The 57,671-nt window shown below is 38.5% G+C and carries 47 protein-coding genes and 1 pseudogene (2 of these 48 running past the window's edge); 24 read left to right on the forward strand and 24 right to left on the reverse strand.

Annotated features, from left to right (window positions below):
* From HW279_RS09540 to ettA, 3 genes are all read right to left on the reverse strand, one after another.
* Positions 1-1,505, reverse strand: partial view of a M13 family metallopeptidase gene (locus tag HW279_RS09540; protein ID WP_178958799.1) — the 5' portion only. The gene continues 559 nt to the left of window position 1, outside the view; the window shows 1,505 of its 2,064 coding nt (coding positions 1-1,505); it begins with the start codon at positions 1,503-1,505; its stop codon lies beyond the left edge, outside the window.
* Between the two features lie 136 nt (positions 1,506-1,641).
* Positions 1,642-2,220: a flavin reductase family protein gene (locus HW279_RS09545; RefSeq protein WP_009412825.1), complete on the reverse strand. Its 579-nt coding sequence runs from the start codon at positions 2,218-2,220 to the stop codon at positions 1,642-1,644.
* A gap of 87 nt (positions 2,221-2,307) precedes the next feature.
* Positions 2,308-3,999 (reverse strand): energy-dependent translational throttle protein EttA, encoded by a 1,692-nt coding sequence (ettA, locus tag HW279_RS09550; protein WP_178958800.1) that lies wholly within the window; start codon positions 3,997-3,999, stop codon positions 2,308-2,310.
* A gap of 272 nt (positions 4,000-4,271) precedes the next feature.
* Here ettA and HW279_RS09555 point away from each other — a divergent pair, with 272 nt between their 5' ends.
* The gene (locus HW279_RS09555; RefSeq protein ID WP_009751456.1) at positions 4,272-4,871 is read left to right on the forward strand and encodes a hypothetical protein; all 600 of its coding nucleotides are present in this window, start codon (positions 4,272-4,274) and stop codon (positions 4,869-4,871) included.
* Positions 4,861-5,145, forward strand: coding sequence for a winged helix-turn-helix domain-containing protein (locus HW279_RS09560; RefSeq protein ID WP_009751459.1), 285 nt, complete (start codon positions 4,861-4,863; stop codon positions 5,143-5,145). The genes HW279_RS09555 and HW279_RS09560 overlap by 11 nt, the downstream gene beginning before the upstream one ends.
* A 44-nt stretch (positions 5,146-5,189) precedes the next feature.
* On the opposite strand, the gene HW279_RS09565 is transcribed toward HW279_RS09560, so the two are convergent.
* Genes HW279_RS09565 through udk form a run of 5 tightly spaced genes read right to left on the reverse strand, consistent with a single transcriptional unit; the run spans position 5,190 to position 7,565 of the window.
* Positions 5,190-5,810: an L-threonylcarbamoyladenylate synthase gene (locus HW279_RS09565; protein ID WP_178958801.1), complete on the reverse strand. Its 621-nt coding sequence runs from the start codon at positions 5,808-5,810 to the stop codon at positions 5,190-5,192.
* A 17-nt stretch (positions 5,811-5,827) separates the two neighbouring features.
* A complete protein-coding gene (locus HW279_RS09570) occupies positions 5,828-6,244 on the reverse strand; it encodes a PaaI family thioesterase (RefSeq protein WP_009750555.1) in 417 nt (138 codons plus the stop codon).
* 50 nt (positions 6,245-6,294) lie between these two features.
* On the reverse strand, positions 6,295-6,612 hold the full coding sequence (locus HW279_RS09575) for a DUF4298 domain-containing protein (RefSeq protein ID WP_002672205.1): 318 nt from the start codon (positions 6,610-6,612) through the stop codon (positions 6,295-6,297).
* Between the two features lie 30 nt (positions 6,613-6,642).
* Positions 6,643-6,951, reverse strand: coding sequence for a septum formation initiator family protein (locus tag HW279_RS09580; protein WP_178958802.1), 309 nt, complete (start codon positions 6,949-6,951; stop codon positions 6,643-6,645).
* A complete protein-coding gene (gene udk / locus HW279_RS09585; protein ID WP_178958803.1) occupies positions 6,951-7,565 on the reverse strand; it encodes a uridine kinase in 615 nt (204 codons plus the stop codon). Before udk ends, HW279_RS09580 begins: the two co-directional genes overlap by 1 nt.
* A gap of 370 nt (positions 7,566-7,935) precedes the next feature.
* Between udk and HW279_RS10875 the strand changes: the two genes are divergently transcribed.
* The 8 genes from HW279_RS10875 (at position 7,936) to HW279_RS09620 (ending at position 15,506) form a co-directional block, all read left to right on the forward strand.
* Positions 7,936-8,091 (forward strand): hypothetical protein, encoded by a 156-nt coding sequence (locus HW279_RS10875; RefSeq protein ID WP_218975867.1) that lies wholly within the window; start codon positions 7,936-7,938, stop codon positions 8,089-8,091.
* 304 nt (positions 8,092-8,395) lie between these two features.
* Positions 8,396-9,724, forward strand: a complete 1,329-nt coding sequence (gene tig, locus HW279_RS09590; RefSeq protein WP_178958804.1) for a trigger factor — start codon at positions 8,396-8,398, stop codon at positions 9,722-9,724.
* 232 nt (positions 9,725-9,956) lie between these two features.
* Positions 9,957-10,616 carry an ATP-dependent Clp endopeptidase proteolytic subunit ClpP gene (clpP, locus tag HW279_RS09595; protein ID WP_016479514.1) on the forward strand — a complete coding sequence of 220 codons (660 nt, stop codon included), beginning with the start codon at positions 9,957-9,959 and terminating at the stop codon, positions 10,614-10,616.
* The gene (gene clpX, locus HW279_RS09600) at positions 10,616-11,848 is read left to right on the forward strand and encodes an ATP-dependent Clp protease ATP-binding subunit ClpX (RefSeq protein ID WP_178958805.1); all 1,233 of its coding nucleotides are present in this window, start codon (positions 10,616-10,618) and stop codon (positions 11,846-11,848) included. The genes clpP and clpX overlap by 1 nt, the downstream gene beginning before the upstream one ends.
* Positions 11,849-11,911: 63 nt before the next feature.
* Positions 11,912-12,514, forward strand: coding sequence for a thioredoxin family protein (locus HW279_RS09605; protein ID WP_178958806.1), 603 nt, complete (start codon positions 11,912-11,914; stop codon positions 12,512-12,514).
* A 30-nt stretch (positions 12,515-12,544) separates the two neighbouring features.
* The gene (locus HW279_RS09610) at positions 12,545-13,183 is read left to right on the forward strand and encodes a hypothetical protein (protein WP_178958807.1); all 639 of its coding nucleotides are present in this window, start codon (positions 12,545-12,547) and stop codon (positions 13,181-13,183) included.
* Positions 13,184-13,187: 4 nt separating this feature from the next.
* The gene (gene trmD, locus HW279_RS09615) at positions 13,188-13,862 is read left to right on the forward strand and encodes a tRNA (guanosine(37)-N1)-methyltransferase TrmD (protein WP_178958808.1); all 675 of its coding nucleotides are present in this window, start codon (positions 13,188-13,190) and stop codon (positions 13,860-13,862) included.
* A gap of 15 nt (positions 13,863-13,877) precedes the next feature.
* Positions 13,878-15,506 carry an AMP-binding protein gene (locus tag HW279_RS09620; RefSeq protein WP_178958809.1) on the forward strand — a complete coding sequence of 543 codons (1,629 nt, stop codon included), beginning with the start codon at positions 13,878-13,880 and terminating at the stop codon, positions 15,504-15,506.
* Here the strand turns inward: HW279_RS09620 and HW279_RS09625 are convergent.
* From HW279_RS09625 to HW279_RS09650, 6 genes are all read right to left on the reverse strand, one after another.
* Positions 15,503-16,996 (reverse strand): sulfatase, encoded by a 1,494-nt coding sequence (locus tag HW279_RS09625; RefSeq protein ID WP_178958810.1) that lies wholly within the window; start codon positions 16,994-16,996, stop codon positions 15,503-15,505. The two genes, HW279_RS09620 and HW279_RS09625, sit on opposite strands and share 4 nt — an antisense overlap.
* A gap of 319 nt (positions 16,997-17,315) precedes the next feature.
* Positions 17,316-17,555 carry a hypothetical protein gene (locus tag HW279_RS09630; RefSeq protein WP_178958811.1) on the reverse strand — a complete coding sequence of 80 codons (240 nt, stop codon included), beginning with the start codon at positions 17,553-17,555 and terminating at the stop codon, positions 17,316-17,318.
* 142 nt (positions 17,556-17,697) lie between these two features.
* Entirely contained in the window at positions 17,698-19,524 is a 1,827-nt protein-coding gene (locus HW279_RS09635; protein ID WP_178958812.1) for a HEAT repeat domain-containing protein, read from the reverse strand.
* Positions 19,525-19,534: 10 nt separating this feature from the next.
* Positions 19,535-20,980 carry an SWIM zinc finger family protein gene (locus HW279_RS09640; RefSeq protein WP_178958813.1) on the reverse strand — a complete coding sequence of 482 codons (1,446 nt, stop codon included), beginning with the start codon at positions 20,978-20,980 and terminating at the stop codon, positions 19,535-19,537.
* Between the two features lie 330 nt (positions 20,981-21,310).
* Positions 21,311-22,165 carry a hypothetical protein gene (locus HW279_RS09645; protein ID WP_178958814.1) on the reverse strand — a complete coding sequence of 285 codons (855 nt, stop codon included), beginning with the start codon at positions 22,163-22,165 and terminating at the stop codon, positions 21,311-21,313.
* 55 nt (positions 22,166-22,220) lie between these two features.
* Positions 22,221-23,183 (reverse strand): transketolase family protein, encoded by a 963-nt coding sequence (locus tag HW279_RS09650; RefSeq protein ID WP_178958815.1) that lies wholly within the window; start codon positions 23,181-23,183, stop codon positions 22,221-22,223.
* A gap of 281 nt (positions 23,184-23,464) precedes the next feature.
* Here HW279_RS09650 and gltS point away from each other — a divergent pair, with 281 nt between their 5' ends.
* Positions 23,465-24,703: a sodium/glutamate symporter gene (gene gltS, locus HW279_RS09655; protein ID WP_048747426.1), complete on the forward strand. Its 1,239-nt coding sequence runs from the start codon at positions 23,465-23,467 to the stop codon at positions 24,701-24,703.
* Between the two features lie 262 nt (positions 24,704-24,965).
* On the opposite strand, the gene nagB is transcribed toward gltS, so the two are convergent.
* The 4 genes from nagB to HW279_RS09675 form a co-directional block, all read right to left on the reverse strand.
* Positions 24,966-26,909, reverse strand: coding sequence for a glucosamine-6-phosphate deaminase (gene nagB / locus HW279_RS09660; RefSeq protein WP_178958816.1), 1,944 nt, complete (start codon positions 26,907-26,909; stop codon positions 24,966-24,968).
* A 167-nt stretch (positions 26,910-27,076) separates the two neighbouring features.
* Positions 27,077-27,610, reverse strand: a complete 534-nt coding sequence (locus HW279_RS09665) for a TIR domain-containing protein (RefSeq protein ID WP_178958817.1) — start codon at positions 27,608-27,610, stop codon at positions 27,077-27,079.
* Positions 27,611-27,700: 90 nt separating this feature from the next.
* On the reverse strand, positions 27,701-29,179 hold the full coding sequence (gene cysS / locus HW279_RS09670) for a cysteine--tRNA ligase (protein WP_178958818.1): 1,479 nt from the start codon (positions 29,177-29,179) through the stop codon (positions 27,701-27,703).
* A 33-nt stretch (positions 29,180-29,212) separates the two neighbouring features.
* Entirely contained in the window at positions 29,213-30,157 is a 945-nt protein-coding gene (locus HW279_RS09675; protein WP_178958819.1) for a glycosyltransferase family 2 protein, read from the reverse strand.
* Between the two features lie 355 nt (positions 30,158-30,512).
* On the opposite strand from HW279_RS09675, the gene gyrA reads away from it, so the two are divergent.
* From gyrA to gltX, 4 genes are all read left to right on the forward strand, one after another.
* A complete protein-coding gene (gyrA, locus tag HW279_RS09680) occupies positions 30,513-33,038 on the forward strand; it encodes a DNA gyrase subunit A (RefSeq protein WP_178958820.1) in 2,526 nt (841 codons plus the stop codon).
* Between the two features lie 723 nt (positions 33,039-33,761).
* Positions 33,762-34,121, forward strand: a complete 360-nt coding sequence (locus HW279_RS09685) for a YraN family protein (protein WP_002672262.1) — start codon at positions 33,762-33,764, stop codon at positions 34,119-34,121.
* Between the two features lie 50 nt (positions 34,122-34,171).
* Positions 34,172-34,834, forward strand: coding sequence for a hypothetical protein (locus HW279_RS09690; protein WP_009419941.1), 663 nt, complete (start codon positions 34,172-34,174; stop codon positions 34,832-34,834).
* A 6-nt stretch (positions 34,835-34,840) separates the two neighbouring features.
* Positions 34,841-36,343, forward strand: coding sequence for a glutamate--tRNA ligase (gene gltX, locus HW279_RS09695; protein ID WP_178958821.1), 1,503 nt, complete (start codon positions 34,841-34,843; stop codon positions 36,341-36,343).
* 152 nt (positions 36,344-36,495) lie between these two features.
* On the opposite strand, the gene HW279_RS09700 is transcribed toward gltX, so the two are convergent.
* Positions 36,496-38,619, reverse strand: coding sequence for a Tex family protein (locus HW279_RS09700; RefSeq protein ID WP_178958822.1), 2,124 nt, complete (start codon positions 38,617-38,619; stop codon positions 36,496-36,498).
* A 121-nt stretch (positions 38,620-38,740) separates the two neighbouring features.
* On the opposite strand from HW279_RS09700, the gene HW279_RS09705 reads away from it, so the two are divergent.
* The 8 genes and pseudogenes from HW279_RS09705 to priA all read left to right on the forward strand — a co-directional run bounded on the left by HW279_RS09705 (position 38,741) and on the right by priA (position 49,973).
* Positions 38,741-38,923 carry a hypothetical protein gene (locus HW279_RS09705; protein ID WP_178958823.1) on the forward strand — a complete coding sequence of 61 codons (183 nt, stop codon included), beginning with the start codon at positions 38,741-38,743 and terminating at the stop codon, positions 38,921-38,923.
* A gap of 148 nt (positions 38,924-39,071) precedes the next feature.
* Positions 39,072-41,582 (forward strand): tetratricopeptide repeat protein, encoded by a 2,511-nt coding sequence (locus HW279_RS09710; RefSeq protein WP_178958824.1) that lies wholly within the window; start codon positions 39,072-39,074, stop codon positions 41,580-41,582.
* Between the two features lie 85 nt (positions 41,583-41,667).
* Positions 41,668-42,264 carry a lipoprotein signal peptidase gene (locus tag HW279_RS09715; protein ID WP_009413660.1) on the forward strand — a complete coding sequence of 199 codons (597 nt, stop codon included), beginning with the start codon at positions 41,668-41,670 and terminating at the stop codon, positions 42,262-42,264.
* A pseudogene (locus tag HW279_RS09720) lies at positions 42,265-44,435 on the forward strand (endonuclease MutS2).
* 524 nt (positions 44,436-44,959) lie between these two features.
* A complete protein-coding gene (locus HW279_RS09725) occupies positions 44,960-45,721 on the forward strand; it encodes a DUF6261 family protein (RefSeq protein WP_178958825.1) in 762 nt (253 codons plus the stop codon).
* A gap of 3 nt (positions 45,722-45,724) precedes the next feature.
* Positions 45,725-46,390 carry a uracil-DNA glycosylase gene (ung, locus tag HW279_RS09730; protein ID WP_178958826.1) on the forward strand — a complete coding sequence of 222 codons (666 nt, stop codon included), beginning with the start codon at positions 45,725-45,727 and terminating at the stop codon, positions 46,388-46,390.
* Positions 46,391-46,608: 218 nt separating this feature from the next.
* Entirely contained in the window at positions 46,609-47,520 is a 912-nt protein-coding gene (locus HW279_RS09735) for a YihY/virulence factor BrkB family protein (RefSeq protein ID WP_178958827.1), read from the forward strand.
* Positions 47,520-49,973: a primosomal protein N' gene (gene priA, locus HW279_RS09740; RefSeq protein ID WP_178958828.1), complete on the forward strand. Its 2,454-nt coding sequence runs from the start codon at positions 47,520-47,522 to the stop codon at positions 49,971-49,973. The genes HW279_RS09735 and priA overlap by 1 nt, the downstream gene beginning before the upstream one ends.
* A 102-nt stretch (positions 49,974-50,075) precedes the next feature.
* On the opposite strand, the gene HW279_RS09745 is transcribed toward priA, so the two are convergent.
* From HW279_RS09745 to HW279_RS09765, 5 genes are all read right to left on the reverse strand, one after another.
* Positions 50,076-50,423: a DUF2853 family protein gene (locus HW279_RS09745; RefSeq protein WP_009419954.1), complete on the reverse strand. Its 348-nt coding sequence runs from the start codon at positions 50,421-50,423 to the stop codon at positions 50,076-50,078.
* A 39-nt stretch (positions 50,424-50,462) separates the two neighbouring features.
* Positions 50,463-52,136, reverse strand: coding sequence for a 2-succinyl-5-enolpyruvyl-6-hydroxy-3-cyclohexene-1-carboxylic-acid synthase (menD, locus tag HW279_RS09750; RefSeq protein WP_178958829.1), 1,674 nt, complete (start codon positions 52,134-52,136; stop codon positions 50,463-50,465).
* Complete coding sequence (ppk1, locus tag HW279_RS09755) at positions 52,137-54,239, reverse strand: polyphosphate kinase 1 (protein ID WP_178958830.1); 2,103 nt, start codon at positions 54,237-54,239, stop codon at positions 52,137-52,139.
* Position 54,240: 1 nt separating this feature from the next.
* Positions 54,241-55,515 carry an ABC transporter permease gene (locus HW279_RS09760; RefSeq protein WP_178958831.1) on the reverse strand — a complete coding sequence of 425 codons (1,275 nt, stop codon included), beginning with the start codon at positions 55,513-55,515 and terminating at the stop codon, positions 54,241-54,243.
* A gap of 150 nt (positions 55,516-55,665) precedes the next feature.
* Entirely contained in the window at positions 55,666-56,595 is a 930-nt protein-coding gene (locus HW279_RS09765) for an ABC transporter ATP-binding protein (RefSeq protein ID WP_002672307.1), read from the reverse strand.
* 627 nt (positions 56,596-57,222) lie between these two features.
* On the opposite strand from HW279_RS09765, the gene lgt reads away from it, so the two are divergent.
* Positions 57,223-57,671 carry the 5' end (the start) of a prolipoprotein diacylglyceryl transferase gene (lgt, locus tag HW279_RS09770; protein ID WP_009411110.1) on the forward strand. Its footprint extends 511 nt past the window's final position, so 449 of the gene's 960 nt are visible here — the first part of the coding sequence; the start codon lies at positions 57,223-57,225; its stop codon lies beyond the right edge, outside the window.

Here is a 57,671-nt window from a genome sequence, read left to right on the forward strand (position 1 = left end):
GGAGGTTGTAAGATAGCCGCAGGGAAAACGATTTCATTATACAACGGATTGTAATACGCATTCACTGTTTGAGGCGACATACCCCATTTAGTTTTATCTACAGGCTTGCCTACTTTTTCCAAACTCTTTTGGTAAGCCCATTCACTCACGCGTTGCAAGTTAGCAAAATACACCGTTTTAGCAGCCGGTTCAATGGTTAGTTTAGAGTAGTCTTCCCATTTATCAGGGTAACCTACTTTCACTGTAAATTTATTCAGTTTAGCCAAAGCCTTTTCCTTAGTAGCATCTGACATCCAAGTTACATCTTTGATATGTTGTGCAAAGCTCTTTTTGAGATAATCTACCAAAGTAACCATTTCTTCTTTAGCTTTAGGTGGAAAATACTTTTCTACATACAATTTACCAAAGGCTTCACCCAAAATACCATTAATCACACTTAGAGCGCGTTTGTTCATCGGACGTTGTTCTTGTTGTCCTTGTAACTCTTTGCTATAGAAGTTAAAAGAAAGCTCATCGAGTTCTTTGGTAAGGTTGCTCGCGTTATCGGCTACTAATTGATATTTGAGGTAATCTTTGATAAGAGGCAAGTTCTTTTCGTTGATAAACTTATCGTATTGTTTGTACAAACGAATTTCAGAAACAACTACTTTATCAGTGTTCACCCCTACGTTTTTAAGAAACTGAGGTAGATTGAGGTTCTTCACTAATTTGCTGAGCTCGGCCATTGTTTGAGGGTTATAGCTAAGGTTAGGATTGCGGTCTTCCTCATTGGTGAGCATCAATTTAGCTACCGAGCGTTCAAAATCTACCATTTGTTTAGCTTTCTCAGCGGCTTTGTCGTCTTTAAGCACTTTAAAGATAGCCTTTACATAATCTTGATACTTTTGTAAAGCCTCAGTATTCTCCTTGTTGTCTTTTTGATAGTAATCGCGCCCCATACCGATGCTAAAGTTGCCGAGATACACAGTATTCATATTAGAATCCTTCATATCGGCATATACCCCCCAAGCACAGATAGGGTTTTCGCCCTCGCGAGTTACCTCTTCCAAATACTTTTGAAGGTCTGTGAGGTTTTTAATAGCCTCAATCTTATTCAAATAACCTTCAATAGGTTTGAGTCCTTCGGCATCGCGCTTTTTCCAATCGATAAACGATTCGTAGAGGTCTTTTATTTTCTGACCTTCAGTACCTTGAGCAAAGTTTTCTTTGAGAAGGTTATCCAAGATAAGCAAGCAATTCTCATCTGTTTTCTCGCGGAGGATATGAAAAGAACCCCACGTAGGTTTATCGGCTGGTATTTTGGCAGTTTTAGCCCAAGTGCCGTTCACATAATTGTAGAAATCATCTTGCGGACGCACCGTAGTGTCCATTTCGGCAAGGGAAAGCCCCTTGTCAGCATTTTTGTCTGTCATTGCATTTTCTGATTTTTTGTTATTCCCGCCACAGGCAACCATTAGCCCTACCGACGAAAACAACAGTGCGGTTTTTACTGTTTTTCTCATCATCTTGTATAATGTTTTTGTTTAATGAAGCAAAGGTAAAAAATAATTAGCAATTAACAATAAAGAATATAAAAAAAGCTTTGCTAAACCTTGTAAGAGTTTTAGCAAAGCTTTCTTTTTTCTTATCTTAGATAAGCCATTACTTAATACTGAAATTCAAACCTTTGTGTTCTCCCAATCCGTAATAATGTTTAAAATTATAGATAAGTGGTTCCCACTCTAATGGATTGATTTTATTACCTTCCATTACCAAATGGTCTTCAGCGTGTACTTGCACAAATTCCAATTCTACAAGTACATAAGCATCGCGATCATTCACGTTTTTCACTTTAGCTTCTGCCTGAATAGGGCATTCGGCAATACGCGGAGGGCGTACTTTTTCTGAAGGTAATTGAGTAAATCCTCCAATACTAAACTTGTCGTCAGTATAAGTGTATTTACCCATTTTTTGAGGAGGCACAGGGTTTTGAGCGGTATAAGGGGCAATTGCCTCTACTTTTTCCCACATAGCTGCAGTAGGGAGGTTAAAAACTACCTCGGGCACTTCCATCACATTATGATAAGCCTTGTTTAGTTTTACAAGCGCTATCACAGCATTCGCACCTAAAGTAAAGGTGCTTGAAATAGGCGTTACATCGGCGTTTCCATCTTTATCGGTAGTAGTAAGAAGTACTACAGGAAACCCGTAATAAAACATAGTTGGTAAAAAAGACTTCATACTATTTTTTTTATTTTGGTACAAAAGTACAAAATCTAATTGGAAAAACAACAAATATTTATCAAAAAGTTTTCATATTTATTATTCTTACCGTACTAACTTCTTATATTTAATACGAGTAGGTGTTACTTCTCTGCCAAGTCGTTTTTTCTTATTCTCTTCATACTCTGAAAAGCTACCTTCAAAGAAATACACTTGTGAGTCACCTTCAAAAGCTAAGATATGAGTACAAATACGGTCTAAAAACCAACGGTCGTGTGAAATTACTACTGCACAACCTGCAAAGTTCTCTAAACCTTCTTCTAAGGCGCGAAGAGTATTTACGTCTAAATCGTTGGTAGGCTCGTCTAACAGTAATACGTTACCCTCTTCTTTAAGAGTCATTGCCAAGTGTAAACGGTTGCGTTCTCCTCCTGAAAGAGTGGCTACTTTTTTATTTTGTTCACTACCACCAAAGTTAAATCTACTGAGATAAGCACGAGAGTTCACTTGTCTACCTCCCATCATAATGAGGTCTTGCCCACCAGAGAAGTTCTCCCATATAGACTTCTCGGGGTCTATCTGTTTGTGAGTTTGATCTACATAAGCTATCTTCACCGTGTCACCTACCAAAAACTCACCGCTATCGGGCTGTTCTTCACCCATTATCATACGGAAGATCGTAGATTTACCTGCTCCATTAGGTCCTATCACTCCTACTATTCCTGCTTGAGGAAGCACAAAGTTTAAATCATCATAGAGTAGCTTATCACCAAAGGCTTTGGCTACGTGACGTGCTTCTATTACATTAGTTCCTAAACGAGGTCCGTTGGGGATATATATTTCCAACTTTTCTTCTAATTGTTTTTGGTCTTCATTGAGCAGACGGTCATAGTTCTGCAAACGTGCTTTTTGTTTAGCTTGACGTCCTTTAGCACCTTGACGTACCCATTCGAGCTCACGCTCCAATACTTTCTGACGTTTGTTTTCAGTTTTCTGTTCTTGAGCCAAACGTTTAGCTTTTTGGTCGAGCCAAGAAGAGTAATTGCCTTTCCAAGGAATACCTTCTCCACGATCGAGCTCTAATATCCACCCCGCTACATTGTCTAAAAAATAACGGTCGTGGGTAACGGCTATGACTGTACCTGCATACTGTTGCAAATGCTGTTCTAACCACAATACCGATTCTGCATCGAGGTGGTTAGTTGGCTCGTCGAGTAACAAAACATCGGGTTGTTGCAAGAGCAGACGGCAGAGTGCTACCCTACGGCGTTCTCCTCCCGAAAGCACTTTGATAGGCGTATCGGGTTCAGGGGTACGGAGGGCTTCCATCGCTACTTCTAACTGATTGTCGAGTTCCCAAGCATTCAAGGCATCTATCTTGTCTTGTAACTCGGCTTGCTTATCCATCAGCTTTTGCATCTTATCGGGGTCAGAATAGTTTTCCTCGAGCCCAAAAAGATCGTTGATATGATTGAATTCCTCTAAGAGTTTTACTGTTTCGGCTACTCCTTCGCGTACTACTTCAATAACAGTTTTATCATCATCAAGATGAGGTTCTTGTTCGAGATAGCCTATGGTATAATTAGGAGCAAATACTACTTCTCCTTGATAGTTTTTATCTATTCCTGCAATAATTTTTAGCAGAGAGGATTTACCAGAGCCATTAAGCCCTAAAATACCGATTTTAGCTCCATAGAAGAAACTTAGGTAAATATCTTTGAGTACCTGTTTATTAGTAGATGAATAGGTTTTGCTTACCTTATTCATTGAGAAAATGATTTTCTTATCGTCTGCCATAGTTTAGTGAAAAATAAAAAATGAATAGTAAATGAAATCATTAAAGATTCTCATTATTACAAGTGCAAAAATATAAAAACAATACCAAGTAAACAAATTTTGGCTCGCACGCACTTGTAAACTGTAAAATTAAACTCCTATAATTAATTGAATTACAAGTTTATAATAAAAAAATATACCTTATGCTATAAAAATAATTGCTAAAAATTTGGTTTATATTATAAACTAACTTATATTTGCAGCGAATTTATAACATTAAACATTTTAACATTATGGACTTACAAGTATCCGACAGCTTGAAAATCATTCAGTCTGTCATCAATCAACGAAAACAAAAGTACGAAGAGAACGGGTTCTTTCTTATCTTTTGGAGTGTGCTTATTATGCTTGCAGGCGTACTGCAGTTTGCGATGCTTATCACCAACTATTATCCCAAACAATCAGGATTTGTATGGTTGATATTAATGCCTCTTGGCTTTGTGGTGAACTTCATTATCAAATACAAAGAAAAGAAAGTTGCTACACAAAAAAACTACGTCGATTGGTTAGATTGGATATGGGCAGTTGCAGGTATTAATGCAATTTTTGCTTTTTTAGTACCTCTGAGCCCTTTTGGAAAATTTCAAATAGCTATTTTGGTCATTTATCTGCCTTTTGCTTTTGTAGCTTTAGCAATGGCATTACAAATGAAAATGAAACTCTGGATAGCAACATCGTTAGTAGCTTTGTTGTTAATTTATGCAGGTATATTTGTGCCTTTTAGTTATGAAATCTATTTGCCTTTACTATGCGTAGTATTAGCAGCCTTATTGTTCTTAGTGCCTGGTATTCAATTTCATAACAAATATAAAAAGAGAAGTAATGTTCGCTGATTTAGATCCTATTTTGCACTCACAGCTTCGTTTGGCTATCGTCTCACTATTGGTTTCAGAAGAAAAGGCTGATTTTGCCCGTATCAAGGAGGTTACTAAGGCTACCTCTGGTAATATTTCTGTGCAAATCCAGAAGTTAGAGACTGCTGGTTATATCACTGTCAAAAAATCTTTTAAAGACAACTACCCCAATACCGAAGTTCAGCTCACCAAAGAAGGTCTTTTAGCTTTTGAGCGATATGTAGAGGCACTAAAAAGCTATATTAGCCGTTAGCCGTTAGCCGTTAGTCGTTAGTTTCTAACCACTAACGGCTAATATCAAATAATTGATATATCTCCTTTGCCTTCACGCAATACTTTAGGAGCATCTCCTGAAAGGTCTATAACTGTGGAAGCTACATTATCGCCATAACCGCCGTCAATCACCAAATCTACTTTGTTTTGCCATTTCTCGAAAATAAGTTCTGGATCGGTGGTATATTCTATCACATCATCTTCATCATAAATAGAGGTAGATACAATAGGGTTCCCTAATTTCTCTACAATTGTACGAGCTATTAAATTATCGGGAACACGAATACCTACTGTTTTTTTCTTCTTAAAATCTTTAGGCAAATTATTATTACCTTGCATAATGAAAGTATAAGGACCAGGTAACGTACGTTTCAACAACTTAAAAGTACTTGTATCTATTTGTTTTACGTAATCTGATAGGTTCTTTAAATCAGAACACACAAAAGAGAAGTTTGCTTTTTCGAGCTTTACCCCTTTGATACGTGCAATCTTTTCAAGAGCTTTAGTGTTAGTAATATCACAGCCTAATCCGTAAACTGTGTCGGTAGGATAAATAATCAATCCTCCACGGTGAAGGACTTCTACTACCCTACTTATATCTTTTTCATTGGGATTTTCATTATATAGTTTTATAAACTCAGCCATTTTTCAATGATTAACAGTTAGTAATTAATTCGTATAGTGGTAAATTTGCAGTAAGAGATAAGCTTTTCGTCTTGATTTGTTACTTTTATTTCCCATAACTGGAGCGTTCTACCTGCATTCACACATATTGCCTTAGCATAGAGTGTATCCCCTACCCTACCTGCTCGCACGTGATTAGCACTTAGTTCTATACCTCGTATCTGCTCTCCTTCTTCTCGATAAAGCAAATAAGCTCCTAAACTCCCTGCCGTTTCTGCCAGCGCAAGTGTAGCCCCTCCGTGAAGAACCCCGTCTATCTGAGTAACGCGTTCGGTAACTGGCATACTAAGAGTAATAGTACTTTCAGTAATTTCAGCAATTTCCATTTGCCAATCACGCATTAAATTATTAGGAGGTAGTGTTTCCCACAGTTGTCGCAAGGTTTCTTTATTCATATGATTTGGTAAAAACTTTAAGAGTTTACAAAAGTATAAGCGGTGATTTCCTAAGGATTCATTTCTTTTGCTTTAATTTTATCCAATAAAGTGCGATATTCATCAGCTAAATAAAACTGAGTGCCAATAGCATCAAAAATAGCATCTTGTGTGAGTACCCATTGCGGTACTTCGTCAGGTATTTTACCATCGTTACTATCAAAATAGTCTTGGCGCCACTGTTTACTGTCGTAATAAGCTACCAACTGGTCATACTCAGGTTGGATCGCTTTCCATTCTTCCAATACTTCTTGAGCTTTGGTAAGAGTATTTTCTAATTTAGCAAGAATATCGTTCATCTTGCTAATATTCTCATATCGTTTGTTCATAGCTAATTCAAAAAAAGTTAGTTTATTGTTTTAATTAATGCTATCGTATTCGATGATAAACACTTCTTCGTCGTCGTGTTTGAGATAGTATATTTCACGTCCCAGCTTCTCTTTACCTTCTTCGGTGTAAAGAGATTGAAGTTCTTTTTTATCTTTTTCAATCTCCTTTTTAAGGAACTGTTTTTGCTTATTGAGTTTTTCTCTTTCTTTATTGAGCTCGTGGTGAGTTAATATAGAATTAGCATCAAAGAAAGTCATCCATATTATAAAAAAGAATAATATAGCGAGATATAGTTTATAGCCCTTCAATAAAGATAGATATTCAAGTAACTTTTTCATTATTTTTGAAATATACGGTTATGCACTATTGTTTTAATGATATCAATAGCTACTTTATTGCGCTTATTATTAGGAATAATGATATCGGCGAATTCTTTAGCAGGTTCAATAAACTCTAAATGCATAGGTTTTAAGGTGGTTTGATAGCGATTGAGTACTTCATTCACATCACGACCTCTCTCGGTTGTATCGCGTTTGATACGACGTATAAGTCGTTCATCAGAATCGGCGTGTACAAATATTTTAATATCAAAAAGCTCACGGATATCGGGGTGTACAAAGATAAGAATACCTTCTACAATTACCACTTTGGTAGGTTTAACTAAAACGGTTTCGTTAGTACGATTGTGTTCTACGAATGAATAAGTAGGACTTTGAATATCTTTTCCTTCTCTTAATGCTAATAAATGTTCTTTAAGCAAATCAAAATCGATAGAGTTGGGATGGTCGAAATTGATTTTGGTGCGGTCAGAAAAGCTAAGATAACTCAAATCTTTATAGTAAGAATCTTGTGAAATAACGGTAACTTCTTCGCCTGAGAGTTCTTTAATAATTTGATTGACAACAGTTGTTTTACCACAACCTGTTCCTCCTGTAATTCCTATGATAAGCATCTTTGATGTATTTTGGGGCAAAAGTATAAAATACTACTCAATTGACAAAGTAAAATTTTAAAAACGTGTTACGTTAGCAAATGTGCTACTAATACCACAGTGCCAATAATGCCAATAACACCAAAATTAATGACGGTGCGAGGTCGTAGCACGACAGGCAGGTACGAGCCGCACAGGCAGTCGTAGCACGACAGGCAGATAAACAAAGAACGAAGAAAATATCCTCTCCCCAGCCCTCTCCCAAGGAGAGGGAGTGTAGTAACGGAAAAGTGAGACAAAAAAATGAACGAACAAAAGACAGTGCGAGCTGCACGGGTAGATAAAGAAAAGACGAACAAAAGACGAACAAAAGACGAACAATGAACGAACAATGAACGAACAAACAACGAACAAACAACGAACAAACAATGAACAAACAATGAACAAAAGACGGTGCAAGTCGCACGGGCAGGTGAGGGAAAGACGAAGGAAACCTCCCCCTTACACATACCCAGCTTTCGCTGGCTTCCTCCAAAGGGGGAACTAAAGCGACGTAAAGACGAACAAAAGACGGTGCGAGTCGCACGGGCAGATGAACGAGTGACGAACAATGAATGAAGATAAGGTGAAAGAAACCTCTCCTTATTCACATACTGAGCTGGTGCAAACTTCCTCTTTGAGGAATGTAGCGACACAAAAAACATTGTGAGATGAGAATGATTAAAAATTTAGGGTAAAGAAAAAGTAAAATTAATGCTTTTAAAATATAAGAATTAGCATAAAGTTTTGCTATATAAAAAAAATGTACTACTTTTGCAAACTGAAAAATTTGGATTAATATTTTTTAAAAAATGAATATAAACAGAGAGCAAGTAGATGCTTTGAATGCTGTCATTAAGATAGCTATTGAAAAAAACGACTACGCCGATAAAGTAGAGAAAGTACTAAACGATTACAGAAAAACTGCTTCTATTCCTGGATTTAGAAAGGGTCACGTACCTGCTGGTATGATTAAAAGACAGTATGGAAAAGCTGTGAAGTTTGACGAAATCAACCGAGTGTTACAAGACTCGTTATACAAATACATAGGCGATGAAAAACTCAATATTTTAGGTAACCCACTCCTCAAAGAGAAAAAAGACATCGACTTAGATGCCGATGACTTTACTTTTGAGTTTGAAATAGGCTTGGCTCCTGCTATCGAAGTAAACTTGCAACCTAAAAAAGGAATCGTTCGCTACGAAATTACCGTTACTGATGACCAAATCGACAAACAAATAGAACGCATTCAGAAACAATTTGGTAAACTCGTTGCCAAAGGCGAAGTAATAGATGATGACAGTCTTGAAGTGACTGGTACTTTCTTTAACGAGGAAAAAGGTATTGACTCACAAGCTACTTTCACCTTAGAAGAACTCAGCAATGCTGTTCGCAAAGAGTTTGTAGGCAAAAAGATAGGTGATCAATTTCAGTTGCAAACCAAAGGGTTGTTCAAAGATGCACACAGCTTAATGCACTACTTAAAAGTATCGCACGACGAAGCTCATCACTTAGATGTAGAAGTTACTTTTACGCTGGAAGAAGTGAATGAACGCGAAAAAGCTGCTTTAAACCAAGAATTGTTTAATAAACTTTTCCCTGATGGTTCTGTTACCACCGAAGAGCAATTGCGCAACAAGATAAGAGAAGGTGCTCAACAACAATACAATGAGCAAGCCGACCAGCACTTCTTGAACACTGTTACCGATTATTTGGTAGACAATACTCAGTTTGACCTCCCTGTTGCTTTCCTTAAAAAATGGTTGCGTACCGCTGGTGAAAAAGAACTTACTGAGGAAGAAGCGGAAAAAGAATACGAGCATTCAGAAAAAGGATTGCGTTATCAGCTTATCGAAGGCAAGGTAATGGAAGATAATAACTTGCACCCTAAATTTGAAGAGTTAAAAGACTTTGCGCGCACTTATATCAAAGCACAGTTATCTCAATACGGTATGCCTACCGATGACGATAGTTATGTAGACGGCATTGTAGACCGTGTATTGCAAAACAGAGAAGAAGTACAACGCATTCAGCAACAATTGGTATTTAAGAAACTCATTGAGTTCTACAAAGAAAATGTAAATACTGATGTAAAGAAAGTTACTTTCGATGAATTTGTAAAGTTAGCTTTCCCTGAATAGAACTTCACAAAAAACATAAAAAACCAGTCCAAAATTGCTAATGATAAATACCTTTTCTGTATCTTACTTTGGCAATTTTGGACTACCCTTTTTAGGTAAAAAGTAAGAGATAAAAGGTAAAAACAGCTACACTTTGACAAAGTTTGATATTTTGAAGAAGTATGTTAATCATTATCTAACCATACTTCCTAAAAAGATAACCTTTAAATATTAACAATTAATCATTAAAAAAGTGAATTTATCAGACGAATTTAAAAAATATGCTACTAAACAGCACGGTGTAAATAGTCTTTACTACGATAAGATTATCGGCAGTATGACCCCTTACATTATGGAGGAACGCCAGCTGAATGTAGCCCAAATGGACGTATTTTCGCGCTTGATGATGGATAGAATCATCTTCTTGGGCACCGATGTAAATGACCAAGTAGCGAATATTGTAACTGCTCAACTACTTTTCTTGGAAAGTGTGGATAGCGCTAAAGATATTCAAATCTATATCAATTCGCCAGGGGGTAGCGTGTATGCCGGCTTAGGTATTTACGATACGATGCAGTTTATAAAACCTGATGTGGCTACTATCTGTACCGGTATTGCTGCTTCGATGGCTGCCGTATTGCTATGTGCTGGAACTGAGGGCAAACGCTCGGCATTGCCACACTCTCGTGTAATGATTCACCAACCTTCGGGAGGTGCACAAGGGGTAGCCAGCGATATGGAAATAAATCTAAAAGAAATGTTGAAACTCAAAAACGAACTATACGAAATCATTGCCAAGCACTCTAAGCAACCTTTTGCTAAAGTGTATAAAGACTCAGAACGCGACTACTGGATGATAGCACGCGAAGCTAAAGAGTATGGTATGATAGACGAAGTGTTAGAAAGAAAATAATGGCTAAAAAAGAAGTAGAATATTGTTCATTCTGCGGTCGTGCAGAACCCGAAACCGAGATGCTAATTCGCGGTATGGCTGGTAATATATGTAACTATTGCGTTGAACAAGCTAATATCATTATAGAAGAGGCATTCGGTACTAAAGCTCAAAAAGGGAAGTCTGTAGTATCGGGTGATATGACCTTGAAAACTCCACAAGAGATTAAAAAATTCCTTGACCAGTATGTAATAGGTCAGGACTTTACTAAAAAAATACTCTCGGTGGCGGTATACAATCACTACAAGCGTTTGCAACAACCCGATGCCGACGATGAAGTGGAAATACAAAAGAGTAACGTGATAATGGTAGGCGAAACGGGTACAGGTAAAACCTTAGTAGCACGCACCATTGCTAAGATGCTAAATGTGCCTATTGCCATTGTAGACGCGACAGTACTCACTGAGGCAGGCTATGTAGGTGAAGATGTGGAGAGTATTCTCTCACGCCTGTTACAAGCTGCTGACTACGATGTGGAAAAAGCTGAAAGAGGCATCGTGTTCATAGACGAAATCGACAAGATTGCTCGCAAGAGCGACAATCCTTCTATCACTCGTGACGTATCGGGCGAAGGGGTACAACAAGCACTGCTAAAACTCCTCGAAGGCTCTGTGGTGAACGTACCTCCCAAGGGCGGACGCAAGCACCCCGATCAGAAGTATATAGAAGTAAACACCGAACACATCTTGTTTATTGCCGGAGGAGCTTTTGACGGCATTGAGCGTGTTATTTCTAAACGCCTGAATATGCAAGCGGTGGGTTACAATTCGTCTAAAAATACACAAGTAGATAGGAAAAACTTGGTGCAATACATCATACCCAAAGACCTAAAAGACTTCGGTTTGATACCCGAGATTATAGGTCGTTTGCCGGTGCTTACCTATATGAATCCATTAGATAAACACACTTTGCGTATGATTCTTACCGAACCTAAGAATGCCATTATCAAACAGTATAAAAAACTCTTTGAGATGGATGGCATTAAATTTGATATAACAGAAGAAGCACTCGACTTTATCGTTGAGAAAGCCTTAGAATATAAACTCGGCGCACGTGGTTTGCGTTCGCTATGCGAGAATATACTCACTGATGCGATGTTTGAGCTTCCTAATTCAGGCGTAAAAGAACTGACAATAACCAAAGAATACGCTGAGGAAAAACTGAACAAATCAGCTTTGCAAATAGCTTCTTAAATTACAAAAGCAGGTGCGAGCTTGTAGCTCGTGCCTTACCTTTTAATTGTTAATTAATTGAATATGGATACAACACAAATCATTCGCAATAGCCTTCTAAAAGCTGTTTCTTACGAGACCTATCGCAACCTGATAGACAAGTATGCAACAGAAGGAAAATCGAGCGGAAAAGAACAAACCGAAGAACGCATATATTACACTGCTTTAAACCAGAAACGCTACAAACGCTTAGATAAGACCATAGAAATACCTGAAGATAAGGCTCAATTCTTTGCAAACTACCCTAAGAGCGTTTGTTTATTAGTGATTACCGAAAGTTGGTGTGCTGATGCGGCTCAAATTGTACCCGTAGTACATAAAATAGCGACTCTCAACCCTAAAATCACTATGAAACTTGTTTTTAGAGATGAGAATGAAGAGCTGATGAATCTTTTTCTTACCAATGGAGGCAAAGCCATTCCTGTAGTAGTGTTTTTAGACTTAGAAGATAAGGTATTAGCACATTGGGGCTCTCGTCCGTCAGTAGCTACTAAAATGGTAGAAGAAGAGAAGGCTAAGAATGGTAAACTCACCCCTGAATTCAAAGAAGAACTACAAAAATGGTACAACCAGGACAAAGGAGCCACCATTGTAGACGATTTTACGAAGATAATGAAAACACTGTAACCTCAATTATTAATTTAAAATATAAGTTATATGAAAAAACTAATAATAATGATGGCACTTAGTGCCTTTCCTGCTGTATCAATTAAAGCACAAGATGCGACAACAACTTCATTTAGTTCACAGAAAACTGCTTCAACTACTGTGGAAGTACAACCTGAAGAACCAAAGCCTACCAGCCTACCCGAACAATTCCAACGTATGATAGACAGAGCAGGGTCTTGGCAAAACTACAAAATGTTTGACAAAGTTAAGCTTGCCAGCTTTCAACGCAGTATGGCAGACAGTGTGAATAATATAAAATCACGCCTCGCGGCTGAAAAGGAAACAGTAAAAACTCACGAAGAAACTATTAAGACACTAAATGATAATATAGCCTCTTTACAAACTACCTTAGACCAGACCCGCAATGAGAAAGATAGTATGAATCTGTTTGGAGCTTTGTTATCCAAAGGCTTATACAATACCATTATGTGGGGAATTATTATTGCTTTAGGAGTTCTATTAGTGCTGTATATTTACAAATACTCTAACGGAAATATTGTTACAAGAAAGTCTCTTCATCAATTATCAGAATTACAAGAGGAATACGAGAGCTATCGCAAAGCAGCTATTGAACGCGAACAGAAAGTGCGTCGCCAGTTGCAAGACGAAATAAACAAACATCGTTAGACTGATGCGTATTGATATTATATCGGTTGTTCCTGAACTAATGGAGAGTCCTTTTGGCTACTCCATTATAAAGCGTGCAATTGATAAACAATTAGTAGAAGTACATTTCCATAACCTACACGATTATGCCAATAATGCCTACTGCCAAGTAGATGACTATCAGTTTGGAGGAGGGGCAGGTATGGTGCTGATGATAGAGCCTATCGATAAGTGTATTTCAGCTCTCAAAGCTGAAAGAGATTATGACGAGGTGATATTCCTCACCCCTGATGGCGATACACTGCAACAAAAGATGGCTAACCAACTGTCGTTGGCTAAAAATCTTATCATCTTGTGTGGGCACTTCAAAGGGGTAGACCAGCGCGTACGCGACCACTTTATCACCAAAGAAATATCCATAGGTGACTATGTGCTTTCAGGTGGAGAATTAGGTGCAGCGGTGCTTTGTGATGCAATTATTCGCCTCATCCCTGGTGTCCTCTCCGATGAAACTTCAGCCCTTACCGATTCATTTCAAGACAATTTGTTGGCTCCACCAGTCTATACACGTCCTGCTAACTACAAAGGTTGGGAAGTACCCGAAATTCTTACCAGTGGCAATACGCCTAAAATAGAACAATGGAGGGAAGATATGGCTTATGAGCATACCAAAGCCAAACGACCTGACTTACTAAAATAATTAAAAGTAATCCTTATGAATAAAAACTTAGCTTACACTTACGGAGCTTCTGATATCTCTCTTATAGGGGAAACTATCGACCAGAACCTTCGTAAAACAGTAGAAAAATACCCTAATAAGGAAGCGCTTATATCCGTGCACCAGGACTACCGAGTTACTTACGCCGAGTTTTATGCACAAGTAACGGCTGTAGCCAAAGGGCTTATCGCCTTAGGTGTGAAACAAGGCGATAGGGTAGGTATTTGGTCTCCTAATTGCTATGAGTGGACGCTCTTGCAGTATGCCACAGCCAAAATAGGAGCGATAATGGTGAATATCAATCCTGCTTATCGTACCAGCGAACTGATTTATGTAATCAATCAATCAGGGATATCATACATCTTCGCTGCCCCTCAGTTTAAAAGTAGTAATTATAAAAAGATGATAGACGATGCGCGTGAGTTTACTGAAACTTTGCGTAAAGAAGTGTATTGGGGAGAGAGCTGGCAACATTTCTTAGCACACGGTGAAAAAGTTACCGACGAGAAACTACTTTCTTTTGAAGAGAGAGTGCAGTTTGACGACCCCGTAAATATACAATATACTTCAGGAACTACGGGCAACCCCAAAGGTGTTACACTTTCTCACCACAATATCCTCAATAACGGTTATTTTATCGGTATCCGAATGAATTATACCGAAAAAGACAGAGTGTGTATTCCTGTACCTTTTTACCATTGTTTCGGAATGGTTATTGGAAATCTCGCTTGTACAGTTCACGGGGCTACAATGGTAATCCCCAACGATAGTTTCGATGCTACTAAAACACTCGAAGCTGTAGAGAAAGAAAAATGTACTTCGCTTTATGGTGTGCCTACGATGTTCATCTCAGAACTGTATGTATTAGACAAACAACCTTATGATTTATCAAGTCTGCGTACAGGGGTAATGGCAGGAGCTTTGTGTCCTCCTGAAATTATGAAACGCGTGAAAGAGCAAATGAATATGCACGAAATAACCATTTGCTACGGTATGACAGAAACTTCACCTGTCTCTACACAAACTAAAATAGGAGCACCTTTCGAGAAACAAATCTACTCGGTAGGAACTATTCACGACCACTTAGAGATTAAGATTATCAACCCTGAGACCAAAGCTATCGTTAAACGAGGCGAGAACGGTGAGCTATGTACTCGTGGCTATTCAGTAATGTTGAAGTATTGGAACAGTCCGCAGGCTACAGAGCAGGTGATAGACGAACAACGCTGGATGCACTCTGGTGATTTGGCTATGATGGACGAGGATGGCTATATTCATATCTCAGGTCGCATTAAAGATTTGATTATTCGCGGAGGGGAAAATATCTCTCCTAAAGAAATAGAAGACTTCCTTTATACCTATAAAGGAGTAATGGACGCGCAAGTAATTGGTGTCCCTAGCAAAAAATACGGTGAAGAAGTTATGGCTTGGATTAAACCTAAAGAAGGGGTTACCCTCACTGAAGAAGAACTCCACGACTTCTGCAAAGGGCGTATTGCTCATTATAAAGTGCCTCGTTATTGGAAGTTTGTAGAAGAGTTCCCGATGACTATCTCGGGTAAAATACGCAAGGTAGAAATGCGTGAAATATCAGCCAGAGAACTCGGTTTAGAGGACGAAGATTAAGGTAAGGGAACTATTTTCCCTGTCTCTTTATTCATAGGCATCTGCGCCTTTACTTCTTTGAGGTAATGGCGCATTTTTTTTGTAAGTTGCTTTGCCTTACGAGGGTACTGCTTAATTAAGTTATGAGCTTCGCTTATATCTTCTTTAATATTGAACAGCTGTTTCTCACCCGTTTTGTGCATATATACTAATTTCCAATCACCTTGTCTTATAGCACTCGAAGCTCCATAACCATAGCCTTCTACTGTATACCAATTGTTAGGACAATGCCAATAAAAGCAACGGTGCTCCTCTCCTACTTTTTTACCTTTTAAGGTTGCCAAAAAACTTTTCCCATCTACCTTTTGAGGTACTTTATAGTCTCTTATCTTTGCCACTTCCAAAAGCGTCGGAAATATATCTTCTATAATTACAGGTTGCTCCGTGCGCTTATTCGTGGGTAGTTGCCCTTGCCAAGAGGCTATCATAGGAATACGCACACCTCCTTCATAAGCCGAGCCTTTACCTGCTTGTAGCGGATAGTTATGTGTATTAGGCTTTCCACCGCGACCTACGGCACTCAGCCCTCCGTTGTCCGATAGAAACAAAATAAAAGTATCATTTTCTAACTGATGTGCTTTGAGATAATCCAACACATCGCCCAAACTCTTGTCCATAGCTTCTATCATCGAGGCATAACGGGCTTCAATAGGGTTTAAATGCTGATATTTAGCACTGAAACGCTTATCTTCCTCAATAGGAATATGCACTGCGTAATGTGAGAGATAGAGAAAAAACGGACGGTCTTTAGGTCGGTTATCTAATGTTTCAAGTGCTTCTAACGTAAGTGCTTCGGTAACTGAAATATCTTTGCCCCAATATTTTTCGAGGTCAGGAATCGCAAAAGCCGACGAAGGTTGTCCATCGGTACGATTGCCAAAATTAGTAAGCCCTGAATAGCTTGCAGGTCCTCCTCCCGCGTGTCCTGCAATATTCTTCTCAAATCCTAAATTCAATGGATTAGCCCCTAAGGTTTGAGTTGCCCCAAAGTGTGCTTTCCCTATGCAAATAGTGTAGTAACCAGCTTCTTTTAATAACTGAGGAAGCGTTTTAGCATAATAAGCGTGAGGTATATTAGGTATGGGTGAAATACCATTCACATTCCAATCGGGTGGTGTGAGCACGGTATCTTCTACATCGGTAGGGGTATTGTAGTGCAACGTCCAGTTAGTAACACGGTGGCGCGCCGCATTGCTACCGGTAAGCAAACTCACTCTGCTGGGCGAACAAATTGACGCCGCATAACCTTGCGTAAGTTGCACCCCTCGCGAAGCCAATCGCTCCATATTAGGCGTGTGATAAATATCGTTATTAGGAACACGTTCACTCCAAAAAGGCAAAGAAGTGTCTTCCCATCCCATATCGTCTACTATAAAAACTACTATATTAGGGCGTTGTGCTTCAACCGTGAGAAAAAGGAGTGTTGAAGCAAGTAAAAAGAGTGTTTTCATTTTATTTAAAGTTTCAGCAAAAATACAAATTTTCAATTAACAAAATTATGTGTAACTAAAATAATAACTAAATTTCATCTTATATAGGGTCTAAGTTGATCTTAGATATATTTTTTGTTCGTCATTCGTTCATTTGCCCGTGTGGCTCGCACCGTCATTTGTTCGTCTTTTGTTCGTCATTTGTTTGTCTTTCCTTCGTCATTTGTTTATCTGCCCGTGTGGCTCTTACCGTCATTTGTTTGTCTTTCCTTCGTCATTTGTTTATCTGCCCGTGCGGCTCGCACCGTCATTTGTTCGTCATTTGTTCGTCATTTGTTCGTCATTTGTTCGTCTTTTGTTCGTCTTTTGTTCGTCTTTTGTTCGTCTTTTGTTCGTCTTTTGTTCGTCTTTTGTTCGTCTTTTGTTCGTCTTTTGTTCGTCTTTTGTTCGCCTTTTGTTCGTCTTTTGTTCGTCTTTTGTTCGTCTTTTGTTCGTCTTTTGTTCGTCTTTTGTTCGTCTTTTGTTCGTCTTTTGTTCGTCTTTTGTTCGTCTTTTGTTCGTCTTTTGTTCGTCTTTTCATTATATGCCTGTCGTGCTACGACTGACCGTGTAACTCGCACCGTCTATCCTATAAGCTTTGTATAAAAATCTTCCTAATTCACTACTAATCACTAACCACTAATCATTAACCATTCATTTATACTTTCGTCACACCCTTTTTGTTATCTTCTTTCTATCTCTTCTGCTATTTCTTTAAATATCTTTAACTTATTCTTCTCAGCCAAAATTCTGAACTTCTGTGCGTATTCCTTAGGAAACTGCTTCCAAAAATCTGTGTCAGAAAGGTTATACAGAAAATAATAAGCATTTCCAGCCTTCATTTTCTCTAATGAGTGATAAACAAGCTCATACTTATTGGGTAAGTTTCGTTTTAAAATAAGGTGATACAACCATATGGTGTCTTCTGAAAAAGTTTCTGAGAGTGCTTTCAAGAGCCATTCATCTAATGATTTTCCATCTTTTTCTAAGGCATCGAGTATAATAAAAGTATTTAATGCATAATTGTTATGGAGCTTTTTAAGACTACGGAGGAATGAATAAAACACAGGTATCCAGCGAGGGTCTATTCTATCTACTCTCACCTCTGAACATTTACGAACTGTATAAGTATAATAGCCATTAGTTCCACTAAATGCTTCTAACATACTTCCTGTTGCAACTGATTTTCCAAGTGTAGTGCTAAATGTTTCAAATAGTTGTTCCTTACTAAAATTTTCATTATTAAAAGCTCTCCAAAAAAAGTTTATCCACAAATCATTATAACCACTGTTAAAAGTGAGATATTGCTTATGCTTATCATAGAATGCCACCACCTTATCTGCTTCAAAGCTATTGAGAATACCTACTATTTTCATAGGTATAGGGTCATAAGTGTTCTTAAATAAACTTCTGCGAAGAGTGTTGAATTTCTGAGATTGTAGTAATTCAGATAAGAACTCATATACTTCATTACAATCCTTATTCTCCAAAATATCCAAATCAATAGCAAAACGTTCAAAAGCATTGGTTACTGTTGCATTGTTATCTGTTTTTTCTATTGAAAGTAGTATGTTAAATTGCTCGTATACCTTTTTAAGAAAAGGTTGATAATGTGAAGGTATTGCTAATAAAGAAATAGCTTCAGCCAAAGCTTTTGCATTTCCTTTTGCTTTATTAGTTTCATAAAGTGCAAGTAACTTATCGATGCTACGTTGTGTGCCCAATATTGCTAATGCTTTATAGGAAGCCTCCCGTACCAACTTATTCTTGTCACTTGTAAGACTCATAATAAAGTCTTCTGTTTGCGTATCTTTCTTCTCAGCTATTATGCTAACGGCTTCAGCTTGTAGGTTAGGTAAACTCTCACCGAATATCTTATCCATTAGGCTATCCATCTGGGCATACTTTAACTGGTATAATAATCGCAAACGGCGTACATTTTCAGTCTTATCCTCTAAACGAAAATCCGATAGCAGAAAAGGGAGCATCGCTTGACCACAAGTGGGAATAATAGTTTGGAGCACATAATCGGCGAGTTCGGTATACTTATCAGCCAAGGCATAACTCAAATAACCAAAGGTACGAGAATCTTTAAATATACCGCGTTCAAAAGCGTCTTTAAGTACTTCTAAACGTCCTGAGTTACTTTGGGTAAGAGCTTGCAATACAGGTTTCAGTTGTAAATACGAATAGGTTGTATTCACATCGGCTATAGATACATTGGGTTCTTGTAGGGCTTTGGTAGCTTCTGCTTGTATAGTAACGCCTTGTGTATAGAGCACCGAATAGAGCAAAGTGGAAACATTTAATAGCTTTTCGGCAGATTGCTGGCTTTCAACTTGTAGCAATGCTTCTACTTCTTGGGCTAATTTATTAAATACAGGAGCCTTTTCTCCCAATTTCTTCAGTATAGGAATGTACTTCTGTAAGCGAGGGTCATTTTTAGCAAACTTACTTCCTGCTATAAACAGGCGGTTAAGTTCTTGTTGTAAATCGTATAAAGGTTTCATATCTAATATGCTAATATAATAAACGGATAATTTTATCAGGGGTAATGAGCGACATTGGTTGAGCAGACAAAAGTCCAGTGGCTACATCATTATGCATCATTGCTGTGAGGCTGAGTCCTTCGGCATTGGAGGGCAAAAAAGCTTTCAGATTGCCCGTTGGCGATACAGCCCCTTCTCCTATATCTTTCAAGGTGATAGCAAAACCATTGGCATCTTCTACAACCAAATCCTCTCCTACTCTATAAGCTTTATGCAGTGTCAAAAGTACTACTGGATGCTTGTCCATCAGTGGATTTTTTATAGTGTTCTTCACACTCTTGATAGTATCAGCAAACTGAGTCGATGCCCATTGCTTAATGGTAGTAAGGTCTGTTTTTTGTAGAGGGCGTTCCGTTATACTGTCAGCTTCCCAACGAATACGAGGATTGGTATCGCCAGGGTAAATATATAGGTCTTTCAGTTGTAAAACACCAAACATAGTGTTCTCTTCCTTGATGTACTTTGCTGCCTTGTAAGGACGATAATTCATCGTCTTAAATATCTTGCCTGTGGTTAGGTTAAGCCATAATCCTTCGTCTACATATTCTTTGCGCGCTTCATTGTCATAACTATTAAACGAAAGCTGTACAAGGCTTGCATTTTCCTCATAAAGTCCATATTGCATTAGCTCTACTAACTTCCATACATAGCCTATTTGCTCTTCAATAGCTGAGGATAGTTCAGGCAATCCTTCTGGATTTTCTTTGCGGGCTTTTAGATATTCAGAGGCTTTTTTCAGTAAAGCTGAAAGATAATTTAAGTTATTTACTACCTCTGTATATTCTTCCTCTTCTACTTCTTCAAGTGACAAAAGCAGGTTATTGAAAGCCGTTTGTATACCGCCTATATAGTAGTTGCCTAATTCTTTTATTTGAGTTCTAAGGGTGGCGCGTAATTTGGCATCTATTGAAGAAAGTCCTGTACTGACTACATCGCGCAAAAGTTTCTGAGCTGTATCAATACCTATAAGCTGAGTGTCTACTTTCTTAACAAAAGCCACTCTATTTACCTTCTTAGGTTTCTCAGCTTTCTCTTTGATAGACTCTTTTTCTTGAGTTTTCTTTTCCTGTCTTTTCTCTATCTTTTCACGCTTAGCAGTAATATCTTCTGGCACCTCACCTTCACTAAATTGACTCTTATCTGCCTCAAAGCAATACAATAAACCAATAGCGTGTTTGCAAGGAAACTGACGACTAGGGCAATTGCAGCGAAACACTGGGTTATGGCTATCTATATAGTCAGCTGAGCAATAATAAGGATTTTTACCACTTCCTGCACATTCACCCCATATAAGGTTCTTTTCAGCATTGATTTTTAGATTAGTAAATTTTCCTTTCTTTTGTAAATCTCGCCCTTTTTTAGCTGCTTCGGCATTAGGAGCGAGTTCTTCAATCTTTTGTTGTGTTACTTCTATCATATTGTATTGTGAATTATATGGTTTTATAGGAACATAAGCTACTTATTATCCTTTTATAAAAGTGAAAGCTACAAAACGGAACGCAGTCGATGGCAATGTTTAAGTTCAAGACCTCTATACCCACAAAGGCAAAGACTATAACAAAGTTTTAATTATGATGTGATAAACATCAGCGGGGTAACACACATTCCCCTTATTAAAAACTGTTTGGGTATAGAGCGAAATGTCAATGAGTGTGTTTGCTATCTTATGAAAAATCCGTTTTGTAGCTTTCTAAATTGGTATGATGTAAATCTGTTATAGGTCAACTATTTTACACCGCACCAAACCCTATTTCTTTAAAAGGTGCTCAATAGTATTTTTGTAACTGTTAGGCACTACGATTCTAAAACCTGCAACCGTTTCCTTTATTTTCATCAAATCGGCTGTTTTTTCTACAACCAGAGCAGTTACCTTTTTCTGACGTTCTTGTTGCAACCTTTGAAGTTCTTGTTCATATTGTAATTGAGCATTATTCTGGAACGTACGGAACTGAGCCTTATAAAAGTTTACTTCACTTTCAACCTCACGATGCTGAGCTAATAGCTGTTCTTGCAGTTCTTGTAGCTCAGCAAGGTCATACAGAGGTACATTCTTTACTTTAAATACCTGCTCACCTACTTGTTTTAAGGTAATAAGTTCTTTCTTACTGAGATTTGTGCGCACCTCATCAAAATTATGAATATACTTCCCGATGTGGGCAGCTTTAGCTTCAGCTTCCTTATATCGTACTACTTCTTCAAGTGATAAAGTTTTGAAGTAATCTTCTATGGTAACCTCTCTAAGCCGATTGAGGTGTTCATAGTCAATTGGTTTTACTTCAGCTTCTGCTTCAAGTTGTATATTGGTTAGCTTTTTTGTTAGCACATCTAATCGAGCTTCCTTTTCCTTAATTGCCGTACGTAAATAAGCTGAGATTGCATATAGCGACCCTATTTCAGTGAGCTTTTCTCCGATATCATCTACTTTCACAAAGTTATCTAAAGGTTCCCCATCAATACTGGAAGTATGAGTTTCAATAGTATTAACAAGGTCTTGAATGGGTTTGAGTCGTTCTTTAATACGCTCACATACATAGTTAGCCTCTGATGAAGTAAGTCCAGAGGTATTGAAATAAGGGTTCTTGGTTTGTAAATAATCTATCATAAACAATTTGCTTTTTATCTGTTTTACAAATAAAGTAGGAGTATTTAATCTTTCCTTAATGGGTAGTTTTTCTTTTGAGTACCTTCTCAACAGCTTTCAAAATACCTTCTTTGTCTAAACCGTACTTTTGCATTAGCTGAGCGGGAGTTCCACTTTCACCAAAGGTGTCGTTTACAGCCACAAATTCCTGTGGAACAGGATAACGTTGTGTAAGCACACGAGCTATGCTCTCACCTAATCCACCATAGTAATTATGCTCTTCACAAGTTACTACTGCTTTAGTCTTCTTTACTGAAGTAAGAATAAGCTCTTCGTCTAACGGTTTAATAGTGTGGATATCGATAACTTCTGCTGAAATACCTTTTTGCTCTAATTCCTCACAAGCCAAAAGAGCTTCCCATACCAAATGCCCTGTAGCGATAATAGTAACGTCCTTCCCTTCGTTTAACAAAATACCTTTTCCTATTTCAAAGGTTTGGTCTTCAGAAGTAAAGTTTGCTACCGTAGGACGACCGAAACGCAGGTAAACAGGACCTACATAATCAGCAATGGCAATAGTAGCAGCTTTTGTTTGATTGTAATCACAAGGATTGATAACTACCATATTAGGAAGCATTTTCATCAAACCAATATCTTCTAATATTTGATGGGTAGCTCCATCTTCTCCGAGAGTAAGCCCAGCGTGAGAGGCACAAATTTTTACGTTTTTATTTGAATAAGCTATCGACTGGCGTATTTGGTCATACACACGCCCTGTAGAGAAAGCTGCAAAGGTGCCTGTAAAAGGTATTTTACCCCCAATAGCAAGACCAGCGGCAATACCCATCATATTTGCCTCAGCAATACCTATTTGAAAGAAGCGCGTAGGGTTCTCCTCGATAAATTTTTCCATCTTCAATGAGCCAATCAAATCGGCACAAAGAGCAACTACATTAGGGTTCTTACGTCCTAACTCAGCAAGTCCTGCCCCGAAACCACTTCGGGTGTCTTTTTTTCCTGTATCAATATATTTTTTCATCGGTAAATGAGTGTTATTCTTTTTGAGCGACAAAAGTAATACTTTTTATCTTTTCTTCCTAACAAAACTATCTATTTCTACATAAACAAAATAAATGAATAGCAGAAACGCCTCTATAAGCATAAGAAGAAAACTAATTAGTTCTATCACAAGCTATCGTTTTAAATTAAGAGTAAAGATAGTAAACATTCATTACTTACAGTTTTTTTTGTTTATTTATTTCTTCAGTAAAATAATCTTTTGTACTTTTAGCCCCTCATTAAATCTATATCTCGCTTATTATGGATATGAAAACCATTATCATCGACCCTTATTACACCCTGATAGTCGCTACGATAGTGTTGCTCGTAGGGCGACTATTAGTGCATAAAATCAAATTTTTAAGAAACTTTAATATACCCGAACCTGTAGCGGGCGGATTGTTAGCAGCAGTATTTATCTATCTGCTGTATACTGCCACGGGCATTTCCTTAGAGTTCAATAACAGCTTGCAAGATGCTTTTATGCTATTTTTCTTTTCGTCCATAGGTTTGAGTGCCGATTTCTCTCGACTAAAAGCTGGTGGTAGAGGGCTGATTATTTTCCTGGGGGTGGTCGCCCTCTTTATTGTAGTACAGAACTCTGTGGGGGTGGGCTTAGCAAGTGCTTTGGGGCAAAACCCTGTTATGGGACTCATCACAGGCTCTATCACACTTACAGGCGGACACGGAACGGCAGGTGCTTGGGGTAAAATATTAGAAACCGACTACGGTATAAAGGGAGCTACTGACCTGGGAATGGCTTCGGCTACCTTCGGGTTGGTACTCGGCGGACTTATTGGTGGTCCCATAGCACGCAAGTTAGTGAACAATATAGGAAAAAAGCCTATTACTGAAAAACAAAGTACTGACACCGTAGCCGATAACGTAGTAGAAGTTTTTGAAAATGCAATTAAACAACGCCTCATCACTTCTAAATCAGCGATAGAAACTATGGCACTATTTGCCGCTTGCCTATCGTTTTCAGCTATAATGGTATCACCCACAGTAACTGCCTTCTTTCCAGAGAGATTCACTATTCCTCAGTTTGTATGGGCATTGTTCTTTGGTGTACTCTTGCGCAATGTGCTCACCAGAGGCTTTAGTGTAAATATGTTCGACCGCGCTATCGATGTGTTTGGCAACGCTTCTCTGAGTTTGTTTTTAGGCATTGCCCTCTTAAACCTCAAACTGTGGCAATTGCTTGATTTAGCCCTCCCGATGCTCATTATTTTGGCAGTGCAAACCTTTGTGATGTGCTCTTATGCCTATTTTGTTACCTTCCGCCTGATGGGTAGCAACTACGATGCTGCTGTACTCTCAGCAGGACACTGCGGTTTTGGTATGGGCGCCACCCCTACAGCAGTCGCCAATATGCAGTCGGTAACCGAGCGTTTTGGACCTTCACACAAAGCCTTCTTGATAGTGCCAATGGTAGGAGCTTTCTTTATCGACTTCATCAATGCCTTTATTTTAACTACCTTTATTAGTTTGTTGCAATGATAATAGCCGATGGTTTATGGTGAGATTAAGGTTAGTTAGCTTATAGAAAGCTTATAGGATAAACGAACAAAGACAAAAAAAGTATTAGATTCTGAAAAACCAAAAGGTATATTCTATCAAAACATAATAGACAATATTCGTGGTAAAACACCAAATAAAATGAGGCTATCTAAATAATAGATAACCTCATTATTTTTTAGATTGATAAATAATCTTTTAAAACTTTTTAGAAAAGTTACTTCTATAAAAACCTATCAAATTCTTAGAAGAAGTAACGTTTGAAAGCCTCGATAGCGGCATAGTCAGCGAAGCCTAAATTGCGGTAACGACGAGCGGTTTCGCTGTTACGAGCTTCGGCGCGTTGCCAGAATTCGCGCAAGTCATCTCCTTGGAACATAGCACCATCTTTTTGAGATTGGTGGAAGAAGATAGCTTGACGTTTTTTGAGTACTTGTGCAGGGCTCATAGGGACTGCCATTTCTATTTCGTGGATATCCCATTCGTGCCAAGCACCGCGGTACAACCATACCCAGCAGTCTTTCATATAATCTTTGTGTTTCAAATTCTTCAAAGCAGCAAAGATAGCATCAAGACACACTTTGTGAGTACCGTGAGGGTCGGCGAGGTCACCAGCAGCATAGATTTGCTGAGGTTTTACTTCTTCAATCAAATCCATAATGATTTTGATATCGGCTTCGCCTATAGGGTTCTTTTTCACACCACCTGTTTCATAGAAAGGCAAGTTGAGGAAGTGTACTTGGTTATCGGGTACACCTTCGTAGCGTGTAGCAGCCAATGATTCGTGGCGACGGATGTTACCTTTGAGTTGGCGTACAAGCAAGCTATCAATTTCGTTAGATTTTTTGTTGGCGATGTTGCTAATAATCTCGTTGATTACGGCTACTTCGGTTTTATTTTCTTTGGCTATATCTTTGAATACTTCGGCGAATTTAAGCGCTTCGTGGTCGGATACGGCAAAGTTACCGGAAGTTTGGTAAGCGATATGTACTTCGTGACCTTGAGAAACTAATCGGTCGAAAGTGCCTCCCATAGAAATCACGTCGTCATCGGGGTGAGGACTGAAGATGATTACGCGTTTTTTGTGAGGATGTTCGCGTTCAGGGCGGTTGGTGTCATCGGCTTTAGGTTTACCACCTGGCCATCCTGTAATGGTGTGTTGCAAGCGGTTGAACATAGCGATGTTCAAATCGTAAGCGGGGCCTGATTCAGCCAAGAGTTTTGACATACCGTACTCGTTGTAATCGGAATCGGTGAGTTTGAGGATTGTTTTGCCCAAGTGTTCGCAAAGCCAAACAATAGCTTTAGCTTTGAGGTCTTCGTCCCATTGTACATCGGTAACGAGCCAAGGGGTTTTGATACGAGTAAGATCGGCAGCAGCCTCTTCGTCTAATACAAAAGTAGTGTTTTCGTGAAGTTGAAGATAGCTTGAAGGTACTTCGGCAGTGATATCGCCTTCTACGGCTTTGGCTACGATAGAGGCTTTACTGCTACCCCAAGCGAGCAATACGATGCGGTGTGCTTTTAACACTGTGCGGATACCCATTGTAATGGCTTGACGAGGCACATTGTCGATACCGTGGAAGGTTTCAGCAGCATCGGAACGGGTGATGTGGTCGAGAGTGATGATACGGGTACCAGAATTGCGGTTAGAACCAGGTTCGTTGAAGCCGATGTGACCGGTACGACCGATACCGAGGAGTTGAAAATCGAGTCCGCCACATTCTTCGATTTTTTTGTCGTAATTAGCACAATAAGCTTCTAATTCGTCGTGAGGTACAGTTCCGTCGGGAATATTGATATTTTCCTTAGGAATATCAATATGGTTGAAGAGGTGCTCGTGCATAAAGTACCAATAACTTTGTATATCCTGTTTTTCCATTGGATAATACTCGTCTAAGTTGAAGGTAATTACGTTTTTGAAGCTAAGACCTTCTTCTTTGTGCATACGCACGAGTTCGTCGTAAACTTTCACTGGAGAGGAGCCAGTGGCTAAGCCTAATATGCATTTTTTGCCTTCGGCTTGTTTCTTTTTGATAAGGTCGGCGATTTCGTGTGCGACACTAATTGAAGCGGTTACTGAGTTCGAGAAAACAACGTTATAGATTTTCTCGAAACGAGTTTCCTCAACGGAGCCAGCAGGCTGATGAGCAATTGATGAAACTTCTTTTCTGATATGTGTTCTCATTTTTGTTAATGAATAATTATTATAATTTCAGTTTTGACCCTGCAAAAGTATTTCTTTTTTACAAATTACACAAATAAATTTAACATTTCTTTATAGTATCTTTTTATATAGCATTCTAAGAACTTAAAGCATAGATAATTTGGTTCATAAATCAAATTATTAAACACCTAATAATCACCATAAAGACGAATCTCTACATTCTCTGAGCTAATAGTGCTATACAGATGATGTTCTTTAGATTTTTCATTCTCTTTATTTGTTTCGTTATTAGTGCTAGAAGTTATATGCTTCCGTCTTACTTTTTCTAAAATCTTTTGTGCTAATTCTATTGGAGATAATTTTCTTGCATCTAAATATCCAATTGTATTTCTAAGTCCTTCTAATTCTGTGTCATCAAATCTTACAGGGAGAATATATCCTTCTGTTTTATCATTTATTTGTCTTGAAAAAGCATTTTTAACCTCATAATTAGTCCATTCTTTATGCCGATAATACTGAGAAATAAAAATAACTACATATTTAGATTCTCTTTGAAAAAGTCTCTCAAAATAAATAGCTAAGTCCTCTCCCCATAAATTTACCTCTTCAAATTTATCATAAAAAACAGATAAATTGTTTTCTTTTAAAACTTTCGCAACTTCTTCTACATATTCTCTATCTTCTCCTGCAAAAGATAATGTTACTTCATATTTATATTCCATATCTTTCTCTTTAGCTCCTATTTGAATGTCATTTACTTTTAAACTTTAGAGCTACTACTGAGTTCATTGTTTTCAACCGCAACAGTTATTTTAAATTACACTATAACTCGTTCCTTCCTTACTGTCCTTGAGCTGAATACCCAATGCAAGGAGTTCATCTCTAATCTTGTCGGAAAGTGTCCAATCTTTATTGGCACGGGCTTCCATTCGCATATTAATAAGCAACTGGAGCACGCCGTCGAGCTTGTCATTGTTATTAGCCGTTTGTTGCTCACTTTGTAACCCCAATACATCAAAAACAAAAGCATTCATCAGTTCTTTCAACTCCTTGAGTTCTGTTACTGAAATCTTTTCTTCGCCGTTTTTTACTTGGAATATCCACTTTACAGCTTCAAAAAGATGGGCTATGAGTATAGGTGAATTGAAATCGTCTAACAATGCATCGTAGCATTTTTGTTTCCATTCGGCTATAGGGAGCGAAGTTGAGAGCTCTGCATCCGTAGTAAGTTCATTCAATATCTTCATCGCTTCCATAAGTCTATTAAAGCCTTTTTCGGCAGCGAGCATCGCTTCGTTGGAGATATCGAGTACACTGCGGTAGTGCGCTTGCATAAAGCAAAAGCGAATAACAGCGGGAGCAAAAGGTTTCTCAAAAAAAGTATTCTCTCCGCTGATGAGTTGCATAGGCAATATATAGTTACCAGTAGATTTACTCATACGTTGTCCGTTCATTGTGAGCATATTGGCGTGCATCCAGTAGCGTACGGGACTTTCGCCGTGACCCGCTTTACCTTGTGCAATTTCGCATTCGTGGTGCGGAAACTTCAAGTCCATACCGCCCCCGTGAATGTCAAATTGGTTACCGAGGTATTTGGTACTCATCACTGTACATTCTAAGTGCCAACCTGGGAAGCCGTCGCCCCAAGGTGACGCCCAACGCATAATGTGGGCAGGAGAGGCTTTCTTCCAGAGCGCAAAGTCCTGAGGATTGCGTTTTTCGCCTTGCCCATCCAAATCACGAGTATTGGCAAAGAGCTCTTCTATATTGCGTCGAGAGAGCTCCCCATAATTGAGTCCGCGTTTGTTGTATTCAAGTACATCGAAGTATACAGAACCATTGCTTTCATAAGCAAATCCGTCTTTTAAGAGTTTTTCGGTAAGCTGTATTTGCTCCAATATATGCCCTGTAGCAGTAGGCTCAATAGTAGGAGGCAGTAAGTTAAATACCTCTAATACTTTGTGAAAATCTACAGTGTATTTCTGTACAATTTCCATAGGTTCGAGTTTTTCGAGACGTGATTGTTTTACAAAGCGGTCGTTGTTCACATCACCGTCATCGGTAAGGTGACCTGCATCGGTAATATTGCGTACATAGCGCACTTTGTAACCTAAGAATTTAAGCGCACGATACACAAAATCAAACGACATAAAGGTGCGCACATTGCCTAAATGCACATTGCTGTATACAGTAGGCCCACATACGTACATTCCTACATTGTTTTCGTGTAAGGGTACAAACACTTCTTTTTCTCCTGTTAAGGAATTAAATATTTTTAATTGATGTTCCATTACTGTTATATTATCTACTAATTTGCTAATTTACTAATTTGTTAATTCCTTAATTTTATATCTCTCTTCGTTACTTTTAGTCTTTAAAATAATTTCTCCCAGAAAGCCTGCAATAAATAGTTGTGTACCAATGATCATAGTGGTAAGCGCAAGGTAAAACTGAGGTCTATCAGCAATAAGGCGACCGTATGGATTGATAAATAATTTATCAATACCAAGGTAAGCCGAAAACAAAAAACCTATAAAGAACATCAGTACTCCCAATGCTCCAAAGAAGTGCATCGGGCGTTTACCGAAATGGGATAGAAAACTAATGGTGATAAGGTCTAAAAAACCATTGATAAACCTATTCATACCGAATTTGGTCACACCGTATTTGCGGGCTTGGTGTTGTACAACTTTCTCGGTAATGCGGTTGAAACCAGCGTTCTTTGCCAATACAGGAATATAGCGATGCATCTCACCTGATACTTCAACATTCTTTACAACCTCTTGTTTGTAGGCTTTAAGTCCGCAATTGAAATCGTGGAGGGTGAGACCTGAGGTTTTGCGCGCTGCCCAGTTGAAGAGTTTAGAAGGCAGATTTTTTGCCAATACCGAATCATAACGTTTTTTCTTCCAACCCGATACAAGGTCATAACCCTCTTGGGTAATCATATTATAAAGAGCAGGAATCTCATCCGGACTGTCTTGCAGGTCGGCGTCCATTGTAATCACCACTTCACCTTGTGCTTGTTTGAATCCTGCGTGCAGTGCTTGTGATTTGCCGTAATTGCGCAAAAAACGAATACCCTGTACATTAGTATCTTTACCCGATAACTCTTTGATTACCTGCCAAGAATTATCAGTACTACCATCGTCTACAAAGATAATTTCATAAGAATAACGATGTTCAGTGAGTACTTTATGTAGCCACTGATAAAGTTCAGGTAGCGATTCTTGTTCGTTGAGAAGCGGTATAACGATTGATATTTGCATCTTATAACAATTTGAAGTGCAAAAGTAATAAATTAATAATGAATACCAATAAATGTAGCAAATAAATTCATTTTTATCACCATATAACTTATTTATATGAATGATATAAGGTTAATCACTTTAAAATACAATTTCATAGATAATAACACTGCATTTTCACCTATCAGAGGCTCTTTTACCTAATCTATAGCACTATTTTTCTTCTTTTCTATTAACTTTTTATAAGTTATTTTCACACTTACTATCAAACACTTACAGTTTAATGATGAAAAAACAAACATTTTTTTATTGCCAATATAAAAAAAGGTTGTATCTTAGCACGCTAATTTATATAACAGATACCTATTAATATATTATGACAGAAGGAGAAAAACTGATTCCTGTAGACATCAGCGATGAAATGAAATCTGCCTATATCGATTATTCGATGTCGGTAATCGTTTCACGTGCATTGCCCGATGTTCGTGATGGTTTAAAACCTGTACACCGCCGTGTACTTTACGGTATGTACGATATGGGAGTGCTCAGCAATCGCCCTTATAAAAAGTCGGCTGCTATTGTGGGTGAGGTTCTCGGTAAATACCACCCTCACGGCGATACAGCTGTTTACGATACTATGGTGCGTATGGCACAATATTGGAGTTTACGCTATATGCTTGTAGACGGACAAGGTAACTTCGGTTCAATGGGTGGTGATCCCCCTGCCGCAATGCGTTATACCGAAGCCCGTATGCGTAAATTCTCCGAAGAAATGCTCTCAGATATCGACAAGGAGACAGTTGACCACCAACTTACTTATGACGACTCTCGTGAAGAGCCTATCGTACTCCCTACACGTATCCCTAACCTATTGGTGAACGGTTCAGCAGGTATCGCAGTAGGTATGGCTACTAATATGGCTCCTCATAACCTTAATGAAGTTATCGATGGAACTATTGCTTATATCGACAATAACGATATTGAAATCGATGAACTCATTAAATACATCAAAGCTCCTGATTTTCCTACGGGAGGTATTATCTATGGCTATGAAGGCGTAAAAGAAGCCTTCAAAACAGGACGCGGACGAGTAATTATTCGTGCCAAAGCTGAGTTTCAAGAAATAAAAGGTAAAGATTGTATTGTAGTAACCGAAGTCCCTTATCAAGTCGATACATCTGTGCTTTTGAAAAAAACATCTGACCTCGTAAAAGAAGGTAGGTTAGAGGGTATCACCGATGTACGCGATGAATCAGCTCGTGGTAAAATACGTATCGTTTATATTCTCAAACGCGATGCAGTGTCTAATGTAGTGCTCAACAATCTCTTTAAACATACTGAGCTACAAACCTCATTTAGTGTTAATAACATCGCCTTAGTAAAAGGGCGCCCTCAGTTGTTAAACCTTAAAGACCTTATCTTTCACTTCGTAGAACACCGTTATGACGTAGTGTATAGACGTACCGACTATGAACTTCGCAAAGCCAAAGAGCGTATTCATATTTTAGAAGGGTATATGAAGGTGATGGCAACCGAGGACACTATGGGTAAGGCTATTGAGATTATCCGTTTCCACGATAAACCTAAAGAAGATTTAATTGCTGAGTTCGACCTTACCGATGTACAAGCCGAAGCTATCTTAGCGTTAGCACTACGTCGTATCAATAAGGTTCTTATCCAACAAACCAAAGAAGAATACGAAGAAAAGCTGGCTGAAATACGCGATTTAGAAGATATCTTAGCTCGCAAAGAACGTCGTACCGAAATTATTAAGGAAGAACTACTCGAAATAAAAGAGAAGTATGGCGATGAGCGTCGTTCTACCATTGAATACGCAGGGGGCGAATTCAGTGTAGAAGATATGATTCCTGATGATAAAATGGTAATTACCATTTCACACGCAGGCTATATCAAACGCACTCAGCTTAGTGAATATAAGACCCAAAGCCGTGGCGGTGTAGGACAAAAAGCCTCTACCACACGCGACCAAGATTTCTTAGAACACCTCTTTGTAAGTTCTAATCACCAATATTTATTATTCTTTACTCAAAAAGGTAAGTGTTTCTGGATGCGTGTATACGAAATACCAGAAGGTAGCAAAACTGCCAAAGGTCGTGCTATACAAAACCTTATCAATATCGAATCCGATGATAAGATTAAGGCTTTCGTGAGTGTACAAAACCTCAAAGATGAAGACTACATCAGCAACAATTACCTCATTATGGCTACTAAAAAGGGTATTGTTAAGAAAACGCTTCTCAAAGAATACTCTCGTCCACGCCAGAATGGTATCAATGCAATCACTATTAAAGAAGGTGACGAACTTATCGAAGCAAAACTTACCTCAGGCAGTAGCCAGTTGATGTTAGCCGTGAAATCAGGTCGTGCGATTCGTTTTGCCGAAGACAAAGTGCGTGCCGTAGGGCGTAATTCGCAAGGGGTTCGTGGTATCGACTTAGATACTGAAAACGATGAAGTAGTAGGTATGATTGCTATTGAAAACCCACGTGAAGAGACTGTATTGGTAGTATCAGAAAACGGTTATGGTAAACGTTCCTATATTGATGACCCCGAAACACACGAAGCCGTATATCGTATTACTAACCGCGGTGGTAAAGGGGTAAAAACCATTTCTATTACCGAGAAAACAGGTCAGTTAGTAGCTATTAAAAGCGTATTAGAAGGTGAAGATTTGATGATTATCAATAAATCAGGTATTGCTATTCGTTTATCAATCGATACCCTTCGTATTTTAGGACGTGCTACTCAAGGCGTAAAACTCATCAATATCAAAGGTAAAGACTCTATTGCCGCCGTTACTAAGGTAATGAAAGAAGATGACGATGAGAGCACTGAAGAAGCTCCTATTAATGATAATGAACCTTTAGATACTCAGGAATAAAATTTGTGTTCATAATTAATTAAATAAAAAAAGCCCGTAATACTGCGTATTACGGGCTTTTTTTCTACCCTAAACCACCCACCTTACCTCCGCTATTCCTTTAACCACTATTCGCCTTTTATTCGTCTTTTCTTTATCTGCCCGTGCGACTCGCACCGTCATTTGTTCATTTATATATACAAACTTTGCCAAAATTTGAAACTTTGGCAAAGTTAAAATCTACTAATAACATTCTTCTTATTTATATCTTAGTTTTAACTTACCCCCACTTTTCCTCCGCCTTTTGTTCGTTCTTTGTTCGTTCTTTGTTCGTTCTTTGTTCGTTCTTTGTTCGTTCTTTGTTCGTTCTTTGTTCGTTCTTTGTTCGTTCTTTGTTCGTTCTTTGTTCGTTCTTTGTTCGTTCTTTGTTCGTTCTTTGTTCGTTCTTTGTTCGTTCTTTGTTCGTCTTTTGTTCGTCTTTTGTTCGTTAATTATTTATCTGCCTGTGCGGCTCGCACCTGCCCGTGTGGCTCGCACTATCTACCTGTTGTGCTACGACTTCACACTATTTTACCTTTTACCTTTTACCTTTTACCTTTTACCTTTTACCTATATAATTAGTATTGTGATATCAAATAGCTTAGTCCCTCTCAACTTATAGAAATGAAAAAAAACTAATATTTTTTTGTTACATTTATTAATATTTTGTACTTTTGGCGTTAAATTATAAAACCAACGCTTATTATGGCAATGCACAACGATTTAGGAAATGAAGGAGAACAAGATGCCGTAAACTTCCTAATTGAAAAAGGTCATACTATTTTAGAACGCAATTTTAGGTTTGGGCACGCCGAGATTGATATCATTTCGCAAAAAGGTAATATTTTGCATATCACAGAAGTAAAAACACGTAGCTCAAGTGCTTATGGTGAACCCGAGAGCTTTGTAAATCAGCAAAAGATAGAACTATTAGTGAAAGCTACCGATTTTTATATAAAGAAAAAAGACTTAGATGTAGAAATACAATTCGATATTATATCCATCGTAAAAAACAATGCAGAATTTAGCTTAAACTACATAGAAGACGCTTTTTATCCTTTTTAATGATTTATGCCCCCAATTACTTTTTAATAAATTTATAATATCCAATACAAATGAAAACAATAGCATCAGCCGTCGAGCACTATATCAAATCAAAACCTTTCTTACAAACCGCTCTTTCAGAAGGGATTATTAACCTTACTTCTTTGGCTCGTATCATACGTAAGGATATACAAGCTGAAACTACTCAGCGTGAAGTGCGCAATGGGGCTATTGTTATGGCTCTCAAACGCCTTTCAGTAGATATGGAGTTTCGCTCTACTCATCGTATTGTAAAAGTATTGAAGAATATAGGCGATATTATTGTTCGTTCAAATTTAACCGACTATACTTTCTTAACCTCTGAAACCTTTATGAATGCTCAGGCTCAGCTACTCAATAAAATCAAAAATAATAGAGATATCTTCTACGCTACTACTCGTGGGGTAAATGAAGCAAATATTATTGTCAGTAACTCAATGGAGTCTATTGTTGAGAATATCTTTAAGAAGGAACGCATTTTGCACAAATTTACCGATTTAGGAGCTATCAGTGTAAAACTTCCCGAAGAAAACGTCTCAGTATCGGGCATTTATTATTTTATATTCCAACGTTTGGCTTGGGAGGGAGTGAATATGAACGAGGTGATTTCTACCGCCAACGAATTTACTATCGTAATCCCTGAAAACCAAATCGATATAGCTTTCAAAGTAATTAAAGATTTAAAATTATTATAAAAATAAATGGTTAGAGTTAGATTTGCTCCCAGTCCTACGGGAGCATTGCATATCGGAGGCGTACGTACCGCCCTATTTAATTATTTGTTCGCCAAAAAGCACGGCGGTGATTTTTTACTTCGTATAGAAGATACCGACCAAAATCGCTATGTTGAAGGCGCAGAACAGTACATCATAAATTCCCTCAATTGGTTAGGTCTTACTTACGACGAGGGAGTAGGCAAAGAAGGCAAACACGCCCCTTATCGCCAAAGTGAACGTAAACCGTTATACAAACAATATGCCGATACCCTTATCAATAACGGTTGGGCATACTACGCTTTTGATACTGCTGAGGCATTAGATACAGCTCGCAAGGAAGCAGAAGCCAAAGGAGAGACCTTTATATACAATTGGGCTACACGTGATGCATTGCAAAACTCACTTTCACTTAGCAAAGAAGAAGTACAACAACGCTTAGAGCGTGGTGATGAGTATGTGATTCGCTTTAAAATGCCACATAACGAACAGCTAAAAATGAACGATATGATTCGTGGTGAAGTAACTATTGATACGAGTACCTTAGACGATAAGGTGCTCTTCAAAAGCGACGGAATGCCTACTTACCACTTGGCAAATATCGTAGACGATCACTTAATGGAAATCACTCACGTGATACGCGGTGAAGAGTGGTTGCCTTCTATGGCATTGCACCTATTGCTCTATCGTGCTTTTGGTTGGCAAGCTCCTGCTTTTGCACACTTACCTCTTATCCTCAAACCGGTGGGTAATGGTAAGCTCAGCAAGCGTGACGGTATCAAATTAGGCTTTCCTGTCTTCCCAATGGATTGGACAGAGAATGGCGAAACCCTCAAAGGTTTTAGTGGAGAAGGGTATTTCCCCGAAGCGCTTATCAACTTTTTAGCACTCTTGGGTTGGAATCCTGGTACCGATGAAGAAATCTTCACTGTGGAGCAACTCGTGCAACTCTTCGATTTGGAAAAAGTACATAAGGCAGGTGCTCGCTTTGACCCTGAGAAGATAAAGTGGTTCAACCACCAATACCTACAAATGAAGTCTAATGCAGAATTAGCTACTCTTTTCCAAAAAGACCTTACCCAAAGAGGCGTTACAGTTCCGATGGCTACAATAGAGAAAGTAGTTGGTCTCATCAAAGAGCGTGCTACCTTTGTGAGTGATTTTTGGGAACTTAGCAAATTCTTTTTTGAAGCTCCTGCTCAGTACGACGAAAAGGCACTCAAAAAACAATGGAAAGAGCAAACTCCTGAAATCGTAAAAGAAGTAAGTGAGGTACTTAAAAACACATCTAACTTCACCTCAGTAGCTTTAGAAGAAGCGGTGAAACAATATATGGAAACTAAAAGCTTAGGCTTCGGGCAAGTGATGCCTCCGTTGCGTTTAGCCTTAGTAGGTGAACTCAAAGGGCCTCACGTATTCGATATTATAGAAGTGATTGGCAAAGAGGAAACACTACGCCGTTTAAACGCACTTCTTTCAGCAGAAAAGTAACATATATAGAGCAGAATAGCAACTTAAAATAAGCCTGTATGAAAAGTTTTTCATACAGGCTTATTTTATTCTGATAATACGAACCGTGTTTGATGAGGTACTTTATAGCGTTTGTATCTACTGCAAATTGTGAGTGTTCCCATTGTTAATCATTACCACACCATACTTAGTGAAATGCGTTTTCGCACTTCGTCTTTCTCTATAACTTTTACTTGCACTTGTTGGTGGAGTTTAACTACTTCATTTACATCAGAGACATAACCTTCTTTCAGTTGAGAGATGTGTACCAATCCACTTTCTTTAATACCTATATCCACAAAGCAACCAAAGGCAGTAATATTGTTTACTATACCAGGCAATATCATTCCTATACGTACATCATCAAAGGTTTTTACATTAGGGTCAAAGGCAAAGGCTTTAGCAGTAGTACGAGGGTCGAGCCCTGGTTTTTCTAATTCCTTTAATACGTCCTTCAAATAAAGTTCACCCACCTTATCTGTTTTGTACTTTTGAATATCAATAGTGGCAATAGCTTGCTTGTTACCTATAAGTTGTGCAACTGAGATACCTATGTCCTTCGCCATTTGTTTGATAATAGGATAGGCTTCGGGGTGTACTGCTGAATTGTCGAGCGGGTTCTCACTATTATGTACACGTAAGAAAGCTACTGCCTGCTGGTATACTTTATCACCCAAACGAGGTACCTTTTTTAAGTCTTCTCGCTTACTAAAAGCACCATTAGCCGAGCGGTAAGCTACTATGTTTTCAGCCATCTTCTCTCCTATTCCTGATACATAACTGAGTAATGATTTGCTTGCTGTGTTGAGGTTTACCCCTACTTTGTTCACGCAACGCACTACGGTTGCATCGAGCTCCTCTTTCAATAACGACTGGTTTACATCGTGTTGGTATTGACCTACTCCTATGCTCTTAGGGTCTATCTTCACTAATTCAGCTAATGGGTCGGCAAGACGCCTGCCTATGGATACTGCCCCACGTACAGTTACATCGTAATCGGGGAACTCATCGCGAGCTATTTTAGAAGCTGAATAGACCGATGCTCCTGCTTCACTCACCACAAATACTTCCACCTTTTTAGGGAAAGCAATACTTCTTACAAACGACTCTGTTTCACGAGAAGCAGTACCATTGCCTATACTAATGGCTTGGATATTGTATTGAGAAACCATTGTGCTGAGCTTTTTGGTAGCCATAGTCATATCATTCTGGGGAGCGTGAGGGTAGATAACATCGTGATGCAAAAGGTCGCCTTTTTCATCTAAGCACACTACCTTACAACCTGTACGATATCCTGGGTCAATAGCCAAAATGCGCTTTTCACCCAAAGGAGATGCTAATAACAACTGTGAGAGGTTCTCGGCAAACACACTGATAGCTTTCGCATCGGCTTTATCTTTTGCCTCTTGTAGTGTTTCGTTGGAAATAGAAGGCTCTAATAAGCGTTTGTAGCTGTCTTTTACCGTTTTCTTCAAGAAATCGGCTACTTCTCCCCTACTCTTTATGATGTTTTCTTCCATAAAAGGTAAGGTTTCTTCACTATCTACTTGTACTTTTAGTTTTACAAATCCTTCTTTTTCGGCACGCAACATTGCTAATACACGGTGAGAGGGTGCTTTGTTAAGGGCTTCTTCCCAATCGAAATACTGAGCGTATTTCTGAGCTTCTTCCTCTTCGTTTTTACCTTTAACTACTTCGCTACTGATGATTGCTTTGCGCTGGAATATTCGGCGAAGAGTGCGACGTATAAACGTATTCTCGTTAATCCATTCAGCTATAATATCTGAAGCCCCTTGTAAAGCATCTTCTTCAGTAGGTACTTTATCGGAAAGATAACGCCCTGCTAATAGTTCCAAGTCGGTTACACGCTGACTCATTATCTGTTTTGCAAGAGGTTCTAAGCCGTTTTCTTTGGCTACATCGGCTTTGGTTTTACGACGTTTTTTGTAGGGTAGATATAGGTCTTCTAATTCATTGAGCTCAAAAGAGTTCTCAATACGTTTACGCAAATCGTCTGTAAGCTTTCCTTGTTCTTCAATAGAAGAGAGAATTGTTTCTTTGCGCTTACAGATATTGTCGTAATCAGCTTGGGATTTGGCAATATGCTCAATGGCTACTTCATCTAAATTCTGAGTGCTATCTTTTCGATAGCGTGCAATGAAGGGGATAGTGCAGCCTTCGGTTAATAGTGAAAGTGTGTTTTCAATAGCTTTTTCAGGTAGTTGTGTTTGGGCTTTTATATATTGAATGTTTGTCATACTAATGTGTTATCGATTTAACAGTGTTTTTAAATTGAAGGTGCAAAGATATTGAAGAATTAGCAGATTAGCAAATGTCTTTTAATACCACAATGCCAATAATGCCAATAATACTAAATCAATGACAGTGCGAGGTCGTAGCACGACAGGCAGAGAAACAATTAACGAACAAAAGACGGTGCGAGCCCCACGGGCAGATAAAGAAAAGACGAACAAAGAACGAACAAAGAACGAACAAAGAACGAACAAAGAACGAACAAAGAACGAACAAAAGACGAAGAAAGGACGAACAATGAACGAATAATGAACGAAGGATAACAAGAGTAAAAATATATCTAAACTGTATACAAAGCGATGCTTTGGTAGAGAAAACTTATTTTTTTAAAATAATATTTCGCTCTTTTAAAAAAAAGTAGTACTTTCGCACTCTGTAACAGCACTTATGAAAAAGTATGAAAAGAGTTTTACTATACAGTAGTTTTTTAGTTGTTTTTTTGCTATATTTAGCTTGTACACCTAATGCTAATACCTACTATAACCGTCAGATGCAACCTATTGTTACCAAGTATAATGTACTGTTCAATGGGGAGGAAGCATATGCCAAAGGTCTTAATGAACTACGCGAAAAATATCAAGATAATTTTAGTGAAATTCTACCTGTAGAGCCTATCGGTATGACAGGAAAAGTGCAATTAGATGGTACAGGTAATGCTGATTTTCAACGTGCTGAAGAAAAAGCTATTAAAACCATTCAGAAACACTCTATGGTTTTTAAAGGAGTACAACGCAACTATAAAATTGACGACGCTTATATGTTACTCGGTCAAGCCCGTTATTACGATGAGCGTTTTTTTCCTGCCTTAGAGGCTTTCAATCACCTGCTTACGAACTACGGAACGAGTGAGCGTATTCCTGAGGCAGCGGTTTGGGCACAAAAAGCTAATCTCCGTTTAGGTAAAGATAAAATTGCCATAGAAAAACTCACTGAATTTTTAAAAGAGAATCCTAAATTACGCAAAAATGATAGAGCTGAAGCCTATGCTACCTTAGGACAGGCTTATATCAACCAAGAACAATATCCTAAGGCTGCCGATGCGCTTTACAATGCTGGTAAATACACTCGTAATAAGGCTTTACGCGGTAGATATTACTTTATTGCAGCTCAGCTTTATGAAAAACAGCATCAAAAAGACTCTGCCGAAGTAGCTTTTGAAAAGGTTGTGAAGCAAAACTGGAAGATTCCGCGTAAGCTATGGGTAGAAGCCCAAGCAGGAAAGGCTCGCAACAAAACATTTACCCCTGAAGAAAAGGCTGATTTTTTAGCTTACCTTACCAAACTTGAACGCCGTTATGAGCACAAAAACTATCTCGATGTGCTTTACTACACTCACGGCGAACTTTTAAAAGACGATGACAAGCGTTTGGCTACCGATTTTTATCGTAGTTCTCTTTCCAACAATAAGAATAACAATCCGTTAAAAGCAAAAGCTCATACACGTCTCTCTGAATTATTTTTTGACCAGAAAGACTACACGGGAGCTTATCAGCATTTGGATAGCACTCTTACTTATATCCCTGAACATACCTTTGAACATCTTTTTATTCGCAGAAAAAGAGATAACTTGTCTAAGATTGCTGAGTTAGAATACGTCGTTAAGAAAAATGATAGCGTATTAAAAGTTATGCGCTTGCCAGAGACAGAACGTCGTGCGTATTACCAAAGACATATCGATTCTGTACAGAAAGCAATTGCTCTCCGCACACAAAAGCACCACAATAAAAAGGTTGCCAATACAGGTATGGGGGTAACGATGCCCGATGCTACTACTGAAAAGGGTGGCAAGTTCTATTTCTACAATCCGATGAGTGTAGCTTATGGGAAACAACAGTTTCAACAATATTGGGGAGACCGCAAATTGGAGGATAACTGGCGTTGGTCGAGTATGGGGAATGCCACTGTGGCGAACCTCACTGTCTCAGCTACTACACAACAAATAGCTGAAAAAGAAGTAGAAACTCCCGATACTTATCTTTCTCAACTTCCTAAGACCGAAGCCGAAATCGCTCAACTTAACATCGATAGAAATAAAGCCTTGTACCAGTTGGGCGTGCTCTATCGCTCTAAATTCAGTGAAAATGAATTGGCTATACAACGTTTAGAACGTGTTCTTGTCAACAATCCTTCTCCCGAATTAGAAGTAGTTACACTTTATGAGCTCCAAAAGAATTACACTGATACTCATAACCCCAAAGCTGAAACCATCAAAGGGCGACTACTTGCTAACTATCCTAATACCGATTATGCAAAACTATTGCAAGGAAGCGAAACCTCACAACAAGAGCGCAATAAACAGGCACAAGTTTTTGTTGATACCCTTATGGCTCGATACAATCGCGGTGAAATTATCGAGACGGCTCACCAGTTGCAAACAGAAGGGGCGCAGTATCGTGAAACTTCAGTAGCACCTGCTATCGCACTGTTGCAAGCTAAAACAACGGCACGTTTAGAGGGGCTTGCTCCTTACCAAGCGCAGTTACAACAGATAGCGACTAACTATCCTGCCACTGCTGAAAGTGAAGAGGCTAAAAATCTATTAGATGAGCTTAAAGATGTAGAAGCCGAAGATTTTGTTACTGACGATAAGGCTACGAAATGGAAAGTAGTCATTACAGGTACGGTTTCCGAGACACGTACAACTATAAAAGAACAACTTACCCAGAAATTAAAGGCAATTTCTGAGGTACTTACCCTTTCAGAAGACCTCTATAATGCCGATGAAACTTGGTTGGTAGTTCATAATATCCGCGATGCTTATTCAGCTCAGAGCATTGTTACTGATTTAAAAGAGTTCTTGGAGAAAAACAAACTATCTGCTTTTGTTATAGCCACTGAAAACTACCGATTGGTACAAATTCGCAAAGACAAAGAAAAATTCTTGGAGAAAGAAAAGAATGAAAACTAAGTCAGCTTATAGTATTTGTTGCTTTATGGTTTGTCATTCACCTTTATTTTAGTATCTTTGCGCCTCATTTAGCAAAAAAAACAATATGAAATTAAAACACGCATTCCTTATTATTCTGTTGGTACTTATCATCGACCAATGGAGCAAAATATACATCAAAACACACTTTATCCTCAACGAAGCCGTAACCGTTTTCAGTTGGTTTCAAATATACTTTGTAGAAAACGAAGGTGCAGCTTGGGGTACTAAAATCCCCGGCGAATACGGCAAACTCATTCTTACCCTCTTCCGCATTGTAGCGGTAATAGGTATTGGCTATTGGCTGGTATCGGCAGTGAGAAAGCAACAACCTAAGATACTTATTATTTGCATTTCTTTGATATTGGCAGGAGCACTGGGCAATATCATCGATTCGGTGTTTTACGGCATAATTTTCGACCATAGTTATGGTAACATTGCTACCCTATTTGCCGAAAATCCTTACGGAACCCTCTTGCACGGCAAAGTGGTGGATATGTTCTACTTCCCTATTATCGATACTACACTTCCCAGCTGGGTACCCTTTTGGGGAGGCGAACGCTTTCGTTTCTTCGAACCCGTGTTCAATGTGGCTGACTCTGCAATATGTATAGCAGTGGGGCTGATGATTTTATATCACAAAAAGATATTTCCTAAAAACTAAATGAATACAAAAACACTTGAAGACTTAGAGTTCCCTATGGTACTCTCTCATTTGTCTGACCTTTGCCTTACTGAACTCGGCAAGAAATACGCCTTACATATCAAACCTTTCGACAATCAGGAGAGCCTGTTATTGGCACTGAATCAAACCAATGAATACCTATCGTCTTTTGATAATAACAACACAATCCCTTCACACTATTGCGAATCTATCACTTCCGAAATTAAACTTCTATCTATTGAAAACGCCTTGTTAGAAGTGTCGAGCATTAGGAAGATTCATCGTATCAGCGAAGTTGTAAACACCCAAATTCTCTTCTTTAAGAAGTTCAAAACGCTATACCCTACCCTTTTCGAAACCGCTGATAGTATCGAGTATACTACCGAACTGCTGAAGGCTATCGATAAAGTGCTGGACAAGTACGGCGAGATAAAAAACGAAGCCTCTCCTACACTTGGCAATATACGTCGCGAGCTGAGCGCCTTGAAAGGAAAACTCAACGAAAGTTTCAATCGTGCTCTCGCCGAGTATAACACTGCCGACTATCTCGATGATATCCGCGAGACCGTAGTAGAAAACCGTCGTGTTTTGGCAGTGAAAGCAATGTACCGCCGAAAAGTACAGGGTACCGTATGGGGGAGCTCAAAAACGGGTAGCATAGTGTATATAGAACCGCGACAAACCGAAATCTACTCTCGCGAACTCTCCAATCTGCTTTATGACGAAAAAGAGGAAATCCAGCGTATATTAAGAGAACTTACCGCCTTCATCAGTCAGTTTGCCGACCTGCTGAAAGACTATCAGCGATACATCACAGCCGTTGATATTATTTGCGCCAAAGCTAAGTACGCTCACCAAATGAACGCACTTTTACCAGAAATCACTCAGGAGCGCGAACTATTCCTCCGTGAAGCATATCACCCTTTGCTGTACCTTAGCAATGCCAAAAAAGGTGTTACTACCTTCCCTCAAACCATAGAATTGAATGATGAAAATCGTATTATCGTCATCTCGGGACCTAATGCGGGCGGAAAAAGTATTACGCTTAAAACCATTGGCTTATTGCAATTAATGTTACAAAGTGGAATGCTCGTTCCGGTGCATCATCGTTCTAAAATGTGTTTGTTTGAACGCATTCTTACCGATATCGGCGATAACCAATCTATTGAAAACCACCTTAGCACATACAGTTACCGACTCAAAAATATGAATTACTTCCTCAAAAAGTGCAATCACCGCACCTTGTTTTTGATAGATGAGTTCGGGACAGGTAGCGACCCCGAATTAGGAGGTGCTTTGGCTGAAATATTCTTAGAAGAGTTCTACCACCGAAAGGCTTTTGGGGTGATTACCACCCATTACACCAATTTAAAAATGCTGGCAGATGAATTGCCCCACGCGAGCAATGCCAATATGCTTTTCAACGATAAAACCTTAGAGCCCATCTATAAGCTAATAATAGGCGAAGCGGGAAGTTCTTTCACTTTTGAAGTGGCGCAGAAAAACGGCATTCCGTTTAGCCTTATCAATCGGGCTAAGAAAAAATAGAGAAAGGAAAAGTGCGTTTTGATGCCACTATCGCCAAATTGCAGAAAGAACGCTCCAAAATGGAAAAAACTGCCGAAACCCTGAAAGATGAGGAAACCAAAGCCCGCGAAGAAGCCAAACGTTTGGAGGAACTCAATGATAAAGTAAAAAGCAAGCTCGTAAATTATCAAGAGCTCTATGACCAAAGCCAACGTATGATTACCTTAGGTAGTAAGGTAGACCAGATAGCCGAACGTTATTTCTACGATGGTAAACGTCGCCCTTTGGTATCCGAATTTCTTAAACTCATTGAAATGGAAAACGTTAAGCGCAAACAAATGAGCAAAGAGGAACGCACCAAGCAAAAAGAGGAGAAAAAAACTACTACCGAAGAAGTTCATAAGCAAATGGAGGCTATCCGCCAGCAACTCAAAGAAGAGAAGAAAGAGCGTATTGCCCAAGAACGTGCCGAAAAGGAAAAGCTACAACGCGCCCTTTCAGTAGGCGACCGTGTGCGCATTAAAGACAGCCGGAGCGTGGGAAGTATCGATAAGATTGAAAAAAACAAAGCCATAGTAAATTACGGGGCGTTTACTACCTCTGTTTCTTTGGACGAATTGGAGCTCGTACAGAAAATCCGATAAAGTTCAACTTACCGAAAAGGCACCTTATTAATATCTCAAAAAAGTGATTGTCCAAAAAACAATCACTTTTTAAGTTCTTTATCTTTTTAAAGTGAATAGAAAGTCACTTTTTGACTTGCCGAACTTTATAAAATCAATAGCGAGCCACTTTTTGAGTAGTTTAACTTTGTAAAGTTACAAAAAAGTGTACTTTTTTATATTTTTCTCTTCTTCGGAGGTTAAAACAGGGAGGCTTTTACAAATTGAATACATTAGTTTAATACAAAAAATAGCTATTTCAGTAGTTTTTGCAGTATTAACTTTGCCAAAGTTTGAAACTTTGGCAAAGTTGAATCAAATATAATACAAACACCATAAGCTAACATTGATTTTTCATATATCAATAAAAAACTTTGAAAATAATTTTGGATATAAAAAAAGGAATTCGTAATTTTGTCGCATAAAAACGAGGATTATCGTTATTAGGATAATCCCTAAATTTACAATACTAATTATTTAACAACCTCAAAAAATATTTTCTACTTATGAAAAAAGAGAAGTTAATCAATTTAGACCTTGCTCGCTTGCATAATGCCGAGTTTAAACAATTTTTAGTGCGATTTTTTGAAGATTTCGGCAAGACTGATTTAAAATTAGAAACAGATGCCGATTTTAAAGTACTCTTCGAAAAGTTAAAAGGCAAAATTCCTTCTTATGAAAAGGGATTGGAAAGAATCCGTTCTAGTGAAGAGACCAAAAAACTCGCCGAACTTGACCACGCAAGAGATACCGATATGCGTGCCTTGCGTTTGAGTATTCGCCCCTATAAATATGCGAAGACGGACGATAAGAAAAAGGCTTTTGAAACGTTAAAAAGGCTTATAGACCCTTATAAAGATGTTTCAAAAGAAACGTATGAGGAAGAAACCAGCAACCTTACAACTCTCATTACTCAGCTCAAAGATGAACCTTATGTAAATGCAGTGAAAACTTTACAAATTAAGGAGTTTGTAAGTGAGCTGGAAAAATCTAATAAGGCGTTTGATGAACTTTTTTCGCACAGGTCGTTCCAAACCTTGCAAAAAGAAGCCTATCATATACGTCCGCTACGCAAAGAGCTCTCAGATGATTACCGCAATATGGTAAATTACATTGTAACCCTATCGGGGGTGAAACAAGATGAGTTCTACAAAAAGACGTTGGAGGTTATCAATAACAGCAGGAAGTATTACGCCGATGTGATAGCACGTAGAAAGCCGAATGCCCCTTCTGCTAAAAACAAAGAGAATACAAATGTTATCCCATAAACTATGGAAGTGAACATACATCCCAGCTGGAAGCAGGTATTACAAGAAGAATTTAATAAGCCGTATTTCAGTCAGCTCACCGATTTTGTAAAGAAAGAATATGCCGAAAATATCTGTTATCCCAAAGGAAAGCAAATATTTTCGGCTTTCGACCATTGTCCGCTGGACAAGGTGAAAGTAGTTATCATCGGACAAGACCCCTATCACGGCGAAGGGCAGGCAAACGGTTTGTGCTTTTCGGTACACGATGGCATTGCCCACCCACCTTCACTTATCAATATTTTTAGGGAAATAGGGCAAGATTTAGGTACCTCCTACCCTATCAGTGGCAATTTGGAGCGCTGGGCATCGCAAGGAGTTTTGCTGCTGAACGCTACTCTCACCGTAAGAGCCAACGAAGCTGGTAGCCACCAAAATAAAGGGTGGGAAACTTTTACTGACGCTGTTATTAAAGCAGTTTCAGCACATTGTAACAATATAGTGTTTATGTTGTGGGGTGGTTATGCCAAAAAGAAAACAAGCCTTATCGACCCGGCAAAACATTGTATTCTTACCTCAGGGCACCCCTCTCCTTTGAGTGCAAACAAAGGCTATTGGTTTGGCAACAAGCATTTCAGCAAAGCTAATGCTTATCTTACATCCGTAGGGAAGGAAGCCATAAACTGGTAATTAAGATAGAAAAAGTTATGAGCGTTTATTATCTATCATTCAGCATTGAGCAATATTTAGGTTTTCTCCTTTTTGTAGTCATTTTCCTAATTGGTTTTTGGCTATTCTGCCTTTTATGTATGGTTATTCCTTATTGGTTTATTGGGGCGATAAAAGAGCGACTAAAAGAAAGAAAATCAACTAAAAGCAATATGCTTTCCCAAAAAAACTAACTACTGATGACATTAAAAGAGAGAATACATAACCTTCCCATTATCAAGCAATTCATAAGCTTTTTGAAAAGTATTCCTTTAGCTAAGAATGCTTTTTCATTATATGATTTGCTCGAACTGTATACCGCAGGGATTATTAGAGGTGCACTTACCTATCGGGCGAGCGCTATCTCGTATAGTTTTTTCTTGGCAATCTTTCCTTTTTTGCTATTCATTTTAAACTTAATCCCTTATATTCCTATCGAAAATTTCCAGGGAGACTTTTGGGCTTTTATTGAAGATATGCTTCCCCCAGGTACGCACGATTTCTTTTCGGATATTTTTTTCGATATCGCCGATAAAAAACGTGGCGGCTTGTTGTCTTCGGTATTTTTTCTTTCTATTTTTTTAATGACCAATGGTATTATGGCAATTTTTGGAGGTTTTGAGTATTCGTACCATCGACAAATCACACGCACCTATATCAAGCAATATCTCTACGCCCTAATGGTAGCAATTATTTTGGCGCTTCTTGTTCTATTTGCTGTGGTTGTATTCATTTATTACGAAGTGTATTTAGTGCCTTACCTCGATAAAATCAATTTTATTACCGATTACGAAACGCTACTTAAAATATCGAAAATAGTTTTCGTCGCGCTGATTACCTACTTCGGTACAGGACTGCTGTTTTACTTCGGCACAGTTGAAGGCAGGGAAAGTAAGTTCTTTTCAGCAGGTTCGCTCTTTACAGTGTTATTGTTCGGCGTGACAACCTATTTGTTCGGTATTTATATTGAGAATTTTTCTCGCTACAACCAGCTGTATGGGTCTATCGGGGCATTACTTATCTTCCTGCTTTATATATGGTTAAATGCCAACATATTGTTATTGGGGTTTGAACTAAATGCTTCGCTTCTGAAACTTAAAAAACACGACTGATGTATTTTGTAGATGTAATCTTGCCGCTTCCGCTTTCTAAACTTTTTACCTATCGTATTAATGAAAACGAAGCACATTTCTTACAAATGGGAATGCGCGTGGCTGTTCCATTCGGTAAATCGAAAGTATACACAGCCATAGTACATCATATACATACGGTCGAGCCTTCTTATGACACCAAAGATATTGAATATATCTTAGATGAAACGCCTATCGTTACTCCTCAGCAAATAGAACATTGGCAATGGATAGCCGATTTCTATATGTGCACTTTAGGGGAAGTACTAAAATCAGCCTTGCCATCGGCTTTTTTATTAGAAAGTGAAACAATAATTGAAATTGCAGAAAAAGAATTAAATTCAGCACTCTTTACCGATGACGAGTGGCAGGTATACGAAGCCTTACATTACAAAACAGCCCTCAAAGGCAGTGAAGTGAGCAAGATAATCCCCAAAAACAAGGCACTGAAAGTGATGAAGAGCTTGGTAGAGAAAGGATCTGCTCGCATTTCCGAAAGAATATTTGAGAAATATGTACCAAAACTCATCAAATACATTCGTTTATCTTCTGAATATCGAACCGAAGAAGGCTTGCAAAAAGCCTTAGAACTTTTGAAGCGGTCGGAAAAGCAAAAGAAGCTGATAATGGCTTATTTTAATTATATCAACAGAGAAGTATTGCCTTTAAAAGCAGAAAAATTATTAGAAGAAGCCAGTGTATCGACAACAGTATTAAAATCAGTAATAGAAAAAGGCATTTTTGAAGAATACTACTTACAGAAAGACCGCGTTAGCTTCGCTGATAGTGATGTTTCGACAAAAAAGATACTCAATGAGGTACAAGAAGAAGCTCTTCATCAAATTCAGAAACAGTTTCAGACTAAAAACACAGTTCTTTTACAAGGGGTTACCGCCTCTGGGAAGACTGAAATTTACATTGAACTTATCGACCAATATTTAAAGGCAGGGAAACAGGTACTCTATCTTCTTCCTGAAATCGGCTTGACGGTTCATCTTATCAACCGATTGAAGAATCACTTTGGCAAGAGCCTTTCAGTATATCATTCTAAATATAGTACAAACGAACGGGTGGAAGTTTGGAATAATGTACTAAATAATAATCCCAAAGCGCAATTGGTTGTAGGTGTTCGCTCATCAGTTTACTTGCCTTTCAAACAATTAGGGCTTGTAATCATTGATGAAGAGCACGATAATTCTTATCGACAGTTTGAACCAGCCCCTCGAATGCAAGCACGGGACACTGCTATTATGTTGGCAAACATTTTCAAAGCTAAAACTTTGCTGGGTTCGGCAACGCCTTCGTTGGAGAGTATGCACAACGTGAAGACTGAAAAGTACGGATTTGTATACTTATCAAAACGCTACGCAGATTTCCTTCCTCCCATTATTGAGCTTATCGATATTAAGGATAAGCACCATCGCAAACGTATGAACGGGCATTTTTCCGACATTCTGATAAAAGAAATTACGAATACTTTATCGCAAGGGAGACAGGTGCTTCTCTTTCAAAACAGAAGAGGTTATGCTCCTATTGTGCAGTGTATGCAATGTGGCACGGTGCCCCAATGTCCGCATTGCGATGTAAGTCTCACTTTTCATCAAAGCAGTAATCAGTTGCGATGCCATTATTGCGGTTATGCAATTCCTATGCCCAAAGCCTGTATAGCTTGCGGAAGTGTTGATTTAAGAACAAAAGGCTTCGGAACAGAGCAAATTAGTAAAGAATTAGAAGTGCTTTTCCCGAAAATAGCTATAGACAGAATGGATCAGGATACTACGAATGGTAAATATGGATATGAAAAAATATTATCGAAGTTCGAGCAACAAGAAACGCAAATATTAGTAGGTACTCAAATGATCACGAAAGGATTAGATTTTGAAAATATAGGCCTCGTAGGCGTAATGAATGCCGATGCTCTCATTCATTCTCCTGACTACCGAGCTTACGAAAGGAGTTTTCAGCTATTATTGCAAGTATCAGGGCGTGCGGGAAGAAGTGCCCAACAAGGAAAAGTATTGATACAAACCTATAACCCACAGCACCTCGTAATTCAGCAAGTATTACAAAATGATTTCAGAGGAATGTATGAGAGTCAGATAGAGGAACGCCAATCCTTTTTATACCCCCCTTTTGTACAAATGATAAAAATAACTCTCAAACACAGTAATTTTAACCAAGTAAATGAAAGTGCTGAGTGGTTTGCTAATACACTTCGTGAAGTTTTTGCTTCTCAAAGAGGGATAGACGTCTTAGGTCCTGAATTCCCTCCTATTTCTCGTATCAGAAATGAATATCTGAAAGATGTCTTGGTGAAAGTACACCCCTCAGAAGTGTCTTTACGTCACACTAAAGAGCATATCAGGCGTATTGAAACTAGTTTTCAAGCTATCAGCAACTTTCGTGCTATTCGGGTAAGTTATTTGGTGGAATAATTACTATTTATTTGAGATATGAATGTTCTTTCTAAAAATATCTAGATAAAAAATAAGAGGCTATCTGAATTGGATAGCCTCTTGTTCTTTTTAAAAATCTTTCTATTTGTTGTAAACGCTTTCTTTTTTGAAGTGTTTAGCCAACAAATAATAAACAACTGCACGGTGTTTATTTCTGTTTGATTTACCGTATTTTTCTAAGACAGCTTCAATAGCTTTGTCTAACTCAGGACCGTCTTTCAAACCTAATTTTTTGATTAGGAAGTTTTGTTTTACACGGTCTAACTCTGCTTGGTCAGAGCCTGATACTTTAGAAGCATCGGCGTTGTAGATAGAAGGACCTAAGCCCACAGTTACTTTTGTTAAGAACGCTACATCTGGGTTCTTTTCACCACATTTTTCTTTCAAATCTTGGGTGTACACAGCAATTAATTCATCACGTTTACTCATAATTTTTTATATTTAAAATTATTAATGCGGTAAAGGTAGTCATTTTTTCAATACCTCAAAATATTTTAACAAAACTTTATCATTTATTTTTCTTGGTGTATGGATTTCTAACAGCTTAGGTCTCTCTGATACTTCGAAGAAATTGCTTAAATCTTTCTGTAAATCAGATAGATTAGTTGCTAACTGATAGCTAATGTCATACATTTTACAAAAATGTTCTGCGGTAAGCCTATGAGGTGTCTCAAAGAAGTATTCAAAGTTAGGGTCAGCTTTATCACCGGGTAGTATTCTGAAAATACCTCCGCCTTGATTATTGAGGAGAATCACTCTAAAGTCTTGTGGAATATATTTGTTCCAAAGAGCATTGCTGTCGTAAAAGAAACTCAAATCACCTGTAATGAACACTGTGGGCGATGCGCTTCCTACAGCAGCCCCAATAGCAGTGCTCATACTACCGTCGATACCGCTAGTACCTCGGTTGCAAAACACCTTCCAAGAAGGGTGTGCTTTTATCAGCTGGGCGTACCTAATTGCAGAACTATTACTTATCTGTATAATATAATCACTAGGAATATTACTGAATACCTCACTGTACACTTTAAAATCGGAAAAAGGCATTTGGCTGATATACTCTAAATGTATTTGCTGTATCTCGTTTTTCACCTCTAACCACTGCTGTTGATAAGTAGAAGAAACATTAACCAAATTAGGGGTTACTTCCCTCAAAAAAGTATTGATATCCGCTTTAAAATGAGCTGTTAAACAGAAATACGAATCATAGCCTTTGTGCAAATCTACATTATAGTGATAAGTAGGTTTATAACTACGTAAGAACTGTTTTATCTTTTTGGAAACTACCAAGCCTCCAAAAGTAAGTAATAAATCAGGTCGTAAGGCTTCTTTTAGAGCTAGGTCTCTTTCGGTATAAGTGAGCAATTTATCTATATAAGGAATAAAATGGGAGTGGTGCAAGTTAGATGTAGTTTCTGTCAGTACCAATACCGAAGGGTCTTTAGCAAGCCACTCTACATATTGTGCTTCTACACTATTAGGAGCCAACACTCCTACTAATACCATTTTTTTAGCTGAATCGTTCCAATGTTTCACGAAATCAGAGGCTCTTCTCTCATTAATAATAGGTTTCTGTGGTTTTGCAGCTATATTCTTAAAAAGATAGTGCTCTTCCGTAGTGAGGTATAAGGGTTCTTCAAAAGGTACATTGATGTGCACCGGCAATTGCTCCTCTATAGCTGTATTCAGTGCCTTGTTTAGCTCGTAAAAATTACTTTTATCGCTATGTGCTTCATCGGATAGATTGGCATTATAGGCACTGTGGTTTGCTAGTACATTCACCTGACGTATGGTTTGCCCGTCGCCTATATCTATTTTACTTGAGGGACGGTCGGCTGAGATAACCACCAATGGTATATTGCTGTAAAAAGCCTCTGAAAAAGCAGGATAGTAATTCAGCAAGGCAGAGCCTGATGTACACACCACTGCCACAGGTTGCTGTAATTGCTGAGCAATGCCCAGAGCAAAAAAAGCAGCACAACGCTCGTCTACGATGCTGTAACAGTTAAAATAAGGGTCGTTGGCAAAGCCAATAGTCAGAGGGGCATTACGCGACCCTGGTGAAATAACAATGTGCTTTACTTGTTTGACTTTACAGGCTTCTATTACATATTGTGCTAATTTTATTTGAGGTCTTTTCATCTATTTGGTGCGCTTTTTATGCTGATAATACTCGTATAAGGCTACCTGTGAGCGCAAAGAAGGGGTAGTATGAGGGCGATAGGTATTGTCTTGTGCCTCGTTAATTATACGTGCCTTTACATTGTCTGCCCAACTTATTTCGAAGGTGTCTATCAACTCTTGCTGTATTGCTTTGTCGTAAATAGGGCAACCTACTTCTACTCTGAATGAAATATTGCGCGTCATCCAGTCGGCTGAAGAGATGTAAAATTTAGGATTGCCTCCGTTGGCAAAGATAAACAAACGTGGATGTTCCAAGAACTTATCAACTATACTTATTACCTCTATATTCTCACTCATTCCTTCGATTCCTGGCACCAAACAGCAAATACCACGTACAATCATTTGTATTTTTACTCCTGCACGGCTGGCTTCGTATAGCTTGTCTATCATCTTGTAGCTGGTGATGTTATTCATCTTCAGCTTGATATACGCCTCTTTGCCCGCCTTAGCATTCTTGATTTCTTCGTCTATCAGGTGTTTGAGTTGCTTTTTGGTATAGTGTGGAGACACTATCAGATGCTTGAATTTTTGCACATTGTAGTTGGTATCAAAGAAGTTAAAAATTTTGTTCACCTCTTTGAGTATCTCCTGATTGGCAGTAAAAAGCGTATAATCAGTATAGATTTTAGCAGTACTTTCATTGAAGTTACCGGTGCTGATAAATCCATAACGTTTTAGTTCTTTACCTTCTTTACGTTCAATCACACATATTTTACTGTGTACTTTCAGTCCGCGTACGCCAAAGATGACTTTTACACCTTCTGTTTTTAGCTGTTCAGCATATCGTATATTCGATTCTTCATCAAAACGAGCTTGCAATTCTATCTGTACGGTTACTTGTTTGCCATTTTTCACTGCATTGATAAGTGAATTAACTACTTGTGAGTTCTTCGCCAAACGGTAAATGGTTATTTTTACCGATTTTACCTTAGGGTCAAGGGCAGCTTCCCTCAAAAACCATATAATGTTAGAAAAAGTATGGTAAGGTGTGTATTGCAAATAGTCTTTTTCAGCAATTTTCTTTAGCAAACTCTCTTCTGAGGTGAGTCCTTGTACAGGCAGTGGCTGTATAGAGGCATATGTCAAATCCTTGCGCCCTAAGCTGGGGAAGTTCATAAAGTCGCGACGGTTATGGTAGCGCCCTCCTGGGATTACGCTGTCGGTTTTCATAATACCCATTTTCTCTAATAAAAATTGCAAGGTGTCCTTGTCTATCATCTTGTCGTACACAAAGCGCACCGGCTCGCCTTTGCGTCTGTCTTCTATACTGGTCGAGAGTTTCTCGATAAAGCTCTTGCTCAAATCATCGTCTATGTCCAATTCGGCATCACGGGTGATTTTAATCATATTTGCCGTAAGCGATTCGTAATTGAAAATATTAAATATCTTGTGCAAGCAAAAGCGTATCACATCATCAAGCATAATAATATAATGCTTATCCCCTATTTGAGGCAACTCTATAAAACGGTCGAGGGTAGCAGGCAACTCAATAAGGGCGTACTGTATTTTTTCTTTATAAACACGTGATGAAAAGAACTTTTGTACTCCTGAGGCTTTTTCGTCTTCTTCTTTTAGGGTCATTTTCACTGCCAAATACGCCACATCGTCTTTCAGTTGTGGGAACTTCTCTAAATCGTTAAGGATAATAGTAAAAAGGGCGGGGCGTACTTTGTCGTAGAAATAGCTATTTACAAAGGCTTCGTGCTCGGGTAATAACGTTTTTTCATCTACCATAAATATCTGCTCTTTCTCCAATTCCTTGGTAATAGTAGCAATAATTTTCAAGCTCTCTTCTTGTAGCTGTATTACCTCTTTGGTAATTTCTTCCAAGAGCTCTTTGGCGTGTACCCCCAGTTCTTTATCTGAGGTTTCGTTCATCGCCACACGCTTTACAGTAGCGTAACGCACTTTAAAGAACTCATCTAAGTTGTTCGAGAAGATACCCGCAAAACGCAAACGCTCCAATAGGGGCACTCGCTCATCGGCTGCCTCTTGAAGTACGCGTGCATTGAATTTTAGCCAACTCAATTCGCGGTTGATATATTGATTTTTTATCTTCATTTTACTTCATTTTGAGCCATTTCCATACCTCTCTATAGCTAGCTTTTTTGCCGTACATCAAGATACCAATGCGGTATATCTTAGATGCTAATTTAATGACCGCAAAGAAAGTGAGATACAAAATAACGAGGGAAATCAGTACTTCCCACCACGCTACCCCAAACGGTATGCGCATCAACATTACTACGGGCGAAGTGAGAGGTATGTATGAAAATACTACCGAAATCGTACCGTGAGGCTCTTCAATTACTGAGAACATACCTACATAAAAGGCTAATATTAGCGGTAATAATATAGGCATTAGGAACTGTTGTGTGTCAGTTTCGTTGTCTACCATTGCGCCAATCATCGCATAAAGCGAACTGTATAGCAAATAACCTCCTATGAAAAACAATAGGAACACCACAAAGGTTTCAGCAAAAGGAAAATGGTACAAAGCAGCCACTATATTGTTGATTTCCGACACGTTACCCGCTCCTTGTACCGCTTGGGCAGAGGTATTTACTTCAAAGAAGGAGGGTGCTAATGCCAACAGTACACCTCCTATAACTATCCATATCGCAAACTGGGTAAGACCTGCTAATGAAGTACCCAATATCTTGCCTAACATTAGTTCAAAAGGCTTAACTGATGAGATAATGATTTCCACAATGCGATTAGTTTTTTCCTCTATCACACTGCGCATTATCATATTACCATAGATGATGATAAACATAAAAATAAGATACCCCGCTATGCCTCCAATGGTTATTTTCATTACGTTATCCAACTCCGAGGTCTTCTCTCCCGTAAAATTCTCCATTTGTATGCTTATATGCGTTTTAGCGGCATCTATCTCCTTTTTGTCAATTCCTTTTTTAGTAAGGTTATGCTGAAAAAGTGTCCGCTCCATAGCATTAATAAGCTCACTGGTAAGCGATAACGAAGGCGACTCTTCACTATAAAAAGCAATATTTTGGTTGCCATTATCAGGGATATACAACAATCCGTATTTGCTTTTTGCCAACACTTCGGCTTTGGCATCTTTGAGTGAAACATTGCTGAGATATTCGTACTGAATAGTCTCGGTATTCTCAAAAGTGTTGGTATAGAGTCCACTCTCGTCTACAATCACAATATCCTTAGCCTTGCTCTTATTGTTTACGTTGGTCAAAAAACCAATCACAAGCGCAAAGATAACCACTATCAGCGGACTTACGAACGTCATTATTACAAACGACCTATTACGTATTTTATTCAAGTACTCTCTTCGAGTAATAATTCCTAAGTATTTCATCTTAATTTGTCAATTTATGCTATCTAAAAGTCTCTTTTGCGTCGCTACAGCTCCTCCTCTTGGGGGTTAAAAATCTATATTCAATAAAGAACCTTCCCTCTCTTTATTCATTTACTCCGTTATAGCAGACAACCTTTCAGACATCTTATACTATTCTTTCAATTTATTAATGGTCGATATAAAAATCTCATCTACTGAGGGAATAGACTCTACAAAATGTGTTACTTCGGCACGTGTAGTGAGGTATTGCAACAAATCGTTAGCCGTTTGTCCCTCTTTCTTCTGGATATGTAATTTTAACTCGTCATATAGCGTTTTAAAATTTGTCTCACTCACTTCAAATTGGCTTTTAAGTTCAGCTAAGAGAGCTGTTTTCTGCTCTTCAGCAACTTTTAAACCTACTTCATACAAGTTGTTTTTATAAGCCCTCTTAATGTCGATGAGCTTACCATCTAATATCTTACGTGATTTATTGATTAGCGCAATATGGTCGCACAACTCTTCAACCGATTCCATTCGGTGAGTAGAGAAGATAATCGTTGCTCCTTGCTCCCGTAAATATAGAATTTCGTCCTTGATAATATTCGCATTAATGGGGTCGAAACCGCTAAAAGGCTCGTCGAATATCAGCAGTTTAGGGTTGTGAAGTACAGTTACCAAAAATTGAATTTTCTGTGCCATACCTTTGGAGAGCTCTTGTACTTTTTTGTGCCACCAATCGCCAATATCAAGGCGGTTGAACCAAAATTTAAGTCGCTCCTTAGCTTCTTCCTTGCTCAATCCTTTCAGTTGTGCTAAATACAAAGCCTGCTCACCTACCTTCATCGTTTTGTACAAACCACGCTCTTCCGGTAAATAGCCTATTTGTGCCGTATGCTTAGGTTGTAACAGCTCTCCGTCGAAGAACACCTTACCCGCATCGGGCAATACAATTTGGTTGATAATACGTATCAGTGAGGTTTTTCCCGCCCCATTAGGTCCCAGCAGACCAAAGATACTCCCCTTAGGGATATGTAACGACACATCGTCTAAAGCCGTATAGTCGCCGTATTGTTTACTAATATTTTCTATTCTAAGCATTTATTTAATGGTTACTGATAAATGATTAACAATTAATTCCAAAGTGCAAAGATATAGCAATTCAAACTCAAAAGCAAATATTTGTCATTGGTTTGTATTCGGTAACTTTGCTAATGGTTGTTCTATGTTACAAAGTTTTTTTGCGTTTTTCTCGCAATATACCCCATTTTAACACTTTTTTCTCAATAATAAGAAGAGCGTTTTTTATGAGTTGATATACAGCATACTAAGAGCTTATCTTCGCCTTAGCTTCGGTTTAGGTTCGCCTTACCTTCGCTCTTCCTTCGGTTGAGATGGCTCAAAAGTAAAAGATAAAAATTTAAATAATATGTTCTTTATCAATATTTTGTATTTTTGAGGTTTAAAATAAGACCTTGTGGTATAAATTTAAAAAATCTGCGGTATTTAATATTCTTTAACAGAAAAATCTCAGTACATTTTAGCTCATTACCCCAAGCCCTAATCCGCCCTATTCTATTCACTCAATCATCATTATTAGTATTATTGGCATTTCCAGTATCAACTTTGGTATTATTGGTATTATTGGCATTAACTCGGTATTAATTTTATAAATAACTTGTCGTTTTAAATAAAAATCGTACTTTTGCATCTCAAAAATAAATACTAATGATTGCTTTAAATTTTATATGGAATTCTAATGAGATTCTCGCCTCTTTAAACCTACCTTTTATAGGTACTTTTTCACTTCGCTATTACAGCTTGATGTTTATTGTGGCTTTTAGCTTGGGGTGGTTTCTCACTAAAAAAATATACCTCAACGAAGGCAAAACAGTACAACAACTGGACACCTTGTTCGTTTATACCGCTATAGCTACCTTAGTAGGCGCACGTTTAGGCGATTGCTTATTTTACAATTGGGATTATTTCAAAGACCACTTGCTCGAAATCTTTTTACCTATTAAAGAGAAACCCGGTGGCGGTTGGGAGCTTACAGGCTTTTCAGGTTTAGCAAGTCACGGAGCTGCCGTAGGTATTATTATCGCAATGATACTATATGTGCGTAAGTATAAAGATATTAGCCTATCGTGGATATTAGACCGCGTGGTGATTCCTAT

The organism is Capnocytophaga sp. oral taxon 903, assembly GCF_013394785.1.
In the GTDB taxonomy this organism is placed as follows: domain Bacteria; phylum Bacteroidota; class Bacteroidia; order Flavobacteriales; family Flavobacteriaceae; genus Capnocytophaga; species Capnocytophaga ochracea.

Excerpts from the sequence above, each read along its gene's own strand:
- HW279_RS09545 (WP_009412825.1), bottom strand. The coding sequence starts at position 2,220 with ATGAAGTCTTTTTTACCAACTATGTTTTATTACGGGTTTCCTGTAGTA.
- ettA (WP_178958800.1), bottom strand. The coding sequence starts at position 3,999 with ATGGCAGACGATAAGAAAATCATTTTCTCAATGAATAAGGTAAGCAAA.
- HW279_RS09555 (WP_009751456.1), top strand. The coding sequence starts at position 4,272 with ATGGACTTACAAGTATCCGACAGCTTGAAAATCATTCAGTCTGTCATC.
- HW279_RS09560 (WP_009751459.1), top strand. The coding sequence starts at position 4,861 with ATGTTCGCTGATTTAGATCCTATTTTGCACTCACAGCTTCGTTTGGCT.
- HW279_RS09565 (WP_178958801.1), bottom strand. The coding sequence starts at position 5,810 with ATGGCTGAGTTTATAAAACTATATAATGAAAATCCCAATGAAAAAGAT.
- HW279_RS09570 (WP_009750555.1), bottom strand. The coding sequence starts at position 6,244 with ATGAATAAAGAAACCTTGCGACAACTGTGGGAAACACTACCTCCTAAT.
- HW279_RS09575 (WP_002672205.1), bottom strand. The coding sequence starts at position 6,612 with ATGAACAAACGATATGAGAATATTAGCAAGATGAACGATATTCTTGCT.
- HW279_RS09580 (WP_178958802.1), bottom strand. The coding sequence starts at position 6,951 with ATGAAAAAGTTACTTGAATATCTATCTTTATTGAAGGGCTATAAACTA.
- udk (WP_178958803.1), bottom strand. The coding sequence starts at position 7,565 with ATGCTTATCATAGGAATTACAGGAGGAACAGGTTGTGGTAAAACAACT.
- HW279_RS10875 (WP_218975867.1), top strand. The coding sequence starts at position 7,936 with ATGAACGAACAAACAACGAACAAACAACGAACAAACAATGAACAAACA.
- tig (WP_178958804.1), top strand. The coding sequence starts at position 8,396 with ATGAATATAAACAGAGAGCAAGTAGATGCTTTGAATGCTGTCATTAAG.
- clpX (WP_178958805.1), top strand. The coding sequence starts at position 10,616 with ATGGCTAAAAAAGAAGTAGAATATTGTTCATTCTGCGGTCGTGCAGAA.
- HW279_RS09605 (WP_178958806.1), top strand. The coding sequence starts at position 11,912 with ATGGATACAACACAAATCATTCGCAATAGCCTTCTAAAAGCTGTTTCT.
- HW279_RS09610 (WP_178958807.1), top strand. The coding sequence starts at position 12,545 with ATGAAAAAACTAATAATAATGATGGCACTTAGTGCCTTTCCTGCTGTA.
- trmD (WP_178958808.1), top strand. The coding sequence starts at position 13,188 with ATGCGTATTGATATTATATCGGTTGTTCCTGAACTAATGGAGAGTCCT.
- HW279_RS09620 (WP_178958809.1), top strand. The coding sequence starts at position 13,878 with ATGAATAAAAACTTAGCTTACACTTACGGAGCTTCTGATATCTCTCTT.
- HW279_RS09625 (WP_178958810.1), bottom strand. The coding sequence starts at position 16,996 with ATGAAAACACTCTTTTTACTTGCTTCAACACTCCTTTTTCTCACGGTT.
- HW279_RS09630 (WP_178958811.1), bottom strand. The coding sequence starts at position 17,555 with ATGAAAAGACGAACAAAAGACGAACAAAAGACGAACAAAAGACGAACA.
- HW279_RS09635 (WP_178958812.1), bottom strand. The coding sequence starts at position 19,524 with ATGAAACCTTTATACGATTTACAACAAGAACTTAACCGCCTGTTTATA.
- HW279_RS09640 (WP_178958813.1), bottom strand. The coding sequence starts at position 20,980 with ATGATAGAAGTAACACAACAAAAGATTGAAGAACTCGCTCCTAATGCC.
- HW279_RS09645 (WP_178958814.1), bottom strand. The coding sequence starts at position 22,165 with ATGATAGATTATTTACAAACCAAGAACCCTTATTTCAATACCTCTGGA.
- HW279_RS09650 (WP_178958815.1), bottom strand. The coding sequence starts at position 23,183 with ATGAAAAAATATATTGATACAGGAAAAAAAGACACCCGAAGTGGTTTC.
- gltS (WP_048747426.1), top strand. The coding sequence starts at position 23,465 with ATGGATATGAAAACCATTATCATCGACCCTTATTACACCCTGATAGTC.
- nagB (WP_178958816.1), bottom strand. The coding sequence starts at position 26,909 with ATGAGAACACATATCAGAAAAGAAGTTTCATCAATTGCTCATCAGCCT.
- HW279_RS09665 (WP_178958817.1), bottom strand. The coding sequence starts at position 27,610 with ATGGAATATAAATATGAAGTAACATTATCTTTTGCAGGAGAAGATAGA.
- cysS (WP_178958818.1), bottom strand. The coding sequence starts at position 29,179 with ATGGAACATCAATTAAAAATATTTAATTCCTTAACAGGAGAAAAAGAA.
- HW279_RS09675 (WP_178958819.1), bottom strand. The coding sequence starts at position 30,157 with ATGCAAATATCAATCGTTATACCGCTTCTCAACGAACAAGAATCGCTA.
- gyrA (WP_178958820.1), top strand. The coding sequence starts at position 30,513 with ATGACAGAAGGAGAAAAACTGATTCCTGTAGACATCAGCGATGAAATG.
- HW279_RS09685 (WP_002672262.1), top strand. The coding sequence starts at position 33,762 with ATGGCAATGCACAACGATTTAGGAAATGAAGGAGAACAAGATGCCGTA.
- HW279_RS09690 (WP_009419941.1), top strand. The coding sequence starts at position 34,172 with ATGAAAACAATAGCATCAGCCGTCGAGCACTATATCAAATCAAAACCT.
- gltX (WP_178958821.1), top strand. The coding sequence starts at position 34,841 with ATGGTTAGAGTTAGATTTGCTCCCAGTCCTACGGGAGCATTGCATATC.
- HW279_RS09700 (WP_178958822.1), bottom strand. The coding sequence starts at position 38,619 with ATGACAAACATTCAATATATAAAAGCCCAAACACAACTACCTGAAAAA.
- HW279_RS09705 (WP_178958823.1), top strand. The coding sequence starts at position 38,741 with ATGACAGTGCGAGGTCGTAGCACGACAGGCAGAGAAACAATTAACGAA.
- HW279_RS09710 (WP_178958824.1), top strand. The coding sequence starts at position 39,072 with ATGAAAAGAGTTTTACTATACAGTAGTTTTTTAGTTGTTTTTTTGCTA.
- HW279_RS09715 (WP_009413660.1), top strand. The coding sequence starts at position 41,668 with ATGAAATTAAAACACGCATTCCTTATTATTCTGTTGGTACTTATCATC.
- HW279_RS09725 (WP_178958825.1), top strand. The coding sequence starts at position 44,960 with ATGAAAAAAGAGAAGTTAATCAATTTAGACCTTGCTCGCTTGCATAAT.
- ung (WP_178958826.1), top strand. The coding sequence starts at position 45,725 with ATGGAAGTGAACATACATCCCAGCTGGAAGCAGGTATTACAAGAAGAA.
- HW279_RS09735 (WP_178958827.1), top strand. The coding sequence starts at position 46,609 with ATGACATTAAAAGAGAGAATACATAACCTTCCCATTATCAAGCAATTC.
- priA (WP_178958828.1), top strand. The coding sequence starts at position 47,520 with ATGTATTTTGTAGATGTAATCTTGCCGCTTCCGCTTTCTAAACTTTTT.
- HW279_RS09745 (WP_009419954.1), bottom strand. The coding sequence starts at position 50,423 with ATGAGTAAACGTGATGAATTAATTGCTGTGTACACCCAAGATTTGAAA.
- menD (WP_178958829.1), bottom strand. The coding sequence starts at position 52,136 with ATGAAAAGACCTCAAATAAAATTAGCACAATATGTAATAGAAGCCTGT.
- ppk1 (WP_178958830.1), bottom strand. The coding sequence starts at position 54,239 with ATGAAGATAAAAAATCAATATATCAACCGCGAATTGAGTTGGCTAAAA.
- HW279_RS09760 (WP_178958831.1), bottom strand. The coding sequence starts at position 55,515 with ATGAAATACTTAGGAATTATTACTCGAAGAGAGTACTTGAATAAAATA.
- HW279_RS09765 (WP_002672307.1), bottom strand. The coding sequence starts at position 56,595 with ATGCTTAGAATAGAAAATATTAGTAAACAATACGGCGACTATACGGCT.